Source organism: Azotobacter vinelandii CA, assembly GCF_000380335.1.
In the GTDB taxonomy this organism is placed as follows: Bacteria; Pseudomonadota; Gammaproteobacteria; order Pseudomonadales; family Pseudomonadaceae; genus Azotobacter; species Azotobacter vinelandii.
In genome coordinates this window covers 4,850,121-4,903,961 of the sequence record NC_021149.1, presented here as the reverse complement: position 1 = coordinate 4,903,961, position 53,841 = coordinate 4,850,121, and the positions used below count along the sequence as shown (strand labels likewise).

General features: G+C 68.0%; 55 protein-coding genes (2 of these 55 running past the window's edge). 34 read left to right on the top strand and 21 right to left on the bottom strand.

The window, feature by feature from the left end:
• Positions 1-402: the 5' portion of a DUF2059 domain-containing protein gene (locus AVCA_RS22110; protein ID WP_012703303.1), read on the bottom strand. Its footprint begins 336 nt before the window's first position; only the first 402 of its 738 coding nucleotides appear in the window; its start codon is at positions 400-402; its stop codon lies off the left edge, out of view.
• A 392-nt stretch (positions 403-794) separates the two neighbouring features.
• On the opposite strand from AVCA_RS22110, the gene AVCA_RS22105 reads away from it, so the two are divergent.
• The 4 genes from AVCA_RS22105 (at position 795) to AVCA_RS22090 (ending at position 4,097) form a co-directional block, all read left to right on the top strand.
• On the top strand, positions 795-1,427 hold the full coding sequence (locus AVCA_RS22105) for a 2OG-Fe(II) oxygenase (protein ID WP_012703302.1): 633 nt from the start codon (positions 795-797) through the stop codon (positions 1,425-1,427).
• A gap of 30 nt (positions 1,428-1,457) precedes the next feature.
• The gene (locus tag AVCA_RS22100; protein ID WP_012703301.1) at positions 1,458-1,961 is read left to right on the top strand and encodes a 2-thiouracil desulfurase family protein; all 504 of its coding nucleotides are present in this window, start codon (positions 1,458-1,460) and stop codon (positions 1,959-1,961) included.
• 130 nt (positions 1,962-2,091) lie between these two features.
• On the top strand, positions 2,092-3,159 hold the full coding sequence (locus AVCA_RS22095; RefSeq protein WP_012703300.1) for an AbrB family transcriptional regulator: 1,068 nt from the start codon (positions 2,092-2,094) through the stop codon (positions 3,157-3,159).
• Positions 3,160-3,197: 38 nt separating this feature from the next.
• Positions 3,198-4,097 (top strand): AEC family transporter, encoded by a 900-nt coding sequence (locus AVCA_RS22090; protein ID WP_012703299.1) that lies wholly within the window; start codon positions 3,198-3,200, stop codon positions 4,095-4,097.
• Positions 4,098-4,169: 72 nt separating this feature from the next.
• Here the strand turns inward: AVCA_RS22090 and serA are convergent, their stop codons facing one another.
• Positions 4,170-5,399 carry a phosphoglycerate dehydrogenase gene (serA, locus tag AVCA_RS22085; RefSeq protein WP_012703298.1) on the bottom strand — a complete coding sequence of 410 codons (1,230 nt, stop codon included), beginning with the start codon at positions 5,397-5,399 and terminating at the stop codon, positions 4,170-4,172.
• A 205-nt stretch (positions 5,400-5,604) separates the two neighbouring features.
• Between serA and AVCA_RS22080 the strand changes: the two genes are divergently transcribed.
• The 3 genes from AVCA_RS22080 (at position 5,605) to AVCA_RS22070 (ending at position 8,851) form a co-directional block, all read left to right on the top strand.
• Complete coding sequence (locus AVCA_RS22080; RefSeq protein ID WP_012703296.1) at positions 5,605-6,996, top strand: FAD-binding oxidoreductase; 1,392 nt, start codon at positions 5,605-5,607, stop codon at positions 6,994-6,996.
• 154 nt (positions 6,997-7,150) lie between these two features.
• Complete coding sequence (locus tag AVCA_RS22075) at positions 7,151-7,816, top strand: fumarylacetoacetate hydrolase family protein (protein ID WP_041807446.1); 666 nt, start codon at positions 7,151-7,153, stop codon at positions 7,814-7,816.
• 117 nt (positions 7,817-7,933) lie between these two features.
• Positions 7,934-8,851: an SdiA-regulated domain-containing protein gene (locus AVCA_RS22070; protein WP_012703294.1), complete on the top strand. Its 918-nt coding sequence runs from the start codon at positions 7,934-7,936 to the stop codon at positions 8,849-8,851.
• A gap of 13 nt (positions 8,852-8,864) precedes the next feature.
• On the opposite strand, the gene rpiA is transcribed toward AVCA_RS22070, so the two are convergent.
• A complete protein-coding gene (gene rpiA / locus AVCA_RS22065; RefSeq protein ID WP_012703293.1) occupies positions 8,865-9,545 on the bottom strand; it encodes a ribose-5-phosphate isomerase RpiA in 681 nt (226 codons plus the stop codon).
• A 135-nt stretch (positions 9,546-9,680) separates the two neighbouring features.
• Here rpiA and ilvA point away from each other — a divergent pair, with 135 nt between their 5' ends.
• A complete protein-coding gene (gene ilvA / locus AVCA_RS22060) occupies positions 9,681-11,195 on the top strand; it encodes a threonine ammonia-lyase, biosynthetic (RefSeq protein ID WP_012703292.1) in 1,515 nt (504 codons plus the stop codon).
• Positions 11,196-11,233: 38 nt separating this feature from the next.
• Positions 11,234-11,743 (top strand): DUF2269 family protein, encoded by a 510-nt coding sequence (locus tag AVCA_RS22055; protein ID WP_012703291.1) that lies wholly within the window; start codon positions 11,234-11,236, stop codon positions 11,741-11,743.
• Positions 11,744-11,883: 140 nt separating this feature from the next.
• Here the strand turns inward: AVCA_RS22055 and AVCA_RS22050 are convergent, their stop codons facing one another.
• On the bottom strand, positions 11,884-12,537 hold the full coding sequence (locus tag AVCA_RS22050; protein WP_012703290.1) for a histidinol-phosphatase: 654 nt from the start codon (positions 12,535-12,537) through the stop codon (positions 11,884-11,886).
• Positions 12,538-12,703: 166 nt separating this feature from the next.
• Here AVCA_RS22050 and AVCA_RS22045 point away from each other — a divergent pair, with 166 nt between their 5' ends.
• From AVCA_RS22045 to AVCA_RS22035, 3 genes are all read left to right on the top strand, one after another.
• On the top strand, positions 12,704-13,183 hold the full coding sequence (locus AVCA_RS22045; RefSeq protein ID WP_012703289.1) for an RNA pyrophosphohydrolase: 480 nt from the start codon (positions 12,704-12,706) through the stop codon (positions 13,181-13,183).
• A 23-nt stretch (positions 13,184-13,206) separates the two neighbouring features.
• Positions 13,207-15,486, top strand: coding sequence for a phosphoenolpyruvate--protein phosphotransferase (gene ptsP / locus AVCA_RS22040; protein WP_012703288.1), 2,280 nt, complete (start codon positions 13,207-13,209; stop codon positions 15,484-15,486).
• An 82-nt stretch (positions 15,487-15,568) separates the two neighbouring features.
• Positions 15,569-16,603, top strand: a complete 1,035-nt coding sequence (locus AVCA_RS22035; protein ID WP_012703287.1) for a GGDEF domain-containing protein — start codon at positions 15,569-15,571, stop codon at positions 16,601-16,603.
• Here AVCA_RS22035 and AVCA_RS22030 read toward each other — a convergent pair.
• A complete protein-coding gene (locus AVCA_RS22030) occupies positions 16,600-17,352 on the bottom strand; it encodes an NRDE family protein (protein ID WP_012703286.1) in 753 nt (250 codons plus the stop codon). The genes AVCA_RS22035 and AVCA_RS22030 overlap by 4 nt on opposite strands.
• Before the next feature lie 122 nt (positions 17,353-17,474).
• Between AVCA_RS22030 and AVCA_RS22025 the strand changes: the two genes are divergently transcribed.
• The 3 genes from AVCA_RS22025 (at position 17,475) to AVCA_RS22015 (ending at position 19,977) form a co-directional block, all read left to right on the top strand.
• A complete protein-coding gene (locus tag AVCA_RS22025) occupies positions 17,475-18,257 on the top strand; it encodes a sulfite exporter TauE/SafE family protein (protein ID WP_012703285.1) in 783 nt (260 codons plus the stop codon).
• A gap of 10 nt (positions 18,258-18,267) precedes the next feature.
• Positions 18,268-19,065: a prolipoprotein diacylglyceryl transferase gene (gene lgt, locus AVCA_RS22020; RefSeq protein ID WP_012703284.1), complete on the top strand. Its 798-nt coding sequence runs from the start codon at positions 18,268-18,270 to the stop codon at positions 19,063-19,065.
• A 117-nt stretch (positions 19,066-19,182) separates the two neighbouring features.
• Complete coding sequence (locus tag AVCA_RS22015) at positions 19,183-19,977, top strand: thymidylate synthase (RefSeq protein WP_012703283.1); 795 nt, start codon at positions 19,183-19,185, stop codon at positions 19,975-19,977.
• 161 nt (positions 19,978-20,138) lie between these two features.
• On the opposite strand, the gene AVCA_RS22010 is transcribed toward AVCA_RS22015, so the two are convergent.
• Positions 20,139-21,521, bottom strand: coding sequence for an aminotransferase-like domain-containing protein (locus AVCA_RS22010; protein ID WP_012703282.1), 1,383 nt, complete (start codon positions 21,519-21,521; stop codon positions 20,139-20,141).
• Positions 21,522-21,644: 123 nt separating this feature from the next.
• Here AVCA_RS22010 and AVCA_RS22005 point away from each other — a divergent pair, with 123 nt between their 5' ends.
• Positions 21,645-22,508, top strand: coding sequence for a DMT family transporter (locus tag AVCA_RS22005; RefSeq protein WP_012703281.1), 864 nt, complete (start codon positions 21,645-21,647; stop codon positions 22,506-22,508).
• A gap of 13 nt (positions 22,509-22,521) precedes the next feature.
• Here AVCA_RS22005 and AVCA_RS22000 read toward each other — a convergent pair whose 3' ends face one another.
• The 3 genes from AVCA_RS22000 to AVCA_RS21990 all read right to left on the bottom strand — a co-directional run bounded on the left by AVCA_RS22000 (position 22,522) and on the right by AVCA_RS21990 (position 26,489).
• Positions 22,522-23,889 (bottom strand): GTPase/DUF3482 domain-containing protein, encoded by a 1,368-nt coding sequence (locus AVCA_RS22000; protein ID WP_041807444.1) that lies wholly within the window; start codon positions 23,887-23,889, stop codon positions 22,522-22,524.
• A complete protein-coding gene (locus AVCA_RS21995; RefSeq protein WP_012703279.1) occupies positions 23,882-25,273 on the bottom strand; it encodes a DUF2868 domain-containing protein in 1,392 nt (463 codons plus the stop codon). Before AVCA_RS21995 ends, AVCA_RS22000 begins: the two co-directional genes overlap by 8 nt.
• Before the next feature lie 103 nt (positions 25,274-25,376).
• Positions 25,377-26,489, bottom strand: a complete 1,113-nt coding sequence (locus AVCA_RS21990) for a glycerophosphodiester phosphodiesterase (RefSeq protein WP_012703278.1) — start codon at positions 26,487-26,489, stop codon at positions 25,377-25,379.
• Positions 26,490-26,619: 130 nt separating this feature from the next.
• Here AVCA_RS21990 and AVCA_RS21985 point away from each other — a divergent pair, with 130 nt between their 5' ends.
• From AVCA_RS21985 to rpoH, 5 genes are all read left to right on the top strand, one after another.
• A complete protein-coding gene (locus AVCA_RS21985) occupies positions 26,620-27,135 on the top strand; it encodes a dihydrofolate reductase (RefSeq protein ID WP_012703277.1) in 516 nt (171 codons plus the stop codon).
• 271 nt (positions 27,136-27,406) lie between these two features.
• The gene (ftsY, locus tag AVCA_RS21980) at positions 27,407-28,762 is read left to right on the top strand and encodes a signal recognition particle-docking protein FtsY (RefSeq protein WP_012703276.1); all 1,356 of its coding nucleotides are present in this window, start codon (positions 27,407-27,409) and stop codon (positions 28,760-28,762) included.
• Positions 28,759-29,427 (top strand): cell division ATP-binding protein FtsE, encoded by a 669-nt coding sequence (gene ftsE, locus AVCA_RS21975; RefSeq protein ID WP_012703275.1) that lies wholly within the window; start codon positions 28,759-28,761, stop codon positions 29,425-29,427. The genes ftsY and ftsE overlap by 4 nt, the downstream gene beginning before the upstream one ends.
• Positions 29,427-30,434: a permease-like cell division protein FtsX gene (gene ftsX / locus AVCA_RS21970; protein ID WP_012703274.1), complete on the top strand. Its 1,008-nt coding sequence runs from the start codon at positions 29,427-29,429 to the stop codon at positions 30,432-30,434. Before ftsE ends, ftsX begins: the two co-directional genes overlap by 1 nt.
• Before the next feature lie 104 nt (positions 30,435-30,538).
• Positions 30,539-31,393, top strand: coding sequence for an RNA polymerase sigma factor RpoH (gene rpoH, locus AVCA_RS21965; protein ID WP_012703273.1), 855 nt, complete (start codon positions 30,539-30,541; stop codon positions 31,391-31,393).
• Positions 31,394-31,475: 82 nt separating this feature from the next.
• Here rpoH and AVCA_RS21960 read toward each other — a convergent pair whose 3' ends face one another.
• Positions 31,476-33,053 (bottom strand): ABC transporter substrate-binding protein, encoded by a 1,578-nt coding sequence (locus AVCA_RS21960; RefSeq protein WP_012703272.1) that lies wholly within the window; start codon positions 33,051-33,053, stop codon positions 31,476-31,478.
• Between the two features lie 327 nt (positions 33,054-33,380).
• Between AVCA_RS21960 and rpmB the strand changes: the two genes are divergently transcribed.
• From rpmB to AVCA_RS21940, 4 genes are all read left to right on the top strand, one after another.
• Positions 33,381-33,617 (top strand): 50S ribosomal protein L28, encoded by a 237-nt coding sequence (rpmB, locus tag AVCA_RS21955; RefSeq protein WP_012703271.1) that lies wholly within the window; start codon positions 33,381-33,383, stop codon positions 33,615-33,617.
• A gap of 10 nt (positions 33,618-33,627) precedes the next feature.
• Positions 33,628-33,783 carry a 50S ribosomal protein L33 gene (gene rpmG / locus AVCA_RS21950; protein WP_012703270.1) on the top strand — a complete coding sequence of 52 codons (156 nt, stop codon included), beginning with the start codon at positions 33,628-33,630 and terminating at the stop codon, positions 33,781-33,783.
• 139 nt (positions 33,784-33,922) lie between these two features.
• Complete coding sequence (locus AVCA_RS21945) at positions 33,923-35,416, top strand: aldehyde dehydrogenase (protein WP_012703269.1); 1,494 nt, start codon at positions 33,923-33,925, stop codon at positions 35,414-35,416.
• 57 nt (positions 35,417-35,473) lie between these two features.
• Complete coding sequence (locus AVCA_RS21940) at positions 35,474-36,607, top strand: MFS transporter (RefSeq protein WP_012703268.1); 1,134 nt, start codon at positions 35,474-35,476, stop codon at positions 36,605-36,607.
• On the opposite strand, the gene AVCA_RS21935 is transcribed toward AVCA_RS21940, so the two are convergent.
• Both AVCA_RS21935 and AVCA_RS21930 read right to left on the bottom strand, forming a co-directional pair.
• Complete coding sequence (locus AVCA_RS21935; protein WP_012703267.1) at positions 36,599-37,915, bottom strand: NAD(P)/FAD-dependent oxidoreductase; 1,317 nt, start codon at positions 37,913-37,915, stop codon at positions 36,599-36,601. The genes AVCA_RS21940 and AVCA_RS21935 overlap by 9 nt on opposite strands.
• 10 nt (positions 37,916-37,925) lie before the next feature.
• On the bottom strand, positions 37,926-38,414 hold the full coding sequence (locus AVCA_RS21930) for an Lrp/AsnC ligand binding domain-containing protein (protein ID WP_012703266.1): 489 nt from the start codon (positions 38,412-38,414) through the stop codon (positions 37,926-37,928).
• 134 nt (positions 38,415-38,548) lie between these two features.
• On the opposite strand from AVCA_RS21930, the gene dadA reads away from it, so the two are divergent.
• The 5 genes from dadA (at position 38,549) to AVCA_RS21905 (ending at position 42,518) form a co-directional block, all read left to right on the top strand.
• A complete protein-coding gene (dadA, locus tag AVCA_RS21925; RefSeq protein ID WP_012703264.1) occupies positions 38,549-39,847 on the top strand; it encodes a D-amino acid dehydrogenase in 1,299 nt (432 codons plus the stop codon).
• On the top strand, positions 39,822-40,175 hold the full coding sequence (locus tag AVCA_RS21920) for a RidA family protein (protein ID WP_012703263.1): 354 nt from the start codon (positions 39,822-39,824) through the stop codon (positions 40,173-40,175). The genes dadA and AVCA_RS21920 overlap by 26 nt, the downstream gene beginning before the upstream one ends.
• A gap of 59 nt (positions 40,176-40,234) precedes the next feature.
• Positions 40,235-41,320 carry an alanine racemase gene (alr, locus tag AVCA_RS21915; RefSeq protein ID WP_012703262.1) on the top strand — a complete coding sequence of 362 codons (1,086 nt, stop codon included), beginning with the start codon at positions 40,235-40,237 and terminating at the stop codon, positions 41,318-41,320.
• An 89-nt stretch (positions 41,321-41,409) separates the two neighbouring features.
• On the top strand, positions 41,410-41,958 hold the full coding sequence (locus AVCA_RS21910) for a cupin domain-containing protein (RefSeq protein WP_012703261.1): 549 nt from the start codon (positions 41,410-41,412) through the stop codon (positions 41,956-41,958).
• 125 nt (positions 41,959-42,083) lie between these two features.
• Positions 42,084-42,518 carry a c-type cytochrome gene (locus AVCA_RS21905; RefSeq protein ID WP_373860944.1) on the top strand — a complete coding sequence of 145 codons (435 nt, stop codon included), beginning with the start codon at positions 42,084-42,086 and terminating at the stop codon, positions 42,516-42,518.
• A 196-nt stretch (positions 42,519-42,714) separates the two neighbouring features.
• Here the strand turns inward: AVCA_RS21905 and AVCA_RS21900 are convergent, their stop codons facing one another.
• From AVCA_RS21900 to AVCA_RS21890, 3 genes are all read right to left on the bottom strand, one after another.
• Positions 42,715-43,287 carry a xanthine phosphoribosyltransferase gene (locus AVCA_RS21900; protein ID WP_012703259.1) on the bottom strand — a complete coding sequence of 191 codons (573 nt, stop codon included), beginning with the start codon at positions 43,285-43,287 and terminating at the stop codon, positions 42,715-42,717.
• Positions 43,288-43,405: 118 nt separating this feature from the next.
• A complete protein-coding gene (locus AVCA_RS21895) occupies positions 43,406-44,413 on the bottom strand; it encodes a catalase family peroxidase (protein ID WP_012703258.1) in 1,008 nt (335 codons plus the stop codon).
• A 186-nt stretch (positions 44,414-44,599) separates the two neighbouring features.
• Complete coding sequence (locus tag AVCA_RS21890; RefSeq protein WP_175555860.1) at positions 44,600-44,806, bottom strand: hypothetical protein; 207 nt, start codon at positions 44,804-44,806, stop codon at positions 44,600-44,602.
• Between the two features lie 587 nt (positions 44,807-45,393).
• Here AVCA_RS21890 and AVCA_RS21885 point away from each other — a divergent pair.
• The 3 genes from AVCA_RS21885 to AVCA_RS21875 all read left to right on the top strand — a co-directional run bounded on the left by AVCA_RS21885 (position 45,394) and on the right by AVCA_RS21875 (position 46,429).
• The gene (locus tag AVCA_RS21885) at positions 45,394-45,576 is read left to right on the top strand and encodes a hypothetical protein (protein WP_012703256.1); all 183 of its coding nucleotides are present in this window, start codon (positions 45,394-45,396) and stop codon (positions 45,574-45,576) included.
• A 151-nt stretch (positions 45,577-45,727) separates the two neighbouring features.
• A complete protein-coding gene (locus AVCA_RS21880) occupies positions 45,728-46,009 on the top strand; it encodes a hypothetical protein (RefSeq protein WP_231876222.1) in 282 nt (93 codons plus the stop codon).
• Positions 46,010-46,144: 135 nt separating this feature from the next.
• The gene (locus AVCA_RS21875) at positions 46,145-46,429 is read left to right on the top strand and encodes a hypothetical protein (RefSeq protein WP_012703254.1); all 285 of its coding nucleotides are present in this window, start codon (positions 46,145-46,147) and stop codon (positions 46,427-46,429) included.
• 91 nt (positions 46,430-46,520) lie between these two features.
• Here the strand turns inward: AVCA_RS21875 and AVCA_RS21870 are convergent, their stop codons facing one another.
• The 4 genes from AVCA_RS21870 to AVCA_RS21855 form a co-directional block, all read right to left on the bottom strand.
• The gene (locus tag AVCA_RS21870) at positions 46,521-47,198 is read right to left on the bottom strand and encodes a thermonuclease family protein (protein WP_012703253.1); all 678 of its coding nucleotides are present in this window, start codon (positions 47,196-47,198) and stop codon (positions 46,521-46,523) included.
• 211 nt (positions 47,199-47,409) lie between these two features.
• Positions 47,410-49,419 carry a DNA helicase Rep gene (gene rep, locus AVCA_RS21865; protein ID WP_012703252.1) on the bottom strand — a complete coding sequence of 670 codons (2,010 nt, stop codon included), beginning with the start codon at positions 49,417-49,419 and terminating at the stop codon, positions 47,410-47,412.
• A 98-nt stretch (positions 49,420-49,517) separates the two neighbouring features.
• On the bottom strand, positions 49,518-50,246 hold the full coding sequence (locus AVCA_RS21860; protein WP_012703251.1) for a pirin family protein: 729 nt from the start codon (positions 50,244-50,246) through the stop codon (positions 49,518-49,520).
• A 50-nt stretch (positions 50,247-50,296) separates the two neighbouring features.
• A complete protein-coding gene (locus AVCA_RS21855) occupies positions 50,297-50,719 on the bottom strand; it encodes a DoxX family protein (RefSeq protein WP_012703250.1) in 423 nt (140 codons plus the stop codon).
• 114 nt (positions 50,720-50,833) lie between these two features.
• On the opposite strand from AVCA_RS21855, the gene AVCA_RS21850 reads away from it, so the two are divergent.
• Positions 50,834-51,715, top strand: coding sequence for a LysR family transcriptional regulator (locus tag AVCA_RS21850; RefSeq protein WP_012703249.1), 882 nt, complete (start codon positions 50,834-50,836; stop codon positions 51,713-51,715).
• On the opposite strand, the gene AVCA_RS21845 is transcribed toward AVCA_RS21850, so the two are convergent.
• Complete coding sequence (locus AVCA_RS21845) at positions 51,712-52,899, bottom strand: AAA family ATPase (protein WP_012703248.1); 1,188 nt, start codon at positions 52,897-52,899, stop codon at positions 51,712-51,714. The two genes, AVCA_RS21850 and AVCA_RS21845, sit on opposite strands and share 4 nt — an antisense overlap.
• Before the next feature lie 73 nt (positions 52,900-52,972).
• Positions 52,973-53,841: the 3' portion of a YifB family Mg chelatase-like AAA ATPase gene (locus AVCA_RS21840; RefSeq protein WP_012703247.1), read on the bottom strand. The gene runs 628 nt beyond the window's last position; only the last 869 of its 1,497 coding nucleotides appear in the window; its start codon lies beyond the right edge, outside the window; its stop codon occupies positions 52,973-52,975.

Below are 53,841 nucleotides of genomic sequence, written 5' to 3'. Positions count from 1 at the left end.
CAGACGGCGGGTGGCGTCGGCCTGCATGCGCGGCAGGCCGTTGGCGTGCCTGGCCAACTGGTCGCTGCGGGTGGCGGTCAGTTCGGCGGCGACGATCTTGCGGCCCAGCGGGCTCTCGAAAAAGGTCAGCGCCGGCCCCGGCTGCGGCAACCGGGCGCGCAGCGCCGCCAGGGCGCGGCGGTCCATGGCCTGGGCGGCGAAGCGCTGGTTGCTGTTGTCGACCAGGGTCTGGTAGATCGCCGGCGGCAGGTTGGTCCGGTAGCGCTGCTGGGCGCTGGCGAGGGCGGCGTGGAAGTGCTCGCGCTGTTCCGGCCAGCCCCCGCTCCGGTAGAGCTGCAGGTAATCGTCGGCAAAGCCGGGCGGGCCGAGCAGGGCGAGGACGAGGAAGACGAGGGCGCGCATGGAGACTCCGGTCGTTCGTGGCGCTATTGTCGACGGCCCCGCGCGCAAAAGTCGAGGGGCCGCCGGCCGCGAGCCGGCACCGGGGCCTGCCTTCGTTGTTCTGGCTCTCGGGCATCGTCGCCCGGTCTCGAGCATGCAGGCCAGCCAGGCGTCGTCGGGCGTGCCGCCCGGTGGGAACAGGCGTTCGACCATGCCGCTGGCGAGGGCACGGTCCTCTTTCAGCTCCTCGCTTTCCAGTAAGGCGTAGAAGCGGTCCCGGTGGTCGGCCTGGCAGCGTGTCCTTGGCGTTTTCGCCGGTAACCGCCTATCGATACCGAGGATTGATCCGTGGGCCGCACGACATTCGGGGGCCGGCCTACTCCAAAACCTCGGCAACCCCTAGAATATCCGCCATGCCTACCTCTTCCGCTCATCCCCTGCTGCTGCGCATCGTCGACGACCTGGCCGGCCCCGGCTGGTCGCAGCAAAGCATCTTCCTGCCGCCGGCATTGACCGCCGAGCTGGCCGCGGAGTGTCGCGCGCGGGCGGATGCCGGCGAGCTGACGCCCGCCGCCATCGGCCGCGGCGGCCGGCAGCTGGTGCAGGAGGGCGTGCGCGGCGACTACACCGCCTGGCTGGAGCCCGGTCAGTGTGCGCCGGGCGATGCCTGGCTGGCGCTGATGGAGTCCCTGCGCCAGACCCTCAACCGCGAGCTGTTCCTCGGCCTGGAGGAGCTCGAGTGCCACTTCGCCCTCTATCCGCCGGGGGCCTTTTACCGGCGCCACTTCGACCGCTTCCGCGACGACGACAGCCGCACGGTGACCGTGGTGCTCTACCTCAACGAAGCCTGGCAGCCCGACGAAGGCGGCGAACTGCGCCTGTACCTGCCGGGTGGCCGGGCGCACGACATGATGCCGCAGGGCGGCAGCCTGGCCTGCTTCATGTCGGCGAGTTTCCCTCACGAGGTGCTGCCGGCGACCCGCGAACGGCTGTCGCTGACCGGCTGGTTCCGGCGGCGTGCCGATAACCCCCTGGATACCCTGTAGGCCGGTCCGCGCCGGCACACGGAGCCCCGCATGCACAAGATCCTGGTCAGCCGTTGCCTGCTCGGCGAGCGGGTCCGCTACGACGGTGGCAGCCACGGTCCTTTCGCCCTGCTCGAGGAGTGGCGGCGCCAGGGGCGCCTGGTGGCGGTCTGTCCGGAGGTCGCCGGCGGTCTGCCGACGCCCCGGCCGCCGGCGGAGATTCCCGGCGGGCAGGGCGCCCGGGTACTGGATGGCGAGTGCGGTGTGCTGACCGTCGACGGCGCGGATGTCGGCGCGGCCTTCCTCGCCGGCGCCCGCGCCGCCCTGCGACTGGTCGAGGCCCACGGCATCCGCCTCGCCGTGCTCAAGGCGCGCAGTCCTTCCTGCGGCAATCGCGAGAACTACGACGGCAGTTTCGCCGGCCGGCGGGTGCCCGGCGAGGGCGTCACCGCCGCGCTGCTCAGGCGCCACGGGGTACGGGTGTTCAGCGAGGAGGAACTGATGGACGCGGCCGCCGCCCTGGCAGCGCTGGAGGCGGGCGACGACGCGCGATGAGCATTGGTTGCCACCAATGGCTATCCGGCAGCGGATAGACCTGATCAATGGCGCGGTCGATAATCCCTCCCGGCGGTACATTTCCGTACAACGTACCGATGAGTCTTACCTTCGCCGTGGAGAATCCGGGTTGTCGCAGTCGCCGCGCTTTTCGCTCCGAACCTGGCCCGCCGCGCTGCAGTGGCTGGCCCTGCTGGTCGCCGCCGGAGCCGGTGGCGGACTGCTCGGCCATCTGGACCTGCCGGTCGCCTGGTTTCTCGGCCCCATGCTGGTGGCCGTGGTCTTCGGCGTCTGTGGTGCGACCATCCACATGCCCAGGCCGGCCTTCAAGCTGGGCCAGGGCTGCGTCGGCATCCTGGTCGCCCAGTCCATGACCCTGTCGGTGCTGCTGAACCTGGCGCAGTCCTGGCATGTGATGCTGCTGGCGACCTCGCTGACCTTGGCCCTCAGCCTGCTGGTGAGCTTGGGGCTGGTCTGGTTCGGCGGCATTTCCGGCAGCACCGCGGCCTGGGGGATGGCGCCCGGGGCCGCCTCGGCGATGGTCGCGATGGCCGAGGAGGACGGCGCCGACGGCCGCGTGGTGGCGACCATGCAGTACGTGCGGGTGGTTTGCGTGGTGCTGGTCGGGGCGCTGGTCGGGCATCTGACCGGAGTCCCGGGCGCCGAGCCGGCCGGGTTGTCGTCGCTGCCGGCGCAGACCGGGCTGGCGGACCTGGCACCGAGTCTGGCGCTGATCCCGTGCGGGGTGCTGGCCGGCGCGCGCCTGCCCGCCGGCGCCCTGCTGCTGCCGCTGCTGGCCGGCGCCGCCCTGCAGGTGGCCGGCGTGCTGCGCCTGGGACTGCCGGACTGGCTGCCGCCCCTGGCCTACGGGGCGATCGGATGCTATATCGGGTTGCGTTTCGATCTGGCGACGTTGAGCCATGTCTGGCGCCGCCTACCGGCGATGATCGTCGGCGCGGTGGTACTGATCGTGCTCTGTGCGCTGTCGGCCTGGCTGATCGCGCTGCTGCTCGGCAAGGACTTCCTCTCGGTCTACCTGGCAACCACTCCCGGCGGCCTGGACGCCATGGCGATCATCGCCGTGGACACCCGCTCGGATGCCGGTCTGGTGCTGGCCATGCAGACGCTCCGCCTGTTCGGGGTGATTCTCACGGGAGCCTTCTTCGCGCGGCAGATCATGCGCCTGGCGCGGCGCTGAGCGCCCCTTTTCCTTCAAGCTGCCGGAGTCTTTCAGTCGTGGCCGTGCTGCAGGCGATTCTGCCGATCTTCGCCCTGATCGTGCTGGGCTACCTTCTCGGGCGCCGTCAGTGGCTGGGTGCCCAGGCGGCCAGGGAACTGGGCAACCTGACCTTCAAGCTGTTCATGCCGATGCTGCTGTTCCATGGCATCGCCAAGGCCTCGCTGGACGAGGGCTTTTCCCCCGGCCTGCTGCTGGCCTATTTCCTGCCGGCCCTGGGCGTCTTCGCCGTGGTGAACCTGATCGGCCACCGCCTGCGCGGACGGCCCACGCCGTTCGGCCTGACCGCCGGCTTCTCCAACAACGTGCTGGTGGGCATCCCGCTGGTCGCCAGCCTGTTCGGCAATCCCGGGCTGGTCTACGTGTTCACGGTGCTGGCCTTCCACAGCCTGCTGCTGTTTTCCTTCCAGAGCCTGTACGGCGCGCTGGCCGACGGGGAGGCGGTGAATGTCCGCTCCCTGCTGCTGAGCCTGGCCAACCCGATGATCGTCGGGCTGGTGCTGGGCGTGCTGCTGAACCTCTCCGGCCTGCAACTGCCCGTCTCCGTCGAGCATCTGGTCCAGTGGCTGGGACAGGCGGCGCTGCCCTGCGCGCTGATCGTGCTCGGGGTCAATCTCTCCGGCTATCGTCTGTTCCCCAGCCGCGAGGCGCTCGGCATCGTCTTCGCCAAGCTGCTGGTGTTCCCGCTGGCGGTACTGCTCCTGTGCGCGGCGCTCGGGCTAGGGCCGCTGGCCAGTTCGGTGCTGATCGCCATGGCCGCCTGCCCCAGCGGGGTGAACGTGTTCGGCTTCGTCCGCCATCCGGAGGACAGCGGGGTGGTCAGCTCGGCGATCACCCTGTCGACCCTGCTGGCGGTGCTGACCCTGCCGCTGTGGGTGTTTCTCGGCGCGCATCTGTAGCCAGCGGAAACGACGAGGCCCGTACCATCCGGTACGGGCCTCGTCGTCGGGCGGCTCGCGGCTGCGGAGCGGTCAGAACAGCACGCGGCTGCGGATGGTGCCGTTCACCTGCTGCAGTTTCTCCAGGGCCATTTCCGAGTACTCGGCATCGACATCGATCACCACGTAGCCGACCGTCTCGTTGGTCTGCAGGAACTGGCCGGAAATGTTGATGCCGTTCTCGGCGAAGACCTTGTTGATCTCGCTCATCACTCCGGGGATGTTCTTGTGGATGTGCAGCAGGCGGTGCTTGCCCGGGTGGGAGGGCAGGGCCACTTCCGGGAAGTTGACCGAGGACACCGAGGTGCCGTTGTCGCTGTACTTGACCAGCTTCTCGGCCACTTCCGAACCGATGTTGGCCTGGGCCTCCATGGTCGAGCCGCCGACGTGCGGGGTGAGGATGACGTTGTCGAACTCGCGCAGCGGGCTGACGAACTCGTCGTTGTTGGAGCGCGGTTCCACCGGGAACACGTCGATGGCCGCGCCGTTGAGGTGCTTGTCGCGGAGGGCGGCGGCCAGCGCGTCGATGTCCACCACGGTGCCGCGGGCGGCGTTGAGCAGGATGGCGCCTTTCTTCATGGCGCGGATTTCCTTCTCGCCGATCATCCACTTGGTCGCGGCGGTTTCCGGCACGTGCAGGGTGACGATGTCGGCCTGGCCGAGCAAGTCGTAGAGGTTGCCCACCTGGGCGGCGTTGCCCAGCGGCAGCTTGGTCACCACGTCGTAGAACAGCACCTGCATGCCCAGGCTTTCGGCCAGCACCGAGAGCTGGGTACCGATCGAGCCATAGCCGATGATGCCGAGCTTCTTGCCGCGGATCTCGTAGGAGTTGCTGGCGCTCTTCAGCCAGCCGCCGCGGTGGCTGGCCGCGTTCTTCTCGGGAATGCCGCGCAGCAGCAGGATCGCCTCGGCGAGCACCAGCTCGGCCACCGAGCGGGTGTTCGAGTAGGGGGCGTTGAACACCGCGATGCCGCGCTCGCGAGCGGCCTCCAGGTCGACCTGGTTGGTGCCGATGCAGAAACAGCCGACCGCGACCAGCTTCTTCGCGCGGTCGAAGACCTCCTCGGTCAGTTGGGTGCGCGAGCGGATGCCGATGAAGTGGGCGTCGGCGATCTTCTCTTTCAACTGTTCCTCGGGCAGCGAGCCGGTCAGGTACTCGATGTTGGTGTAGCCGGCAGCCTTGAGCGTATCCAGTGCGGTCTGGTGGACGCCTTCCAGCAGAAGGAAGCGGATCTTGCTCTTGTCGAGAGAGGTCTTGCTCATCTACGTAAACCTGTTTTCCTGGAGGTAGGTGGCGATGTAGGCGGGCAGCCGGTAGTACTGCCCGGAAAGGGCTACAACCGTTCCGGAAATCGGCGGGAGGCACGACTCACGGGGCGGCTATGCTAGCATACCGAGCCCGCCAAACCGCCATTCCTGGTACGTGAAGGGTATTCAGGACGGCCATGAATCCTTTGAGAGTTGCCCCATGACCAACCCTGCCCTGATAGACGAGTTGAAGACCCTGGTGGAGCCCGGCAAGGTGCTCACCGACGCCGATTCCCTCAACGCCTACGGCAAGGACTGGACCAAGCATTTCGCCCCCGCCCCACTGGCCATCGCGTTCCCGAAGAGCATAGAGCAGGTGCAGGCCATCGTCCGCTGGGCCAACGAGCACAAGGTCGCCCTGGTGCCCTCGGGCGGGCGCACCGGGCTGTCCGCCGCCGCCGTCGCCGCGCATGGCGAAGTGGTGGTGGCCTTCGACTACATGAACCGCATCCTGCGCTTCGACGAGATCGACCGCACCGTGGTCTGCGAGCCTGGCGTGGTGACCAGGCAACTGCAGGACTTCGCCGCGGACAAGGGGCTGTACTACCCGGTCGACTTCGCCTCCGCCGGCTCCAGCCAGATCGGCGGCAACATCGGCACCAACGCCGGCGGGATCAAGGTGATCCGCTACGGCATGACCCGCAACTGGGTGGCCGGCCTCAAGGTGGTCACCGGCAAGGGCGACCTGCTCGAGCTGAACAAGGACCTGATCAAGAACGCCACCGGCTATGACCTGCGCCAGCTGTTCATCGGCGCCGAGGGCACCCTGGGCTTCGTCGTCGAGGCCACCATGCGCCTCGATCGCGCGCCGACCAACCTCACCGCCCTGGTCCTCGGCACCCCCGATCTCGACTCGATCATGCCGGTGCTGCACGCCTTCCAGGACAAGATGGACCTGACCGCCTTCGAGTTCTTCTCCGACAAGGCGCTGGCCAAGGTGCTGGCGCGCGGCGACGTGCCGGCGCCGTTCGAGACCGAGTGCCCCTTCTATGCGCTGCTGGAGTTCGAGGCCAGCACCGAGGAGCGCGCCGAGCAGGCGCTGGCGACCTTCGAGCACTGCGTCGAGCAGGGCTGGGTGCTCGACGGGGTGATGAGCCAGAGCGAGCAGCAGTTGCAGAACCTCTGGAAGCTGCGCGAGTACATCTCCGAGACCATCTCCCACTGGACCCCGTACAAGAACGACGTCTCGGTCACCATCGGCAAGGTGCCGGCCTTCCTCAAGGAAATCGACGCGATCGTCGCCGAACATTACCCGGATTTCGAGATCGTCTGGTTCGGCCACATCGGCGACGGCAACCTGCACCTGAACATCTTGAAGCCCGATGCCATGGACAAGGACGAGTTCTTCGCCAAGTGCGCCACGGTGAACAAGTGGGTGTTCGAGATCGTGCAGAAGTACGCCGGCTCGATTTCCGCCGAGCACGGCGTGGGCATGACCAAGCGCGACTACCTGGGCTACAGTCGCTCGGAGGCCGAGATCGCCTGCATGAAGGCGATCAAGGCGGTGTTCGATCCGAACGGCATCATGAATCCCGGCAAGATCTTCGTCTGATCCGCCCGCGTCCCGGACGCAGGCCCGCGTGGCCTGCGTTCGCGTCCTTTCCCGCTCCCGGATGCCCGCGCCCGGAAAAGCCTTCGACGCCGCGTGGATTTGCCGTAGAGTCGTCGCCATGGACTTCCAGCCACAAAGACACAAGGAGCCTTGCATGAGTTACCAGCACCAATACCTCGACGGTACGCGCATCCACTACCCGCTGGGCAAGGTGGTCTGCGTCGGCCGCAACTACGCCGAGCACGCCCGGGAGCTGAACAACCCGGTGCCGACCGAGCCCCTGCTGTTCATCAAGCCGGGCAGTTGCACGGTGCCGCTGGAAGGCGGCTTCAGCATTCCGCAGGACCGTGGCTCGGTGCACTACGAGGCGGAAATCGCCGTGCTGATCGGCAAGCCGCTGTCGCACCAGCCGGGCGCCGAGGAGGTGCGCGACGCCATCTCCGGCTTCGCTCCGGCCCTCGACCTGACCCTGCGCGACGTGCAGGCCAGACTCAAGGAAAAGGGGCTGCCCTGGGAACTGGCCAAGTCCTTCGACGGCGCCTATGTGCTGGCGCCCTTCGTGTCCGGCGATGCCGTCGAGGATCTCACCGACATCGGCATCCGTCTGACCATCAACGGCGAGCTGCGCCAGGACGGCAACAGCCGCGACATGCTCAATCCCATCATCGCGCTGATCCAGCACATCGCCGGGCATTTCAGCCTGCAGCCGGGCGACGTGGTATCCACCGGCACGCCGGCCGGCGTCGGCCCGTTCGCCAGCGGCGATCGTCTGGTGCTGGAGCTGACCGGGCTGTCCCGCTTCGAAAGCCGGGTGCTCTGAGACCTTCGGTCGGGCGCGCGGCGTACCCGGCCGCCCGGCCTTTCATCCCGATTTTAATTTTCAGGCAAGCTGGCTCTGGCAGGCTTGCGGTCTGTCTCGTCTTGCGGAAACCAATCCATGCCGCTGTCTTTTTCCCTTGCCCGGACTTCCTTCCGGCGCCTGTCGTTTCGTGTGGCCCTGCTGGTATCGGTCCTGGTCGTCCTGCTGGTCGGCTACCAGTGGCATTGGTTCGATCTGATCCGGCTGTCCTGGCGGGAGTGCCGGGAGACACCGCAGGCGCGTGCCGCCGGCATCTGGCTGCCCGACTACCGCCTGGCGCTGGAGGTCAGCCTGCCGGGACTGGAGGAAGACGAAACCTCCGGTCTGACCTGGAACCCGCAGACCAATACTTTGTTCACTGTCACCGGCAAGCACCCGCAACTGCTGGAGCTCAGCCCGGAGGGCGCGGTTCTGCGGCGCATCCGCCTTACCGGCTTCGCCGATCCGGAGGGCGTGGAGGCGCTCGGCGACGGGCGTCTGGCCATGGTCGACGAGCGCCATCGCCTGCTGGCGCTGTTCTCTCTTCCCGCGGCTGCGGACAGTTTCGATCTGAAGGATGCGCAGCGCTACGACCTCGGTTTCGCCGAGGCCGGCAACAAGGGCTTCGAGGGGCTGGGCTGGGATGCGCGGACGAACCGGCTGCTGCTGGCCCAGGAACGGCCGCCGGCGCTGTTCGGCCTGGACGTTTCCGCCGACGCGGGGATCGTCGGCACTCCGCGGCCGCTGTCGGGCGATGACCTGCCCGTGCGCGACCTGTCCTCGCTGACGGTCGATCCGCACAGCGGGCATTTCCTGCTGCTGTCCGACGAGTCGCGGCTGCTGCTGGAGCTCGATGGCGAAGGGCGTCCGTTCAGCTTCATGACCCTGCTCGGCGGCCTCAACGGCCTGCGCCACAGCATCCGCCAGGCCGAGGGGGTGACGATGGATCGGGCGGGCAACCTCTACGTGATCGGCGAGCCGAACCGCTTCTACGTGTTCCGCCGGACCGCTCCCTGAGTCCGGCGGTCGCTCAGCGGCGCGGGCGCTCGATGCGCTCCACCCCGTTGCGGGTGCCGAGCAGCAGCAGGTCGGCCGGACGCGCGGCGAACAGCCCGTTGCAGACCACTCCGACGATGTTGTTGATGTCCGACTCCAGTTGTCTGGGGTTGGTGATCTGCATGTTGTACACGTCGAGGATCACGTTGCCGTTGTCGGTCACCACGCCTTCGCGGTAGACCGGGTCGCCGCCCAGCATGACCAGTTGGCGCGCCACATGGCTGCGGGCCATGGGAATCACCTCCACCGGCAGCGGGAAGTCGCCGAGAAAATCGACCCGCTTGCTCTCGTCGGCGATGCAGATGAAGGTCCGGGCCACCGCGGCGACGATCTTCTCGCGGGTCAGCGCGGCGCCGCCGCCCTTGATCAGCTCCAGATGCTTGTTGCACTCGTCGGCGCCGTCCACGTAGAACTCCAGTTCGACGACGTTGTTCAGATCGTGCACTTCGATGCCGTGGCCTTTCAGGCGGGCGGCGGTGGCTTCGGAACTGGCCACGGCGCCATCGAAGTCCATCCGGTAGCGAGCCAGCAGGTCGATGAAGAAATTGGCGGTGGAGCCGGTGCCGACGCCGATGATGCTCTGCCGAGTGAGCTGCGGAAGGATGTGGTCGAGGGCGGCCTGGGCCACGGCCTGCTTGAGCTGGTCCTGGGTCATGTGGGGTCTTCGTCGGATGGGAGAGATGGAGTGATTATAACCGTGTCCGCTCCGGCCCGGCGCCCGCCGGGTGGCCGGCCGGGACGCTGACGGGGTAGACTGGCCCATTCCTTTCCAGCTTTCCGATGTCCGCCGATGCTCGAACAGTACGTCAAGAAGATCCTTACCTCGCGCGTCTACGACGTCGCCGTCGAAACTCCCCTGCAGCCTGCCCGCCAGCTCTCCGAACGTCTCGGCAACCAGATCCTGCTCAAGCGCGAGGATCTGCAGCCGGTGTTCTCCTTCAAGATCCGCGGCGCCTACAACAAGGCGGCCCGGCTGAGCGAGGCCGAGCTGGCGCGCGGCGTGGTCACCGCCTCGGCCGGCAACCATGCCCAGGGCGTGGCCCTGGCGGCCAGGCACCTGGGCATCAAGGCGGTCATCGTGATGCCGAGGACCACCCCGGAGATCAAGGTCCAGGCGGTGCGCGCGCGCGGCGCCAAGGTGGTGCTGCATGGCGACGCCTTTCCCGATGCGCTGGCCCATTCGCTGAAGCTGGTCGAGGAGAAGGGCTACGTCTACATCCACCCCTACGACGATCCCGACGTGATCGCCGGGCAGGGCACGGTGGCCATGGAGATTCTCCGCCAGCAGCCGGGCCGGCTGGACGCCGTGTTCGTGCCGGTCGGCGGCGGCGGACTGATCGCGGGTATCGCCGCCTATGTGAAATACCTGCGTCCCGAGGTCCGGGTGATCGGTGTCGAACCGGAGGACTCCAACTGCCTGCAGATGGCCATGGCCGCCGGCGAGCGGGTGGTGCTGCCGCAGGTCGGGCTGTTCGCCGACGGGGTGGCGGTGGCGCAGATCGGCGCCTGCACCTTCGACATCTGCCGCCATCACGTGGACGAGGTGGTCACTGTCAGTACCGACGAGATCTGCGCGGCGATCAAGGACATCTACGACGACACCCGCTCGATCACCGAGCCGGCCGGTGCCCTGGCGGTGGCCGGGATCAAGCGCTACGTCGAGCGCGAAGGGGCGAGCGGGCAGACCCTGGTGGCCATCGATTCCGGTGCCAACATCAACTTCGACCGCCTGCGCCATGTGGCCGAGCGCTCCGAACTGGGCGAGAAGCGCGAGGCGATCATCGCCGTGACCATCCCCGAGCAGCCGGGCAGCTTCAAGGCGTTCTGCCAGGCCATCGGCAAGCGGCAGATCACCGAGTTCAACTACCGCTACAACCGCCCGGACCATGCGCACATCTTCGTCGGCGTGCAAACCCACCCGGAGAACGATCCGCGCGAGCAACTGGTGGCCAGCCTGCGCGAGCAGGGCTTTCCCGTACTCGACCTGACCGACGACGAGATGGCCAAGCTGCATATCCGCCACATGGTCGGCGGCCATGCGGCGGGCGTCAGCGACGAGGTGGTGTTGCGCTTCGAGTTTCCCGAGCGGCCCGGCGCGTTGTTCAACTTCCTCAGCAAGCTCGGCGGACGCTGGAACATCTCGATGTTCCACTACCGCAACCATGGCGCCGCCGACGGCCGCGTGGTGGCCGGCCTGCAGGTGCCGGCGGGCGAGCGCCACCTGTTGCCGGCGGCTTTGGACGCCATCGGCTATCCGTACTGGGACGAAACCGACAACCCGGCCTACCGGTTGTTCCTCGGCTGACTCGAACGCCCATCCACCCGACTTCAAAGGACCGAACGATGGAACACTTCGCGCTGCTCAAAATGCTCCATGGCGTGGCCGGCGTGCTGCTGTTCGTGGCCTTCTTCGCGCTCGCCGGGCTTTGCTGGCGCGCGCGGCCCCGTCCGGCAGGGGCGGCGCCGGCCGGCGCCGAGACGGAGGCGGACGCGGCGGGACCGGAGCCGGCGGCCCCGGATGCGGAGGGGGCGATAGCGGAGGGAGCGGAAGCGGAGGCGCCCGCGCGTGCCTCGCCCTGGCCGGCGCTGTGCGCCGTCCTGCTGCTGCTCTGCCTGATCGCCCTGCCAGTCAGCGGCTGGTGGCTGGCGCATCTGGCCGGCTGGCCGCTGGGGCAGATCTGGCTGCTCGGCAGCTCGCTGTTGTTCCTGCCGGGGGCGGTCTGCGGATTGTGGCTGGCGGCGCGGGTCGCCGGCCGGCGCCGGAAGAGCCTCTGGTTCAGCCTGGTGCTGGCGCTGCTCGGGCTGGCCTGCTTCGCCACCACCCTCTGGCTGATGGTGGCCAAGCCCGTCTGAAGCCTGGCCCTTGCAAGGGCCAGGCCGAACACCGGCGGTCGCGGACGAGTCCGCTCCAGCGGAGCCCGCAGGTGCGGGTGGATGGGACTGCGCCGTTTCCACCCGGCGAATTACCCGCCCGCCGACGGGGCTACGCCAGTTCAGCGCAGGGAGATCACCGGCCAGCCGCGCCGCTCGGCTTCTTCGCGCAGACGCGGATCGGGGTCGACCGCCACCGGGTGGCTGACCCGTTCGAGCAGCGGCAGGTCGTTGTGCGAGTCGCTATAGAAGTGGCTGCCCTCCAGCGAATGGCCGGTTTCCGCCAGCCAGCGGTGCAGGCGCTCGACCTTGCCCTCCTTGAAGCAGGGTACGTCGGTGGTGCGGCCGGTGTAGCGACCGTCGGCCATCTCGCACTCGGTGGCGAGCAGGGTATCGACGCCGAGGCGCGCGGCGATGGAGGCGGTGACGAAGCGGTTGGTGGCGGTGATGATCGCCAGCTTGTCGCCCTGGTCGCGGTGCCGCTCGATGAGCTCGCGGCCCTTGGCGAGGATGATCGGCTCGATGCATTCGCGCATGAACGCCCGGTGCCACTCTTCGAGCACGGCCATTTCGGTGCGGCCGAGGATCTCCAGGCTGAAGTTCAGGTAGTCGACGATGTTCAGCCGTCCGGCCAGGTAGTCCTGGTAGAAGGCGTCGTTGCGCGCCTTGTAGGTCTCGCCGTCGAGGATGCCGCGCTCGCAGAGCCAGTCGCCCCAGGCATGGTCGCTGTCGCCGGCCAGCAGGGTGTTGTCGAGATCGAATAGAGCCAGACGCACGCTAGAACCTCGGTCAGGGAAGGGAAGTCGGGAATGCGGCGAAGCATAACGGTTGTGCGGCGCGAGCCGGAAGGGCATCGGCGTTCCGGCCCCTTGTCCAGCCCGCTTCTGGCGCGCACCTTTTTGTGGAACAATGCGGGCACATGCGTTTTCAAGGTTCGCTGCCGTGATCGACCCCGATGGATTTCGCCCCAATGTCGGCATCATCCTGACCAATGATATTGGCCAGGTGCTCTGGGCGCGGCGGATCAACCAGGATGCCTGGCAGTTTCCGCAGGGCGGCATCGACGCACGGGAATCGCCGGAAGAGGCGCTGTTCCGCGAACTCAACGAGGAGGTCGGATTGGAGCCGCAGGACGTACGGATCCTCGCCTGCACCCGTGGCTGGCTGCGTTACCGCCTGCCGCAGCGCCTGGTGCGCTCGCACAGCCAGCCGCTGTGCATCGGCCAGAAGCAGAAGTGGTTTCTCCTGCGCCTGCTCTCCGACGAGCAGCGCGTACGCATGGATCTCACCGGCAAGCCGGAGTTCGATGGCTGGCGCTGGGTCAGCTACTGGTATCCGCTGGGCCAGGTGGTCGCCTTCAAGCGCGAGGTCTACCGGCGTGCGCTGAAAGAACTCGCACCGCGCCTGCTGGCACGGGATTGATCAGACGGAGCTCAAGGCGGGCCATGCTCAACACGCTGCGCAAGATCGTCCAGGAAGTGAACTCCGCCAAGGATCTCAAAACGGCGCTGGGCATCATCGTGCGGCGGGTCAAGGAAGCCATGGGCAGCCAGGTGTGCTCGGTCTATCTGCTCGACCCGGAGACCAACCGCTTCGTCCTGATGGCCACTGACGGGCTCAACAAGCGCTCCATCGGCAAGGTCAGCATGGCCTCCAACGAGGGCCTGGTGGGCCTGGTCGGCACCCGCGAGGAGCCGCTCAACCTGGAGAACGCCGCCGCCCATCCGCGCTACCGTTACTTCGCCGAGACCGGCGAGGAGCGCTACGCTTCCTTCCTCGGCGCGCCGATCATCCACCATCGGCGGGTGATGGGCGTGCTGGTCGTCCAGCAAAAGGAGCGCCGCGAGTTCGACGAGGGCGAGGAGGCCTTCCTGGTGACCATGAGCGCGCAGCTCGCCGGCGTCATCGCCCATGCCGAGGCCACCGGCTCGATCCGCGGCCTCGGCCGACAGGGCAAGGGTATCCAGGAGGCGCGCTTCGTCGGCGTGCCGGCCGCACCGGGTGTCGCCGTCGGCAAGGCCGTGGTGGTGCTGCCGCCGGCCGATCTGGACGTGGTGCCGGACAAGCCGGCCGAGGACCTCAAGGCCGAACTGGAACTGTTCGGCAACGCCCTCGAGGCGGTGCGAGCCGACATCCGTGCGCTGTCCGCCAAGCTCGCCACCCAGTTGCGCCCCGAGGAGCGCGCCCTGTTCGACGTCTATCTGATGATGCTCGATGATGCCTCCCTGGGTTGCGAGGTACAGCGGGTGATCAGGACCGGCCAGTGGGCCCAGGGTGCCCTGCGCCAGGTGGTCAACGAGCACGTCAAGCGCTTCGAACTGATGGACGATGCCTACCTGCGCGAGCGGGCCTCCGACGTCAAGGATCTCGGCCGGCGCCTGCTCGCTTACCTGCAGCAGGCCCGCCAGCAGGCCATGGTCTATGCGGACAACACCATCCTGGTCAGCGAGGAGCTGAGCCCGGCGATGCTCGGCGAACTGCCCGAGGGAAAGCTGGTCGGCCTGGTCTCGGTGCAGGGGTCGGGCAACTCCCACGTGGCGATCCTCGCCCGCGCCATGGGCATCCCCACGGTTATGGGCGTGGTCGATCTGCCCTATTCGAAGATGGACGGCATCGACCTGATCGTCGACGGCTACCACGGCGAGGTCTACACCAATCCCAGCGACATGCTGCGCCAGCAGTTCGCCGACCTGGTCGAGGAGGAGCGTCAACTGACCCAGGGCCTCGACGCCCTGCGCGAACTGCCCTGCGAAACCCTCGACGGCCACCGCCTGCCATTGTGGGTCAACACCGGCCTGCTGGCCGACGTCGCCCGCGCCCAGGAGCGCGGTGCCGAAGGGGTGGGGCTGTACCGCACCGAAGTGCCGTTCATGAACAACGAGCGCTTTCCCAGCGAGAAGGAGCAACTGGCGATCTACCGCGACCAGTTGTCCGCCTTCTATCCGCTGCCGGTGACCATGCGCACCTTGGACATCGGCGGCGACAAGTCGCTGTCGTACTTCCCGATCAAGGAGAGCAACCCCTTCCTCGGCTGGCGCGGCATCCGCGTCACCCTCGACCACCCGGAGATCTTCCTGGTGCAGGTGCGCGCCATGCTCAAGGCCAGCGAGGGGCTGAACAACCTGCGCGTCCTCCTGCCGATGATCTCCTCGATCCATGAGCTGGACGAGGCGCTGCACCTGATCCACCGCGCCTGGGGCGAGGTCCGCGACGAGGGCACCGACGTGCCCATGCCGCCGGTGGGGGTGATGGTGGAGATCCCCGCGGCGGTCTACCAGACCCGCGAACTGGCGCGCCTGGTGGACTTCCTCTCGGTCGGCTCCAACGACCTGACTCAGTACCTGCTGGCGGTGGACCGCAACAACCCGCGGGTCGCCGACCTCTACGACTACCTGCACCCGGCGGTGCTGCAGGCGCTCAACAAGGTGGTGCAGGACGCCCATGCCGAAGGCAAGCCGGTGAGCATCTGCGGTGAGATGGCCGGCGACCCCTCGGCGGCGGTGCTGCTGATGGCGATGGGTTTTGACAGCCTGTCGATGAACGCCACCAACCTGCCCAAGGTCAAATGGCTGCTACGCCAGATCACCCTGAGCAAGGCCCGCGAGCTGCTCGATCGACTAATGGCCATCGACAACCCGCAGGTCATCCACAGCACTCTGCAATTGGCTCTGCGCAACCTCGGCCTTGGCCGGGTGATCAATCCGGTGGCTTCGCTGCAGAGCTGAAGCCTGCAGCCTCCTGGAGCCGCGCCGGCCTGGAGAAGCGCCTCCGGCGGCGTAATTGGCGGCCAGTCCGGAGCGGAGCTTTATGGATGACCTCAAGGTTAGCGACAGCGTCTATGGTGCGACTCACGAGGCCATCGCGCGGACCTTGCGTTTCGCGCTGGAAATCGTCAGCGACGGCATCTGGGACTGGGACATCCGCACCGACCACGTCAAGCGCAGTCCGGGCTGGTATTCCATGCTCGGTTACGCCGTGGACAGCCTGCCGGAGAACGTCCTGACCTGGCACCAGGTGATCCACCCGGAAGACTTCGAGCGGGTCATGCGCGGCTTCCGGGCCTATCTGGACGGGACGCACCCCGTCTACGCAGAGGAATACCGCTGCCGCTGCCGCAACGGCGACTACCTGTGGATCAGCGATCACGGCCGTTTCGTCGAGTTCGACAAAGAGGGGCGGGCGACCCGGATGATCGGCGCGCACCGCAACATACACGAGCGCAAGCTGGCCGAGCTGGCCCTGCAGCGCAAGAATCAGGAACTGCTGGCGCTCAACCAGGCCCTCGAAGACCTGGTGGCGGCGCGCACCGAAGCCTTGCGCCGGGCAAACCGGGCCCTGGCCGAGCAGGCCGCACAGGCCCTGCGTCTCAGCGAGATCGACCCGCTTACCCAGATCGCCAACCGCCGCTGCCTCGAAAGGCAACTGCAGGTCGAATGGCATCGCCTGCAACGCCATGGCCATCCCTGTGCACTACTGATGTTCGACCTCGACCATTTCAAGCGGATCAACGATGGTTTCGGTCACCAGGCCGGGGACCGGGTGCTGGTCGCGGTCGCGCAGGCGGTGCGCCAGGATCTGCGGGACGTGGATTGCTTCGCCCGCTGGGGCGGCGAGGAGTTCATCGTGTTGCTGCCGGAAACCGATGCGGCGGCGGCCGGGTCGCTGGCGGAGCGCCTGCGCCTGAACCTGCGGCGGATCGATGTCGCTTTGCCGATGCCGCTCACCGCCAGTTTCGCCGTGGCGCAGATGGTCGCGGACGAGGCGCCGGGCGACCTGGTGCGCCGCCTGGATGCGGCGCTCTACCAGGCCAAGCGGCAGCGGGACTGCATCGTGGTCAGTTAGGGCGGAAGCTCGAGCCGCACCTCGCCGAGTGGGGCGCCGCTGGGGCCGAAGCGGCGCTCGACCAGTTGCCGCGAGCCGTCCGCCGCGACGATCAGCACGCTGCTCGAACAGGTGCCGTAGTCCGGACTGGCGATGAACACGCTCGAGAGCAGGCGTTCCCTGGCCAGGCCGACGCCGGTGTCCGGCAGCTCCGCGTCCGCTGCCGGCCTTCGGTCTTGCAGCGCCGCCAGCAGACAGTCCGCGCGTGGCCTTTCCAGGCACGCGGCCAGGGCCGCCTTGGCGCGGCGCAGCTTCGGCCAGGGCGTGTCCAGCGCGGCGTTGGAAAGGCCGTAGAGACCCTCCGGCAAGCGCCGCGGTGCCGTTTCCCGGGCGTGGTAGTACCAGAGCTCCCCGGCCGTGCCGGCCAGCAGGTTGAAGCCGGTATAGTCCCGCGCCCGCTCCGCCACCTGCGCCAGGTAGGCTTCGGGCGACAGTTCGCCGAGCAGGAAGCCGGCCGGCAGCTCGCCGCGGCTGCGCCGGCCCCGTGGCTGGCTCGGGTCGCGGATATTGGTCACGGCGGCGAAGCGTCCGTCGGGCGCGACGCCCAGCCAGGTGCCGGCGGACTCCAGATCGCGTCCGGCATGCACGCCCGGCGCCTCCGGCCAGGCCGCCAGGGGCCGGCAAGGGCGGGCGTAGAATTCATCGCGATTGGCGGCCAGCACCAGGGGCGTGGCATGGCCGGGACGCCAAGCGAAAACGATCAGGCACATGGGACTTCCTGCCGAAGGTCATGGGCGGAAGCTAACGGCGATGCCTGGACCCGGCAAGGGCTGCGAATCCCTCATCGCCCGGCCAATTCCGGTACCATGCCGCTTTTCGAAAGGGGGTAGAGATGGAGTTTCTGCTGTATCTGCCGCTGGGGGCCGTGGCCGGTGTGCTGGCCGGACTGTTCGGCATCGGCGGTGGAATAATCATAGTGCCGGTGCTGGTGTTCAGTTTCACCGCGCAGGGCTTCGATCCGGCCGTGTTGACCCACCTGGCGGTAGGTACCTCGCTCGCCACCATCGTCTTCACGTCGATCAACTCGGTGATCGCCCATCACCGCAGGGGGGCGGTACTCTGGCCGCTGTTCGTCTGGCTGACGGCCGGCATCCTCGTCGGTGCGGTGCTCGGCAGCCTGACCGCCGCGGCGATCCAGGGGCCGATGCTGCAGAAGATCATCGGCGTGTTCGCCATCGCCGTCGGCCTGCAGATGGGCCTCGACCTCAAGCCCAGGGCCAGCCGCGGGGTGCCCGGCAAGTCCGCCCTCGGCCTGGCCGGCGTGGTGATCGGCTGGGCTTCGGCGATCTTCGGCATCGGCGGCGGCTCGCTCACCGTGCCTTTCCTGACCTGGCGCAGCGTGCCGATGCCGCAGGCGGTGGCGACCTCGGCGGCCTGCGGTCTGCCGATCGCCCTGTGCAGCGCGCTGAGCTTCATGGCCGTCGGCTGGAACGAGACCCATCTGCCGGCCTGGAGCCTGGGCTTCGTCTACTTGCCGGCGCTGCTCGGCATCGCCGCCACCAGCATGTTCTTCGCCCGCTTCGGCGCCAACCTGGCGCACCGACTGCCGCCGCGCCTGCTCAAGCGCCTGTTCGCCCTGCAGTTGTCCGCCGTCGGACTGTATTTCCTGTTCTGAGGAGTCCCGGATGCTGCCTTATCCGCAAATCGATCCCGTGGCCATCGCCCTCGGCCCGTTGAAGGTGCACTGGTACGGCCTGATGTACCTGATCGGCATCGGCGGCGCCTGGTGGCTGGCCGCACGCCGCCTGGCCGGTTTCGCCCCGGAATGGAGCCGCGAGAAGCTTTCCGACCTGGTGTTCTGGGTCGCCCTGGGGGTGATCGCCGGCGGCCGGCTCGGCTACGTGCTGTTCTACGACCTGCCGGCCTACCTGCACGATCCGAGTCTGATCCTGCAGGTCTGGCGCGGCGGCATGTCCTTCCACGGCGGGTTGCTCGGCGTGCTCCTGTGCAGTTGGATCTTCGCCCGGCGCAACGGCAAGGGCTTCTTCGAACTGATGGACTTCATCGCCCCGCTGGTGCCGATCGGCCTGGGTGCCGGGCGGATCGGCAACTTCATCAATGCCGAGCTGTGGGGCAAGGCCACCGACCTGCCCTGGGCGATGATCTTCCCCAGCGATCCGCAGCAGTTGCCGCGCCATCCCTCGCAGCTCTACCAGTTCGCTCTGGAGGGCGTGGCGCTGTTCGCCATCCTCTGGTTCTACTCGCGCCGGCCGCGACCGACCATGGCGGTGTCCGGGCTGTTCGCCCTCTGCTACGGCATCTTCCGCTTCATCGTCGAGTTCGTCCGGGTGCCGGACGCCCAACTCGGCTACCTCGCCTTCGGCTGGCTGACCATGGGCCAGTTGCTCTGCCTGCCGATGATCCTCGGCGGCGCCGGGATGATGGCCTGGGCCTACCGCCGCGAGGCTCGGCTCGCCCATTGAGGCGACGGCAGGCGCCGCCGGCGCGACGCCTGCCCTGGCCGACTGCCAGGGCTTCTTGAGGACCGGCCGGTCCGGGCATAATGTGCGGCCCTTTCCGTCGCGCAGCCAGCCCCTCCCATGAAACAGTACCTCGACCTGATGCGCCTGGTGCGCGAGCACGGCACCTTCAAGAGCGACCGCACCGGCACCGGCACGTTTTCCGTGTTCGGCCACCAGATGCGCTTCGACCTGGCCGAGGGCTTCCCGCTGGTCACCACCAAGAAGTGCCACCTCAAATCCATCGTCCACGAGCTGCTGTGGTTCCTGAAGGGCGACACCAACATCCGCTACCTGAAGGAAAACGGCGTGTCGATCTGGGACGAGTGGGCCGACGGGAACGGCGACCTCGGCCCGGTCTACGGCTACCAGTGGCGCAGTTGGCCGGCACCGGACGGCCGGCACATCGACCAGATAGCCAATGTCGTGAACATGATCCGCGACAACCCGGATTCGCGCCGGCTGATCGTCTCGGCCTGGAACCCGGCGCTGATCGACGAGATGAAGCTGCCGCCGTGCCATGCGCTGTTCCAGTTCTACGTGGCCGATGGCCGGCTCAGCTGCCAGCTCTATCAGCGCTCGGCGGACATCTTCCTCGGCGTGCCCTTCAACATCGCCAGCTACGCGCTGCTGATCCTGATGATGGCGCAGGTCACGGGCCTCGCGCCCGGCGAGTTCGTCTGGACCGGCGGCGACTGCCACCTCTACGCCAACCACTTGGAGCAGGCCGACCTGCAGCTCTCCCGCGAACCGCTGCCGCTGCCGACCATGCAGCTCGACCCCGACGTGAAGGACCTGTTCGCCTTCCGCTTCGAGGACTTCGAGCTGGTCGGCTACCAGTCCCATCCGCACATCAAGGCGCCGGTGGCGATCTGAGCCCGGCCGGCAGATGGCGGGCTCGTTCATCATCACCCGATTGGTGCGTCGAGGCGTTAGGGTTGGTGCCGCATGGCCGTGACACCACCGGCAGCACGGGGCGCGGCCCGAGAGCCCGGTGATGCGTGACGCCGACACGTCAGTAATGGCCAGCTCGACCACTAAGCAGGCAAGACCCTCGCCAGGGTGTCGAACACCCGTACGTCCATGGATTGCGCGGCATTGAAACGCAGGAAGCCACTCGCGTCCTGCGATTGGCTGAAGACATTGCCGGGAGCCAGTACCACTCCTTCCCTCAGGCAGGACCGAGCGACATCCGCCGCATCGATGCCTCGGGGCAATCGGCACCAGATGAACATGCCCGCCTGCGGAATGATCCAGGGTGTGATGCCTATCGCATCGAGACGGACTATGGTCTTGTTCCTTGCCTCGGCCAGACGGATGCGAACGCCCTCCATGTGCTTGCGGTATCCACTGTCGGTCAATGCGGCCAGCAGGATGGCAGAAGCCAGTTGGCCACCTCCGAAGCTGGTCGCGATCTTGAGGTCGGCCAAGCGGTCGATCCAGTCGGCGCGCGCGGCGACATAGCCGCAGCGCAGCGAGGCCGAAATGGTCTTGGAAAAGCTGCCGATGTGAATCACCCGCGAAAGACCGTCGAAAGCAGCCAAGCGCGGTGCCGGGCTGACCTCGAAATCCGCGAAGATGTCATCTTCGACGATGACGAGATTCGTGTTGTCGGCCAGCTTCAGGAGCCGGTGTGCGATGACTGGGGAAAGCGTCGCGCCTGTCGGGTTATGGATGCCCGAGTTGGTGATGTAGAGACGTGGCGAATGCTCGCGCAAGGCGGCCTCGAACGCCTCCACGTCCGGCCCGTTCGGGGTGAACGGCACGCTCACTGTCTTCACGCGATGCGCCCGCAGCAAGGCGTGGAAGTTGAAGTAGCAGGGATCATCGACCAGTACGGTGTCTCCCGCCTCTAGGAAGAAGCGGCAGATCAGGTCGATGGCCTGAGTGCCGGATTCGGTCAGCATGAGCTGTTCGGGCCGTGCCTCAATGTCCGCGGCGGCCATGCGTCGGGCGAGAAGCTGGCGCAGCGCCGGCAAACCCAGCGGTGTGGCATAGTCGGAAAGCACCGCGGCGTCGGCTCTTGCGGTCGCCCGCAATGCCCGGCGCATTCCCGCCTCATACATCCACGCGGCTGGAAGCCAGCCACAACCGGGCTTGAGCAGGGACGCGCCCGCCTCTAGCGACTGACGCGAAACCCACAGCGGATCGACCTCCCGATCCAGCGGCGGCCCGATCTCCGACAGAGCCAAGGGGGCGACAGGCCCGCAGACGTAGAACCCGGAGCCGGGACGTGCGCAGATGACTTCCTCGGCAGCCAACCGCTCGTAGGCTTCCACCACTGTGGATACCGAAACTCCCATCGCCTTGGCTTGCGCGCGCACGGACGGCAGGCGCGTGCCCGGCGGATAGGAGCGGGAGGCAATTCTCGAGCGGATCGCCTCCATGACGACATTGATGCGTGTTTGGCGCTGGCTCACTGACATTCTTCCCAACTGTACTGGTTTTCAATACATAACAGTTACTCGTAATTGTGTTGGATTGTGCATGGCCAGCTCGATGTTCCCGTGATGAACTGCAAGGCAATCGGAACGGGGTCGGCAATGGATAAGACGACAAGTGGGTGGATCAACGGATTTCTAGGCGTGGTGATTTTTGCCGGTTCGCTGCCGGCCACACGTGCAGCCGTCATGGATTTTGACTCTATATTCCTCACATGCGCCAGGGCGGCCATTGCCGCATTGCTGGGATTGGCCTTGCTGCTGGTGTTTCGACAACGCCGTCCAACACTGGCGGAAGTGCCTTCGCTGGCCATCGTAGTGCTGGGTGTAGTGATCGGTTTCCCTTTGCTGACCGCGCTGGCTCTGCGGCATGTTTCTGCTGCGCACTCGATCGTCTTCCTGGGGCTGCTACCGTTATGCACAGCGATCTTCGGCGTGGTTCGCGGAGGCGAATTCCCCCGGCCGGCTTTCTGGCTGTTTTCTCTGCTTGGAAGTGCATTCGTCGCAGGCTATGCCGCCAAAGGCAGCATCGAAATATCACCGGCGGGCAACTTGTTGATGCTGGCTGCCGTCGTCTTGTGCGGCCTCGGCTATGCGGAAGGCGCGCGTTTGTCCCGCCGTCTGGGTGGCTGGCAGGTCATCAGTTGGGCGCTGGTGCTGGCGCTGCCCATCATGCTTCCATTGGCGCTGTTCTCGATGCCTGCATCGTTTGCGCATGTGGGGGCGCCGGCATGGTTCAGCTTGGCCTACGTTTCGCTGTTCAGCATGCTGATCGGTTTCGTGTTCTGGTATCGCGGCCTGGCGCAAGGCGGCATCGCGGCTGTCAGCCAGTTACAGTTGCTCCAGCCGTTCTTCGGCCTTGGCCTGGCGGCGTTGTTTCTCCATGAAACGGTGAGCGGGACGATGCTGATCGCAACGCTGGGCGCAGTCGTCTGTGTCGCGGGGGCAAGGAGGTTCGCCACCTAACCTGGACGCAGACCTACCCCAGCTCCGCTGCCAGTACCTGGATCTGTTCCTGGCGCTCGGCCTGCTCGCGCCGCCGGCCGGGATTGAGCGTCGACCATTCCGGGTGGGCGCGGGCCTTGTGCAGGGGCTCGGGCAGCCGATCCTCGCGCCAGCTTCTGTCCTGCGGATTGTCCAACCGGATCGCCTGTTGCGCGGCGTGGCCGCGGCTGGCGAGGGCCTGGAGCAACTGGCGCTGGCGCAGGGCGAGCAGGCGCAGTACCGCGTCGTCCACGGTCAGTTCGCGTTCGCCGCGCAACTTGCCCATGATGCGGCTGCCGTAGTGGCGGGCGGTCTGCGCGCCGCCGCCGGCCAGCGCGCCGATCAGGGTGGCGGCGCCCAGGGTCAGCCCGCCGACCAGCAGGTCGACCCCGGCGCCGGCCGCCGCGCCGGCGGCCAGGCCACCGCCGATCTTCACGCCGAGCAGGCGCAGGGTCTCCGGGTTGAACAGGTCGTCGCCCCAGCGTCCGCCGCTCAGCGGCAGGTCGGCGGCGGCGGCGTCTTCCGGGCGGAAGGCGTAGAGGCGCAGCAAGGCTTCGACGCAGCGCTGCTCGCGCTGGCGCACGGCCTCGTGCAACTCGCGGATAGCTTCCTGTTCCGGCTCGGCACGGGCCTCGACGCGGCGCCGGCAGGCGGCGACGTCGATCAGCAGTTCGGCGATCAGCCGGTTGCCGCTGTCCAGGCGCTCCGCGGCCTGCGCCTCGTGGGCGCGGATCAGCCGCTCCAGTTGCGGACGGGCCGACTCCAGCAGCAGGGCGAGGCTTTCGTAGAGGCGCCGCTCGCCGTCCTGCGGCGGTGCCACGGTGTCGAAGCGCACCATGGCGTGCAGGCCGAGGCGGGCCAGGGCGGCGCGCCAGGCATCCTCGCGGGTGCCGGCGCGGGCGACGAAGTTCAGTACCGGCAGCAGCGGCCGGCCGCAGGCAGCGAGCACCTCGAGTTCGTCGCGGTACTTGGCCAGCACCGGCTCGCGGGCGTCGATCACGTAGAGACCGGCGGCCGAGCCGAGCAACTGGCGCAGCACCTTGGCTTCCTGCTCGAAGCGCTGGCGCGCCTCGGCGCTGTCGAGGAAGTGGGCGATCCGCGCCGGGCCGTCGAGGCGCTCGCCGGGGCGATCCAGGCGTTCGATGTGTTCGAGCAGGGCGATGGCGTCCTCCAGGCCGGGCGTGTCGTACAGTTCGAGCAGCGGCTCGCCATCCACCGACAGGCGCGCGCCCTCGACGTGGCGGGTGGTGCTCGGCCGGTGCGAGACCTCGCCGAAGCCGGTGTCGCGGGTCAGGGTGCGCAGCAGCGAGGTCTTGCCGACGTTGGTGTGGCCGACCACGACGAGTTTCAACGGCTCAGTCATGTCCGCTCTCCAGCCAGGCCAGCGGGCTGTCGCTGCCGTGGGGCAGGCCCAGTTGGTTGAGGGCGATGCGCCAGTCGTCCAGGCGTTCCTCGTCCAGCTCTTCGCCGGGCGGCGGCGGTAGTAGCCAGATCCGCGTCTGCTTGGCGCTGCGCGAGAGTTCGCCGAGCAGCGCCAGGGTGCCGCGGTCCGGTGAGCGCAGCGGGTCGACGGCCACCGCCAGACGCACTGGCGGCCGTTCGGCGAAGCGGTCGAGCAGCCGCCGGCGCTGTTCGCGGCTGTCGAGGATGCCGGCGTCGCCGACCGTGCTGGGCAGCGTCGGCGGCCAGGAGCGGCCCTCGTCCAGCTCGACCGCCACCAGTTGGGCGGAGGCGCCCTCGAGCGGGGCGCCGAGGGCGCTGGCCGGAATGCCGGGCATGACCTCGGGCGCCGCGTCGCAGACGCCGATGCGTTCGCTGGAGGGTTGCAGGCGCTCGGCGAGCAGGCGGTAGCCGGGCAGCGACAGGTCCAGGGCCAGGCGGGCGCGGCCGGAGAGCCAGCGGCTCAGGCAGAGCAGGGCCAGCAGCAGGCGCGGCAGCAGGCCGTAGACCAGCAGCACGCCGAGCAGCCAGCCGGCCCAGGCCTGGCGCGCGGATTCGGCGGTCAGCGCCTGGTCGGCACTGGCGCGGATGGTGGCCGGGTCCGGCAGGCCGAAGCCGAACAGCGCCGGCAGGGCGCCGAGGCCCTGGGTCAGGGCGACGAAGGTGTCGCCGTCGAGCAGGGTGGTTTCCCAGTAGAAGCCGTAGCTGCGGGTCGACAGCAGCGCCAGCAGGGTGACCAGCGCGATGGCCAGGGCGAGCAGCCAGAGGCCGTGGACCAGCAGGCCCAGCGCCCAGCGGCCGAGGTGCTGGCGTTGCAGCAGGAGCAGCAGTGCCGGAACCAGTTGCGCCGCCCGGGCATCGCGGGCGAACTTCTCGCTGAGCCATAGCCACAGGCGGCCGAGGGCGCCGCCGCTGTCGCCGGCGAAGAGCAGGCCGAGCAGCCAGCCGCAGAGGGTCAGAAGATGCAGGCCGAGCAGGCTGCCGAGGGCCCAGAACACGTTGATCGGGCCTTTCTGGCCGCTGCCGAGGGCGGCCATGGCCATGCCGGCGCCGCCGGCCAGGGCGATGGCCAGCAGGACGGCCAGCGCCAGACCGCCGCCCTGGCGCCAGTGACGCAGGGCGGCGAGCAGACCGTCGCGTTCGGCCAGCCACAGGGCGCGGGTCTGGATGCGTCGGGCGAGGCCGCCCCCGGCGGCGCGGGCGCGGCGGTTGGCTTCGCCGTCCTCCAGCGGGCCGGCGAACTCTTCGCGCAGACGGATGGTTTCGGTCAGCCAGAGGCGGTGGAAATCGGTCGATGGGGTACTCACACGGTCTCTCGAGGGCGATTCGGTTCCTGCCCATGAGGATAACCGTTCAGGCTCGGCCGCGGGTAAGTCGATGCGGGCGCGCCTGGCGCGCCCGGCAGGGCGCTTACGGTTGCGCGCGCAGGCGCAGGGCGATGTCCGGATTGTCGCTGAACAGGCCGTCGACGCCGGCGTCGAGGAAGGCATGGATTTCCGCTTCGAGATCGCCGTGTTCGGCGGGGTTGGCGCTGCTGCGCAACTCGAGCGGCAGGAAATTGTTCTCCGCGCGGAAGGTGTAGGGATGCACCTTGAGGCCGGCGGCATGGGCATTGGGCACGAAGTCGGTGGGGCTGCCGAGGTTGCCGTTGGCGTCGCGCGGGATCACATAGCCCTTGTCCGGGCCGACGCCGTCGGCGTAGGCGGCGATGGCCTGCAGCCCGGCAGGGGTAGCCATCTGCTCGTAGGTCAGGGCGCTGCCGATCACCGTCTGGTCGTAGGGCTGGCCGGAGCCGAACAACTGGACCAGGCGCAGCGGGCTCAGCCGGCGCAGGGTCTTGAGGTTCTCCACCTCGAAGGACTGGATGTACACCGAAGCATGGCGGCCGTGGTAGCCGTTGCGGCGGAGGATTTCCAGCAGTGGCTCCTCCATGGCCAGGCCGAGGTGCTGGAAGTGGGTGGGGTGCTTGGTTTCCAGGTACAGGCCGATGCGTCGTCCCTGGCTCTTCTCCAGGCTCTTCACCAGGTCGATGATTTCCTGCAGGGTGGGCACTTCGAGGGACTTGTCCAGGCGGGCGTTGCCGGGGCGGATCGCCGGGATGCGCTCGATGGCGCGCAGGGTCTTGATCTCCGCCAGACTGAAGTCCTCGCTGAACCAGCCGGTCAGCTCGACGCCGTCGACATTCCTGGTGCGCCGGCGGTCGGCGAATTCGGGACGCGCGGCGACATCGGTGGTTAGGTCCAACTGATTGTCGTGGCGAGCGACCAGTTGGCCGTCCCGGGTCATCACCAGATCCGGTTCGACGTAGTCGGCGCCCTGCAATACCGCCAGCGCGTAGGCGGCCAGGGTGTGCTCCGGCACGTAGCCGCTGGCGCCGCGGTGGGCGATGACCAGCGGACTGGGCTCTTCGGCCCGGGGATGCGCCGCTGCCGGCGGTTCCGGGGCGGCGCAGGCGAGCAGGGGCAGCAGCAGGGCGGCGGCGGCCAGGGACTGGCCGGGACGTGGGGACTGCGGGCGGGGCATGGGTTCCTCTCCTTGGGACATGAAGCGCCCAGCCTGCCGGAGCCGGATGACGCTTCGGCGATGAGCGGATAACGTTCCGATGGCGATTGCGTGACGGCGGGCGAAGCCGGGCTCTGCTATCCTCGTCGCCATGAACGAATCCCGGCTCCCTCTCGCCCTGATCGCCGCCGTCGCCGCCAATGGTGCGATCGGTCGCGACAACCGCCTGCCCTGGCACCTGCCGGCGGACCTCAGGCACTTCAAGGCTTCCACCCTCGGCAAGCCGGTCATCATGGGCCGCAAGACCTGGGACTCCCTCGGCCGTCCGTTGCCCGGCCGGCTCAACCTGGTGGTCAGCCGCCAGCCCGGCCTCGTTCTGGAAGGCGCCGAAACCTTCGCCTCGCTCGATGCCGCCCTGACCCGCGCCGATACCTGGGCCCGGGAGCAGGGCGCCGGCGAGTTGATGCTGATCGGCGGCGCGCAGCTTTATGTCGAAAGCCTGCCGCGGGCCGAACGCCTTTATCTGACCCGCGTCGACCTCGCCCCGCAGGGCGATGCCTTCTTTCCCGCGTGGAATCCCGCCGACTGGCGCCTCGTTTCCCGCGAGGAACATCCGGCCACGGCGCAGGCGCCAGGGTATGCCTTCGAACTGTGGGAGCGCGGGTAAGGCGCGCGCAGACCCTGGGGTCCAGGCGCGGGGCCTCGGCCAGAAAAGAATGGTAGAACTGTTCCATGGCGACTTAAGATAATCGCCAGGCTGCTTGCAGTTCCCTTTCCGTGCGTCGCCGGCCGCCTCCTGGTTTCAGGTAGGCTTGGGCCCTGTGCGATGAAAGTCGCACGCACGGTTCCTGGAGGGATGGACCGATGGCCCGTCCCTGCCCGACTTCGCCGGCGGCCGAGCCCGCCGGTTTCATCGTCCCCGTGAGAAAGCCGTCTGCATGTTTGGTTCAAACGACGACAAGAAGCCGGCCGAGGCCGGAGAGAAGAAAGGCCTGTTCGGCTGGTTCCGCAAGAAGGAGCAGGCCACACCGGCGCCCGCTCCCGAGGCAGAGGTCCCCGCGCTCGGCAGCGAACCGCCGCGGGCCGTCGAGACCCCGGAGGCGGTCGAGCCGCAGCCGCCTGTCACCGAAGCACCGCCGGCGACCGTCGAGGCGTTCCCCCTGGACGCTGTGGTGGAGTCGACCGATGTGCCGTCCGCGCCGCCGCCAGCGGCTGAAGCGGCCATCGCCGAGGCCGAGGAGGAGGCGGTCTTCTCTAGCCGCTGGCGCGGCGCCGCCCACGGCGCGCCGACGCCCGAGCCGGAGCGGCCCGTCGAGGCCGAGACGTCGGTTCCGCTTGCCCAGCCCGCGCCGCGGCCGAACAAGTCCGGCTTCTTCGCCCGTCTCCGCCAGGGGCTGGCCAAGACCGGCTCGACCCTCGGCGAGGGCATGGCCAGTCTGTTCCTCGGCGAGAAGGCGATCGACGACGAACTGCTGGAAGAGCTGGAGACCCGCCTGTTGCTCGCCGACGTCGGCGTCGAGGCGACCACCGCGATCATCCAGAGTCTGACCCAACGGGTGGCGCGCAAGGAGCTGGCCGACAGCGAAGCGCTGTACCGTGCCCTGCAAGAGGAACTGGCCGCGCTGCTCAGGCCGGTCGAGCAGCCGCTGGTACTCGAATCCGAACAGCGGCCCTATGTGATCCTGGTGGTCGGCGTCAACGGCGTCGGCAAGACCACCACCATCGGCAAGCTGGCCGCGCGCCTGCAGCAGGAGGGCAGAAAGGTCATGCTCGCCGCCGGCGACACCTTCCGCGCCGCCGCCGTCGAGCAGTTGCAGATATGGGGCGAACGCAACCGGATTCCAGTGATCGCCCAGCACACCGGCGCGGATTCCGCTTCGGTGATCTTCGACGCCCTGCAGGCCGCCAAGGCGCGCGGCATGGATGTGCTGATCGCCGACACCGCCGGCCGCCTGCACACCAAGGACAATCTCATGGAGGAGTTGAAGAAGGTCCGCCGGGTGCTCGGCAAGCTGGACGAGGCGGCGCCCCACGAAGTGCTGCTGGTGCTGGATGCCGGTACCGGGCAGAACGCCATCAACCAGACGAAGCAGTTCAACCAGGCGGTGGAGATCACCGGCCTCGCGCTGACCAAGCTGGACGGCACCGCCAAGGGCGGGGTGATCTTCGCCCTGGCCAGGCAGTTCGGCCTGCCGATCCGCTACATCGGGGTCGGCGAGGGCGTCGACGATCTGCGCGACTTCGCTGCCGAGGAGTTCGTCCGCGCGCTGTTCGCGGAGAAGCCGGCGCAATGATCCGCTTCGAACAGGTCGGCAAGCGCTATCCCAACGGCCATGTCGGCCTGCACGAACTGAGCTTCCACGTGCGGCATGGCGAGTTCCTTTTCGTCACCGGCCATTCCGGCGCCGGCAAGAGCACCTTGCTGCGCCTGCTGCTGGCCATGGAGCGCCCGACCAGTGGCCAACTGCTGCTGGCCGGACAGGATCTGGCGGGCATCAGCACCGCGCAGATTCCCTTCCTGCGCCGGCAGATCGGCGTGGTGTTCCAGAACCATCAATTGCTGTTCGATCGCAGCGTGTTCGACAACGTCGCCCTGCCGCTGAAGATTCTCGGCCTGCGCAAGGACGAGATCGCCCGGCGCACCCTGCTCGCCCTGGAGCGGGTCAGTCTGCAGGACAAGGCCGAGCAATTTCCGTCCGACCTTTCCACCGGCCAGCAGCAGCGGGTCGGCATCGCCCGCGCGGTGGTCCACCAGCCGGCCCTGCTGCTGGCCGACGAGCCGACCGGCAACCTCGACCCGCGCCTGGCCGCGGAAATCATGAAGGTGTTCGAGGATATCAACCGTCTCGGCACCACGGTGCTGATCGCCAGCCACGACCTGGCGCTGATCGCACGCATGCGCCACCGTCTGCTCACCCTGCAGCGCGGGCGCCTGATCGCCGATGGGGAGGCCGCCTGATGAGCGACTCCAACATGCCCGAGCCACGGCCTTCCGAACGGGTCGGCGCCCTGCCCAGGCAGGCGCCGAAGAGCACCGAGCCGGACTTCTCCACGCTGCTGCTGGCCTGGCTGGACAGCCACCGCGCCAGCCTGCTCGACAGCCTGCGCCGGCTCGCCCGGCAGCCCCTGGGCAGCTTCCTCACCTGTCTGGCGATGGCCGTCGCCCTCAGTCTGCCCATGGGGCTGTCGCTGCTGCTCGGCGACATCGAGCGGCTCGGCGGCTCCTGGCAGCGCGCCGCGCAGATCTCGCTGTACATGCAGATGGATGTGGACGATGCGGCGGGCGAGCGTCTGCGGGCGAGAATCGCCGAACTGCCGGAGGTGGCCGAGGCCGAGTGGATCGGCCGCGAGCAGGGGCTGGAGGAGTTCCAGCGCCAGTCGGGGCTTGGCGAGGCGCTGCGGGGACTGCCGGAAAACCCGCTGCCCGGGGTGATCCTGGTCACGCCCCGGCAGATCGACAAGGCCGGTCTGGAAACCCTGCGCGAGTACCTGGCGGATCTTTCCGGCGTGCAACTGGCGCAGCTCGACCTGCTCTGGGTCGAGCGTCTCGGCGCGATCCTCGCGCTCGGCGAACGTTTCGTCTTCGGCCTCACCCTGCTGCTGGTGCTGGCCCTTCTGCTGGTGATCGGCAACACCATCCGCCTGCACATCGAGAACCGCCGCAGCGAGATCGAGGTGATCAAGCTGGTCGGTGGCACCGACGGCTACGTGCGCCGGCCCTTTCTCTACATGGGCACGCTGTACGGCTGTGGCGCCGGGCTGTTGGCCTGGCTGGTGCTGGCCTACGGACTCGACTGGCTGAATGCGGCGGTGCTGCAACTGGCCGGGCTCTACAGCAGCGATTTCGCCCTTGGCGGAGTGCCGCTGGAGGATGGCTTGTCGCTGCTGCTGGGGGCTGTCCTGCTCGGCTATGTCGGCGCCTGGCTGGCGGTGGCACGGCACCTGAGCGAACTGGCGCCGCGCTGAGCCGCCGGGCGGCTCGCGTGCTCCGCCGCGGAGCTTTTGCGATGGCTTGCAGTCGAATATCCTGATGCTACACTGCCAATTCCCCAGTGAGTCGGAGGATTCGCATGACCACTTCTCTGCAACCTGTTTCCGCCCTGGTCCCAGGAGCCAACCTGGAGGCCTACGTGCATGCGGTCAACAGCATCCCGCTGCTGACGGCCGAACAGGAGCGCGAACTGGCCGACCGTCTCTACTACCAACAGGATCTGGACGCTGCACGTCAAATGGTGCTGGCGCACCTGCGCTTCGTCGTCCATATCGCCCGCAGCTATTCCGGTTATGGTCTGGCCCAGTCCGACCTGATCCAGGAAGGCAACGTCGGTCTGATGAAGGCCGTCAAGCGTTTCAACCCGGAAATGGGTGTGCGCCTGGTGTCCTTCGCGGTGCACTGGATCCGCGCCGAGATCCACGAGTTCATCCTGCGTAACTGGCGCATCGTCAAGATCGCCACCACCAAGGCGCAGCGCAAGCTGTTCTTCAACCTGCGCAGCCAGAAGAAGCGCCTGGCCTGGCTGAACAACGAGGAAGTCGACGCCGTGGCCGAGAGCCTGGGCGTCGAGCCGCATGAAGTGCGCGAGATGGAAAGCCGCCTGAGCGGCCAGGACATGGCCTTCGACCCGGCCGCCGATGCCGACGACGACAGCGTCTTCCAGGCGCCGGCCCATTACCTGGAAGACCAGCGCTACGATCCAGCGCGCCAGTTGGAGGAGGCCGACTGGAGCGACAGCGCCGCAGCCAACCTCCACGAGGCCCTGGAAGGACTCGACGAGCGCAGCCGCGACATCCTCTATCAGCGCTGGCTGGCCGAGGAGAAGGCCACCCTGCACGACCTGGCGGCCAAGTACAAGGTTTCCGCCGAGCGCATTCGCCAGTTGGAAAAGAGCGCCCTGAACAAGCTCAAGGGCTCGATCCTGGCATAGCCTCCTTTCCCGTAGGGATAACCGCGCAGCATACTCACGGACGGCAGCGCTGCTGCCGTCTTCGCGGATTTCTCCCTTTCTCTCAGCGATCCAGTCGTACCTTGCCGAAATCCTGGCGCCCGAACGGGTTGGCCCTGTAGCCCTCGACACCCTTGCGCAGCAGTACGGCGGCGGTGGGGTGGGCCAGCGGCACCCAGAGCGCCTGTTCGTGGATCAGCTTCTGCGCTTCCTCGTATAGCCGGGTGCGTTCCGCCTGGTCGCTGCTGCGCTTGCCTTCGGCGATCAGTCGGTCCAGTTTCGGGTCGCAGTAGCGAGCGAAGTTGAGTCCCGACTCGACCGAGGCGCAGGCGAACTGCGGGGTGAGAAAGTTGTCCGGATCGCCGTTGTCGCCGGCCCAGCCCATGAACAGCAGATCGTGTTCGCCAGCCTTGGCGCGGCGTATCAACTCGCCCCACTCGATCACCCGGATCTCCGCCTGGATGCCGACCTGGGCGAGGTCGGCCTGCAGCAACTGGGCGCCGAGCGTGGGATTGGGGTTGAGCAGGCTGCCGCCCGGGCGTGTCCAGATAGTGGTCTTGAAGCCCTCCGCCAGCCCGACGCCGGCCAGCAACTCGCGGGCCTTGGCCGGGTCGTGGGGATAGCCCGGCAGGTCGGTGGCATGGCTCCGGGTGGTAGGCGGATAAGGCCCTTCGGCCGGCTGCGCGCTGTTTTCGAACACCGCTTTCAGGTAGCTGGTCCTGTCGAAGGCGAGGTTGATCGCCTGGCGCACCGCGGGTCTGTCCAGTGGCGGGTGCTGGCTGTTGAGGGCGACGAAGGCGGTCATGAAAGCCGGCGTGGCGGCCACCGCGAGACTCGGATCGTCCTGCGCCGCGCGCACGTCCTGCGGTTTGGGCGACAGGGCGATCTGGCATTCGCCGCGGCGCAGGCGCTGCAGGCGCACATTTGCATCCGGCGTAATGGCCAGTACCAGCCCGTCGACCGCGGGCTTTCCGGCGAAGTAGTCGGGGTTGGCCAGATAGCGCACCAGCGCGTCCTTCTGATAACGCTTGAGAACGAAGGGACCGGTGCCGACCGGCTGGCTGTCGAGTTTCTCCGGCGTACCGGCGGCCAGCAGCCGGGCGGCGTACTCGGCCGAGTAGATGGAGGCGAAGCCCATGCTCAGGGTGGCGAGGAAAGTGGCGTCGGGACGGGCGAGGGTGAAGCGCACGTGCAGCGGATCGACGGCTTCGACCTTGCGGATCAGTTCGCCGAGCTGCATCGACTGGGCGTGCGGATAGCCGCTCGGTGCGCTTCGGTGCCAGGGGTGGCCGGGGTCGAGCATGCGCTGGAAGCTGAACAGCACGTCCTCGGCATTCAAGGTCCGGCTCGGGCTGAACCAGGGCGTGTGATGGAAGGCCACGCCCTCGCGCAGCCGGAAGTCGTAGACCAGGCCATCCGTGGAGACTTGCCAGCTCCTTGCCAGGCCGGGCTGCAACTGGCCGCTCTGCGGATCGAATTCGACCAGGCGGTCCATCAGCACGTCGGCGGAGGCATTGGTGGTGGTCAACGAGTTGTAGCGCACCACATCGAACCCCTCGGGGCTGGCCTCGGTGCAGACGACGAGGCTGGCGCCCTGGGCCAGCAACGGGGCGAACAGCAGGGGGAGAAGGGCGAGGCGCATGCGGGGCTCCTGCGATGGCTGAAGGACGGGCCTTCCGACGAAAGAACCTACCCTAGACCAAGCGGCAGGGGGGAGCAATGCGAGGAGGCCGCGGCAGTCCGCGCGGGACCGGGCGATTCTTGCTCCATGGGGGGCTTTCTGATATAAAGCAGCGCTCTTTTCTAGGGGCCCGCTTCCTGCATTGCCAGCGACAGCCGGTCAGACCCCGATGAATCGTGGTGCAGCGGGCGTGCGGAGCCTTTCGTGCGGACCGCAAGGCGCCGAATGACTGAAAGATAAGCGGCCAACCCATGCCGGGTTGGGCATGTGGTTTTTGAGGGCTGAGGCATGTCGAGAGTCTGTCAAGTGACCGGTAAGGGTCCGGTTACCGGGAACAACATTTCCCACGCGAACAACAAAACCCGTCGTCGTTTCCTGCCGAACCTGCAGCATCACCGCTTCTGGGTCGAGTCCGAGAAGCGTTTCGTGCGTCTGCGCGTTTCCGCCAAGGGCATGCGCATCATCGACAAGCGCGGTATCGACGTAGTGCTGGCCGAGCTGCGCGCTCGCGGCGAAAAGGTTTGAGGAGAGAATCATGCGTGAACTGATCCGTCTGGTGTCCAGCGCCGGTACCGGCCACTTCTACACCACCGACAAGAACAAGCGCACCACCCCCGACAAGATCGAGATCAAGAAATACGATCCCGTTGTGCGCAAGCATGTGATCTACAAGGAAGCCAAGATCAAGTGATCGGTCCGGCTGCCTGACGCAGAAGCCCGCCTTTTGGCGGGCTTCTGCGTTTTCGGGGTCCGCGTCCGTGCCCGTATTGAAAGCCCCGGGGGCGGGGGGTAGGGTGTTCCGATCGCTCCAGTGACGAGAGGATGTCCCCATGACCACACCGACGCGCAACGACTGGGAAGAACGTGCCCGCAGCCTGATCATCGAGGGCCGCGCCTTCGTCGATGGCCAATACCTGCCGGCCGCCGATGGCGCGACCTTCGATTGCCTGAGTCCGATCGACGGACGCCTGCTGGCGCAGGTGGCCAGTTGCGCGGCGGCCGATGCCGACCTGGCGGTGGCGGCGGCGCGGCGCAGCTTCGAGAGCGGCCGCTGGTCGCGCCTGGCGCCGGCCAAGCGCAAGGCGGTGATGATCCGCCTGGCCGAGCTGCTGGAAATCCACCGCGAGGAGCTGGCCCTGCTGGAAACCCTGGACATGGGCAAGCCGATCAAATATTCGCTGAGCATCGACGTGCCGGCCGCGGCCCGTGCGCTGCGCTGGAGCGGCGAGGCGATCGACAAGCTCTACGGCGAGGTGGCGGCGACTCCCGACGACGAGCTGGGGCTGGTCACCCGCGAGCCGGTCGGCGTGGTGGCGGCCATAGTGCCGTGGAACTTCCCGCTGCTGATGGCCTGCTGGAAGCTCGGGCCGGCGCTGGCCAGTGGCAACTCGGTGGTTCTCAAGCCCTCGGAGAAGTCGCCGCTGACCGCCATCCGCCTCGCCCAACTGGCGTTCGAGGCGGGTATTCCGCCCGGCGTGCTCAACGTGCTGCCGGGCTACGGCCACAGCGTGGGCAGGGCGCTGGCGCTGCACATGGACGTCGACTGCCTGGTGTTCACCGGTTCGACCCGGGTCGCCAAGCAACTGATGGTCTACGCCGGCGAGTCGAACATGAAGCGCATCTGGCTGGAGGCCGGCGGCAAGAGCCCGAACATCGTCTTCGCCGACGCGCCGGATCTTGCCGCCGCCGCTGAGGCCGCGGCGAGCGCGATCGCCTTCAACCAGGGCGAGGTGTGCACCGCCGGTTCGCGCCTTTTGGTCGAACGCTCGATCAAGGAGGCGTTCCTGCCGCTGGTGCTGGAGGCACTGAAGACCTGGCAGCCCGGTCACCCGCTGGACCCGGCGACCAACGTCGGCGCCCTGGTGGACCGCCAGCAACTGGACACCGTGCTCGGCTACATCGAGGCCGGGCTGGGCGAGGGCGCCAGCCTGCTGGCCGGCGGCCGGCGCATCCTCGAGGAAACCGGCGGCACCTACGTCGAGCCGACGGTGTTCGACGGGGTGAGCAATGCGATGAAGATCGCCCGCGAGGAAATCTTCGGCCCGGTGCTTTCGGTGATCGTCTTCGACACCCCGGAGGAGGCCGTGCAGATCGCCAACGACACCAGCTACGGCCTGGCCGCGGCGATCTGGACCCGCGACCTGTCCAAGGCCCACCGCACCGCCCGGGCACTGCGCGCCGGCAGCGTGTGGATCAACCAGTACGACGGTGGCGACATGACCGCGCCGTTCGGCGGCTTCAAGCAGTCCGGCAACGGCCGCGACAAGTCTCTGCACGCCTTCGACAAGTACACCGAGCTGAAAGCCACCTGGATCAAGCTGTGAGGGTTCCGTCCTGACATGACCCGTCCGGAATCCTTGCCGGCTCCGTTGGCGGCAACCATGCCCTGGGCCAGCTATTTCGCCGTCTGTGCCGCGGTGGTCAGCGTCGGGCTGGCGCTCGGCCTGAGCCTGCCGCTGGTTTCCCTGCGCCTGGAGAGCTGGGGGCATGGCCCCTTCGCCATCGGTGCGATGGCGGCGATGCCGGGCATCGGCGTGCTGCTCGGCGCCTCCCTGGCCGGGCGCCTGGCGACGCTCTTCGGCGCGGCGCGGCTGATGCGCCTGAGCCTGCTGGTCGGGGCGCTGTCGGTGGCGCTACTGGCCCTCCTGCCGAGCTATCCGTTGTGGCTGCTGCTGCGCCTGTGGCTCGGCGTGACCCTGACCCTGGTATTCATCCTCGGCGAGAGCTGGATCAATCAACTGGCGGTGGAGGCCTGGCGTGGCCGGCTGGTGGCGCTGTATGGCACCGGCTACGCGCTGAGCCAGTTGTCCGGGCCGCTGCTGCTGACCTGGCTGGGAACCGCCGGCGATGCCGGCTTCTGGGGCGCGGTGCTGCTGATGTTCGGCGGCGCTCTGCTCCTGCGCGGCGCGCATGGCGCGCCGCGGATGGAGGCCCGCGAGGGCGGCGGGCGCGGGCTGTTCGGTTTCTGCCGGCAGTTGCCGACGGTGGCCTGGGCGGTGGTGCTGTTCGCCTCCTTCGAAACCATGATCCTCACCCTGCTGCCGCTCTACGGTCTGCGCCAGGGGCTGGAGCAGACGACCGCGCTGCATCTGGCCAGCACCGTGGTGATCGGCGATGCGCTGCTGCAACTGCCGCTCGGCTGGCTCGCCGACCGACTGCCGCGCCAGGCGTTGTTCCGTATCTGCGGTCTGGTCCTGCTGCTGACCAGCCTGGCGATGCCGGCACTGCTGCGAAGCGCATTCATCTGGCCGTTGCTGATCCTGTTCGGCGCCAGCGCCGGCGGCCTGTTCACCCTGGCCCTGATCCTCGTCGGCGAGCGCTTTCGCGATGCGGCGCTGGTTCGCGCCAATGCCCAAGTGGCCCGCCTGTGGGGTATCGGCTGCCTGCTCGGGCCGCTTGCCACCGGCGCGGCCAGCCAGTGGCTGAGCGGTCATGCGCTGCCGCTCCTGATGGCCGTCGGTGCAGCCGGTTTCCTTCTGCTCGCCGCGCGTCGCCCGGCATTCGCTTCAGAATAGCTCCCGGAGCCGGTACCACAACATGCCGAGGGCCAGCAGCGGCGCACGCAGGCGGGGGCCGCCGGGGAAGGTGCGGTGCGGCACCCGGGCGAACAGTTCGAAGCCGTGGCTATGTTGCCCGGCGATGGCCTCGGCGAGCAGCCGACCGGCCAGGTGGGTGGCGTTCAGCCCGTGGCCGGAGTAGGCCTGGGCGTAGTAGACGTTGGGCCGTCCGGGCAGGCGGCCGATCTGCGGCAGGCGGTTGGCGCCGATGCCGATCAGCCCGCTCCACTGGTAGTCGATCCGTACCCCGGCCAGTTGCGGGAACACCTCGAGCATCTTCGGCCGCATGTAGGCGGCGATGTCCCGCGGATCGCGCCCCGAATAGTGGCAGGCGCCGCCGAACAGCAGGCGGCGGTCGGCCGACAGGCGGAAGTAGTCGAGCACCACGCGCATGTCGCTGACCGCCAGGTTCTGCGGCAGCAACTCGGCGGCCAGGGTGGGGGAGAGCGGCTCGGTGGCGATGATATAGCTGCCGGCCGGCAGCACCTTGCCGGCCAGTTCCGGCTCCAGGTCGCCGATATGCGCGTTGCCGGCGAGCACCAGGCTGGCGGCACGGACCCGGCCGCCAGCGGTGTGCACGCAGACTTCCTGGCCGTGATCGATCCGGAGCGCCGCCGAGCGCTCGAACAGGCGCACGCCGAGCGAGCGCGCCACGGCGGCTTCGCCGAGCAGCAGCCTGAGCGGGTGCAGGTGGCCCGAACCACGGTCCAGCAGGCCGCCGCGGTAGCGCCGCGAGCCGATCGCCTCGTGCATCTGCTCGGCCTCCAGAAGGCGTAGCTCGTGGCGGTAGCCGAGGGCCTGCAGTTCGGCGCATTCGGCCTTCAGATGCTCGAGGTGCCGCGCCCGGGTGGCCAGCTCGCAGTAGCCCCAGGTCAGGTCGCAGTCGATGGCATGGCGCTCGATCCGCCGGCGGACGATCTCCAGCGACTCCAGGCCCAGCAGCTTCAGGGCACGGACGCCGTCCGCGCCGAGCAGCGGACGGAAGCGTTCGAGGTCGTGGCCGAAGCCGCGGATCAGTTGTCCGCCGTTGCGTCCGCTGGCACCCCAGCCGAGCACGCGGGCCTCCAGCAGGATCACCGAGAGGCCGCGCTCGGCCAGTTCGAGGGCGGTGTTGATGCCGCTGAAGCCGCCGCCGACCACGCAGACATCGGCCTGCAGTTCGCCTTCCAGGGCGGGAAACTCCGGTCGCGGCCCGGTCGTGGCGGCGTAGTAGGAGGGCGCGTGTCCGTCGTCGGCGGCGGACGTGCCCGGCAATGCTGCTTTCATCGCTGGCTCCTCATTCGGGTACCGGCAGTTCGAGGCTTTCCTTGACCTCCTCCATGACGATGTAGCTCTTCGATTCGCGCACATGGGGAAGCTTGAGCAGGATGTCGCCGAGCAGCTTGCGGTAGGAGGCCATTTCCGGGATGCGTGTCTTGAGCAGGTAATCGAAGTCGCCGGACACCAGATGGCATTCCAGCACCTGGGGCAGCTTCAGCACCGCCCGGCGGAACTCCTCGAAGATATCACCGGACTTGTACGCCAGGCTGATCTCCACGAACACCAGCAGGCCGGCCTTCAGGTACTGGGGATTGAGTCGCGCCGCATAGCCGAGGATGAAGCCTTCGCGCTCCAGGCGGCGGACCCGCTCGGTGCAGGGCGTGGTGGACAGGCCGACCCGCTCGCCCAGCTCGGTGAGGGAGACGCGTCCCTCCTGTTGCAGGATGCGCAGGATGTGGCGGTCGATCCGGTCCAGTTCGCGCTGGCTCTGGTGCTGGGTTCTCACGAGGAGTTCTCCTGGCGAAAGCGTTCGCCTTCGGAAAAAAGTCTGAATATCGGACCCGAAACAGTGAAAGCCACTGGTTTTGGCTTCTTATACTGTAGACATTCAAGGTTTTCAGCTCGCACGGAGAGACCGTCATGCGCGTACTGGTACTTGGCAGCGGGGTGATCGGCACCACCACGGCCTACTATCTGGCCCGGGCCGGTTTCGAGGTGGTGGTGGTCGACCGCGCCGAGGCGCCGGCCATGGAGACCAGCTTCGCCAACGCCGGCCAGGTGTCGCCCGGCTACGCCTCGCCCTGGGCGGCTCCCGGCGTGCCGCTCAAGGCGCTCAAGTGGCTGTTCGAGCGCCATGCGCCGCTGGCCATCAGGCCGACCGCGGACTGGCGCCAGTACCTCTGGCTGGCGCAGATGCTGCGCAACTGCACCGCCGGGCGCTATGCGCTGAACAAGGAGCGCATGGTGCGCCTGTCCGAGTACAGCCGCGACTGCCTCGACGAACTGCGCGCCGAGACCGGTATCGACTATGAAGGCCGCCAACTGGGTACCACCCAGTTGTTCCGTACCCAGCGGCAACTGGATGCCGCGGGCAAGGACATCGCCGTGTTGGCGCGCTCCGGGGTGCCCTACGAACTGCTCGACCGCGCCGGCATCGCCCGCGTCGAGCCGGCCCTGGCCGGCGTCGCCGACAGGCTCGCCGGCGCCCTGCGCCTGCCCAACGATCAGACCGGCGATTGCCACCTGTTCACCACCCGCCTGGCGGAGCTGGCCGCCGGTCTGGGCGTGGAGTTCCGTTTCGGCCAGAGCGTCGAGCGTCTGGAGCGCGACGGCGAGCGCATCGTCGGCGTGCGCATCGACGGCCGTCTGGAAAGCGCCGATCTCTACGTGCTGGCCCTCGGCAGCTATTCGCCGCGGTTGCTCGCGCCGCTGGGCATTCGCGCGCCGATCTACCCGCTCAAGGGTTACTCGCTGACCATTCCCATCGTCGATCCGGCCATGGCGCCGACCTCGACCATTCTCGACGAGACCTACAAGGTCGCCATCACCCGCTTCGAGACGCGCATCCGCGTCGGCGGCATGGCCGAACTGGCCGGTTTCGATCTGTCGCTGAATCCCCGCCGACGCGAGACTCTGGAACTGGTGGTGGGCGATCTCTACCCACGGGGCGGCGATCTGGCCCGCGCCGAATTCTGGACCGGCCTGCGTCCGGCCACCCCGGACGGCACGCCGATCGTGGGGGCGACCCGCTACCGCAACCTGTTCCTCAACACCGGGCACGGTACACTGGGCTGGACCATGGCCTGCGGCTCCGGCCGCCTGCTGGCCGACCTCATGGCGCGCACGCGCCCGCAGATCAGCGCCGCGGGCCTCGATATTTCCCGTTACGGCAATTCCCAGGAGAACTCCACCCATGTCCATCCGGCGCCTGCGAACTGAAGCGCGCTACAGTGAAATCGTCGTCCATGGCGGCACCGTCTACCTGGCCGGGCAACTGGCGGACGACTACGGCGTCGGCATCGAGGAGCAGACCCGGCAGACCCTGGCCGGCATCGACCGGCTGCTCGCCGAGGCCGGCACCGACAAGTCGCGGCTGCTCTCGGTGACCATCTATCTGAAGGACATGGTCGCCGACTACGCCGGCCTCAACGCGGTATGGGACGCCTGGCTGCCGGCCGGCTGCGCGCCGGCGCGCGCCTGCGTCGAAGCCGGGCTGTACGACGGCGATGCCCGGGTGGAGATGTCGGTCGTCGCCGCGCTGCCGTAACCGAAACCACGACCCACGCCGGGGCCCTGCCGCTTCCGGCCAGCAATCCGAGACAAGCCATGCGCCCCGCCCGTGCCCTGATCGATCTCGCCGCCTTGCGGCACAACTACCGCCTGGCCCGCGAGCTGGGCGGCGCCCGCGCCCTGGCGGTGGTCAAGGCCGACGCCTACGGGCACGGCGCAGTGCGCTGTGCCCGCGCCCTGGAGGCGGAGGCCGACGGTTTCGCGGTGGCCTGCATCGAGGAGGCGCTGGAGCTGCGCGAGGCCGGCATCGCCGCGCCGATCCTACTGCTGGAGGGCTTCTTCGAGAGCGCCGAGCTGGAGCCGATCCAGCGCCACGACCTGTGGTGCGTGGTGCATTCGCCGTGGCAACTGGAGGCCATCGAACGTACCGCGCTGACGCGTCCCTTGACCTGCTGGCTGAAGCTCGACTCCGGCATGCACCGGGTCGGCTTCGCGCCGGCCGACTACCGGGCGGCCCACGCGCGCCTCATGGCCAGCGGCAAGGTGGCGAGGATCGTCGCCATGAGCCATTTCGCACGCGCCGACGAACTCGACTGCCCGCGGGTCGCCGAGCAACTGGCGCAGTTCGAGACGGCGACCGCCGGCCTCGTGGCGGAGTTCAGCCTGCGCAACTCCCCGGCGCTGCTCGGCTGGCCGCAGTTTTTCCGGCATGGCCATGGGGACGAATGGCTGCGGCCGGGGATCATGCTCTACGGGGCCACGCCCTTCGAGCGCTATCAGGAGCAGGCGGCGCAACTGCGACCGGTAATGACCCTGGAGTCCAGGATCATCGGCGTGCGCGAGCTGCCGGCCGGCGAGCCGGTGGGTTATGGCGCGCGTTTCGTCGCCTCGCGGCCGACCCGCGTCGGAGTGGTGGCCATGGGCTATGCGGACGGCTACCCGCGGCATGCGCCGAACGGCACCCCGGTCGCCGTCGATGGTCGGCCGGCGCAACTGATCGGCCGGGTATCGATGGACATGCTCACCGTGGACCTCACCGACCTGCCCCAGGCCGGACTCGGTAGCCGGGTCGAGCTGTGGGGCGCCCAGGTGCCGGCCAGCGAGGTGGCGGCAGCGGCCGGTACCATCGCCTATCAATTGTTCTGCAACGTGCGGCGGGTCGCCCGTTCCTGGCTGGACTGAACGAAATTTGCGGCATGGCGTTGTAAATACTGAACGGCATTGCCATCATTAAGCGCAATTCGCTCAGGCTTCCCGAGAGGAATTCCGCCTTGGACGTCGGTGTTCGACTGCAATCCATACGCAAGCTCAAAGGCCTCTCCCAGCGTGAACTCGCCAAGCGCGCGGGCGTCACCAACAGCACCATTTCGATGATCGAGAAGAACAGCGTCAGCCCCTCGATCAGTTCCCTGAAGAAGGTGCTCGGCGGTATTCCCATGTCGCTGATGGAGTTCTTTTCCCTCGATCTGGAGGCGGAAGCCAGCGCCCCGGTGGTCTATCGTGCCGCCGAGCAGGCCGAGCTGTCGCGCGGGCTGCTGAGCATGCGCCTGATCGGCAAGGATCATCCCGACCGGGCGCTCACCTTCCTCTCGGTGACCTATCCTCCGGGGGCCGACAGTGGCGAGGCGCTGCTGCTGCGCGACGGCGAGGAAGCCGGCATTCTCGTCGAAGGGCGCCTGGAACTGCAGGTCGGCGAGCAGCGCTACACCCTCGAGAGCGGCGACAGCTACTACCTGGTGGCCGGCCAGCCGCACCGTTTCCGCAACCCCTTCGAGGCCCCGGCGCAACTGATCAGCGCCGCCACTCCGGCGCATTTCTAGCGGCGCGCCGAAGTTCTCGGCAGCAAGTCCGTCTTGTATCGGCTTATTTCAGCCTGTCTTTTGTAGGGTTATACTCCCGCGCGCTCGCGAAAACCCGTGGCCGCGGGCGCACGTAATCAGCCACGATGAGGGGGGTAAGGGTGAATCTGATCAAGATGTTGGCGGCACCGGTCGCCGTGTTGTCCCTGTGGGCGGCGGGCGTCCAGGCCGCGACCGACGCGGAAATCGCCGAGCGTCTCAAGCCGGTCGGCGAAGTCTGCGTGGCCGGTCAGGAATGCAAGGGCGTCGCTACCGCTGCCGCTGCCGCCGGCGGCGGCGCGCGCAGCGGTGACGATGTCGTCGCCAAGTACTGCAACGCCTGCCATGGCACCGGCCTGTTGAACGCGCCGAAGGTCGGCGACAGCGCCGCCTGGAAGACGCGCGCCGATGCCAAGGGCGGCCTCGACGGCCTGCTTCAGTCGGCGCTCTCCGGCCTCAACGCCATGCCGCCGAAAGGCACCTGCGCCGACTGCTCGGACGACGAGCTGAAGGCCGCCATCGGCAAGATGTCCGGTCTCTGACCGCGGCTCGGCCGAAGGCGAAGCCGCCTGTACGGACTGTGTGAGAACGTAGCGAGCGAAGGTCGGGCAAGGCGAAGTCAGGCGAAGAGGTGCAGTTTACGGCCCGTAGACGAGCATTCTGGGCTTGACTTCAACGCAGCATGACCGAGCGTAGTGGTTGTCGCACGGCCTGTCTGGGTGGCTTCGTCGTTTCCGCTCACTCCACGAAGCTGACCTGGCTGCCCGCGAGCGAAGCGATCCGCGCCAGGGACTCGACCCGGTAGCCCTGTTCTTCCAGCGCCCTGCGTCCGGGTTGGAAGGATTTCTCGATGACGATGCCGATCCCGACCAGCCGTGCTCCGGCCTGGCGGACGATGGCGGCCAACCCCAGCGCAGCTTGGCCGTTGGCCAGGAAGTCGTCGACGATCAGGATGCGCTCACCGGCCGCCAGATGACTGGCGGAAATGGCCACGGTGCTTTCCACCTGCTTGGTGAAGGAATAGACGCGGGCGGTCAGCAGGTCGTCGGTCAGGGTCAGCGAGCGGTGCTTGCGGGCGAAGACCAGCGGCACGTCCAGCTCCAGCGCGGTCATCAGCGCCGGTGCGATGCCCGACGTCTCGAGGGTGATCACCTTGTCGATCTCCTGGTCGCGAAAGCGCCGGGCGAATTCCTGGCCGATCTGCCGCATCAGTTGCGGATCGACCTGATGGTTGAGGAAGGCATCCACCTTCAGGACCTGCTCCGAGAGCACGCTGCCGTGCTCGCGGATCTTCCGTTTCAACTGCTCCATGAGCCTGCCTCGGGCCGCTGCCCGCCTGGGAAAGTCTGTCGGTGCACAGTAAAGGGTGGCGCGGCGGGCCGGAAGTGCCCCGCCGGCACGCTGTCCTCGTGTCCGGCAGGACCTTCCGTCACTGCCCGGCCTGGCGCTTGGCGAAGGACACCGCGTAGGCGGGGGAGCGGAAGCGCAGGATGGGATCGTCGGTCGGGGCGATGCCCTCGGCCATCACCAACGGGTCGAAGTTGACTTTCTCGCAGGCGGCGCCCTTCTGCGGCATGGCCGCGGTCAGGACCAGGGTGCCGGCCTTCACCTGCTCGCGGTTCTCCGGCCAGGCCACCGTAGGGTCGTTCTCCGGGTCGCCGGGCTGGCCGATGCTCACCAGCATGTCCCAGCGCACCGGGCCTTGGGCGGTACGCTGAATCAGCCGCTCTTCGAGGAAGTCGGCCGGCAGGGTTTCGAGTTCCTCGTCGGACAGGCTCTTCTCGCCGTCCTCGGGCACGAAGCGCCAGCGCACCAGGGTGGCCTTGCCGGTGGCGTCGACGAACTTGAAGGTATGGATGCCGAAGTAGCTGCTGTTGGCGAAGCTCGGCGGCGGGTTGTGCTCGGCGAGAAACCGCGCCTGCGCCCGGCTGTCCGGGTGGCTGGCCCGGAAGGCCGCGAGCTTGGCCGGATCGGGCTTGCCGGTGGCCGGGTCGGGCTTCAGGGCAAGGATCTGGTCGAGGAAGGTCTTCGGCTGCGCCGCGCCGAAGACTGGAGTGTCGAGCATGGTCATATGCTGCAGGGCACCGCCGGGGAGGCGGAACTCCAGGGCCATGCCGCGAACGCTCCTGGCCGTGTCGGGCACCTTCGGGTTGCCGCCCGGCAGCGAGAAGCGTGCGACGACCGGCACGGGCTGTCCGGAGAACAGCGCCGAACGCGACCAAGCGGCCACGGCAGGCAGGCCGACGAACTCGCCGCTCGCGCAGGTGCCCTTGATATGGTTGCGCCGCTCGCCCGGGGTCACGCCGAAGGTGTCCTCCAGGGCGGCGACCACCTGCGCCGGGGTCACCTCGTCCTGCACCGCCATGCCGAAGGGGGCGGCCAGTCCCAGCCCGGCGGCCAGCAGCCAGCCCGGCAGATCCTTGTTCTGCGTCTTCATTCGTTTCCTCGCATGATTCCATTGAAGAGCCGCCCTTCATGCCAGCAGCCGGTTGCGGATATGGCAAGGCCGGCCGCCTGAAGCATGGCATGCGGCGGATGCCCGGTCTGGCCGGAATGTCTCGAGGCTGTGTCCGGGGGCGACGCGGTCGGCGTTCGACGGGGGAGAGGGGCTGTTCCCTGGGTTCTAGCAGGCGTCCCAATGGACGGGATGGGCCTGCGACTCCTCGAGCCGGTCGGCCTCGGCCAGCGCCAGGGCTTCCGAGTCCCATACGGCTTCCGAATAGCGTATGACCTTGCTCTCGGTGTCGTGGAAGATGAGGTCGAAGGTCGGGCCGCCGTATTGGGCGGAAATATCGCGAACCTGGAAGCGACGGGAAAGTGGGGAGGTCATACCGGCTTTCATCATTTTTATCGATCGTTTTTCCGTGGGGCCGCAGGCCGGACTGTTCCGACAGTCGTTCGACCCGGGGTGGTTTCGGCGGTCCGGTGTCCGCACGCAATGCCATTCGGACAGGCAGGCGTCCGGAGGGGTAGCAGCTCCGGCGGACGGGAGACGGCGTGCGAGCCGTCGCCGTTTCCGTAATTCCCGTTTTTCTCCGGGCCATCGCGCCGGAGTGCGCGCTGGCGAAGCTTCCGGCCGACCTTCCTGGTCAGACCGTGCCGACCTGCCAACGCGGAGGCGACTGTAGCGTGGCAGCCGTCTCGCATAAATCCGCAAGGCTCTCAAGCCGTTGTAGGCGATGTCTTACAGTCCGAATGCCGACCGTCTCTAGCCCCGTCGGTTCGCCGGAGACTGGCGATGTATTTGCATGCGACCGGGGGACTGCCGAGGTTTGCACGCCACGATGGGGCCGGCGCTTTCCTGCTCCGGTGCTTCGTCCTCCCATCGTGCGTGGCAGGGAGCTGTGAACGCAGCGGTCATTCCCGATCAATCTGGCCGCCTGGTCGCAGCAGGCGGCTTCGGCTGTGGAGGTAGGCATGACCTCTTTCTTACCGACCGATCCCGAGGCCAAGGCCCGGCAACTGGCCAAGCGCGGGCACGAGAACTACCGGCTGGCGCGCGAACTGGAACAGCGGGGGCTGGGGCTCATGGCTACCTATCTGCGCCGCTATGCCGAATTGCAGTTGAAGCAGGCGCGGGAATTGAGACGCAAGGAGTGAAAGCCCTGCGCAGTGCACAGACCGTGCGACGACCTTGCCGGGATCGTCCGCCAGTCTCCCCGTTCCGGGGCTGGCCAATTTCTTGCCTGAACATCATGGCTCCCCGAGAGCTTGAGGATGGTGCGGGGCTTTTCCCGAAGGAGGCGCGAAATTGAAGCCAGTAGTGGTTTTTTTCGAGGCCCTGGTCGAGTGGGCCGACGATCCCCGGAGCTGGATCCGATTCCTGCGGCAGGCAGGGCTCACCCTGAGCGTCATCGGCGTCCCGTACGCCTGTTCGAGTCTCTACCATGACAATGCGCAGCGCCACGTGGACGTGGCTCTGGACATGGCCATGGAGGACTGCGCGCTCAATCGCATGGTCGTGGCCGATGCCTATGCGCTGCCCCAATACAAGGCCTGCGTGAAATCTTTGGTGCGCCGTTACGGTCGTTGAGCGGGATGCGATGGCCGGACCCATGGCTGTATGGACGCCCGCTCGTTCGGGGCCGTTGTCTTGCGCCAAATCATCGTGGCGGACCCGCTTGCTTGCTAGCTTAGTTTCCTCAGCACGCCAGGGAGGGCAAGCCAAATGGTGCTCACGTTTATCCTTTATGTTTCGTTCATGTGCGGCGGCCTGTTCGTGGCCGGCCTGTGCGCAGGATGCTGGACAGGCCGGGCGTCCCGTTCGAAGGCCGGCCTGAATCTGGAGGATGTGGCCGACGACGCGGGGTTGTTCCAGGGCTGGGACGGGCTGCCGGTCGCGGAGCGGAAGCGCCGCCTGGGCCTGTATCGGCAGCGGGTGCTGCTGCAGAGCGCGGAGCGCGACAGAGCCTGGCTGCGGGCGCAGCGCAAGGAGTACGCGAAAGGATGGTGAGTCGGGGGAGTCCCGCGTCGAGCGGGGCTCTTGCCGGAGTGGCGGCCGGATGTCGTGTGACGGGGACTATCGCTGTCCGGCCGAACGATGCCTATTTGCACAGCGACTCGCAGGGCACGCCGTCGCGGTCGCCATCGAGGCTGCGCGGCCCGCAGTTCTCCACGTAGAACTTGGCCTCGCCGCAACTGCTCATTTCCTTGCAGAAGCGCTTCCCGCCGCAGCGCAGGCCGCTGGCGGCCTGGCCTTTGGCGATCATGTCCGGGCTGGCTTCGCTCGGTGCCGGGTGTTCGTTCCAGCCCAGGGCGCGCCACTCCCAGGGCGGAACCCGTTCCGCCTCGGGAAGGGCCCATAGACCACGCTTGTCCGCCTCGGCCTGGCTCTCCAGAAGCGCGAGGCTCCTGTCCTTGTCGTGTCGGGAACTGGTCCAGGCGCCGCCCTGGCTGACCAGTTCGGCATTGATGTCGCGCGTGCCGGCATGGGCCCGCGCCACCAGGCGGCCATGACGGTCGGTCTCCTGCACTTGCAGGACCACCTTCCGCTCGAGCACCAGCTCGCTCAGCATCTGGCGGGATTTGTCGCCATGGGGCTGCTTGGCTTCCGGCGCGTCGATTTCCGCCAGCCGGACGCCGATCCGCTTTTCGGTGTCGGTCAGGCAGGTGAAGGCGTCGCCGTCGGGTACCTCGATCACGCGGCAGGAAATGTCGCTGGCGAAAACGGGCGAACTGGCGAAGCCGAGCAGCAGCGGGATTGCGAGCAGCCTGGAGCGCATGATGCCTCCTTGCAAAAAGGGGGATTGCCGGGGCTTCCAGCCCCTCGGACTGGAATACGGGTACGGGCGATGGCCGCGGCCATCATTCGATCCGACCGCCGGGCGGGGCAAAAGTCCTCGAAGGGCGCCGGGCGATGACCCGGCCGGGCATGGGGGCCAGCCCGTCAGGCGCCGCCGGCTGCCCGAGGCGGGCGGAACGGAGAGGGCTCTCTCAGCGCTTGAGCATCGCCCGGATATCGGCCAGCGCGCTCTTGCCTCGTGCTGCCTTGGCTTCCACCGGCGCGTCCTCCTGGCCTTCCCAGATCAGGTCGTCCTGCGGCAGTTCGGCGAGGAAGCGGCTGGGCGCGCAGTCGATGATCTCGCCGTACTGCTTGCGCCTGGCGGCGAAGGTCAGCACCAGATTCTGCCGAGCGCGGGTGATGCCGACGTAGGCCAGGCGGCGCTCCTCCTCGATGGTGTCGGCCTCGATGCTGGAGCGGTGGGGGAGGATTTCCTCCTCCACGCCGATGATGAACACATGGGGAAATTCCAGGCCCTTGGAGGCGTGCAGGGTGAGCATCTGTACGCCCTCGGCGCCTTCCTCTTCCTCCTGCTGGCGCTCGAGCATGTCGCGCAGGACCAGCTTGCCGATGGCTTCCTCGATGGTCATCCCGCCGTCTTCGTCCCTTTCGAGGGTATTCTTCAGTGCTTCGACGAGGAACCAGACGTTGCCCATGCGCACATCGGCGATCTTGTCGCTGGAGGCGTTCTGGCGGAGCCAGTTCTCGTAGTCGATGTCCATCACCATGCTGCGCAGGGCGGCGATCGGGTCGTTCTGCGCGCACTGCCGGCGCACGCCATCCATCCAGCGGACGAAGCGCGCCAGGCGCTCGCAGTAGCGGCCGTCCAGGTGGCCGGCCAGCGCCGGGTCGCCGGCGGCCTCGTACAACGAGAGGTTGAGCTCGCCGGCATGCTGGCCGAGCTTTTCCAGGGTCGCCGAGCCGATCTCGCGGCGCGGCACGTTGATCACCCGGAGGAAGGCGTTGTCGTCGTCCGGGTTGACCAGCAGGCGGAAGTAGCTCATCAGGTCCTTCACTTCCTGGCGGGCGAAGAAGCTGGTGCCGCCGGAGAGGCGGTAGGGAATCTGGTGGTGCTGCAGTTTCATTTCCATCAGCCGCGACTGGTAGTTGCCGCGGTAGAGGATGGCGAAGTCGCTGTAGGGCCGGCCGGTCTTCAGGTGCAGGGTGAGGATCTCCATGGCCACCCGCTCGGCCTCGGCCTCCTCGTTGCGGCAGCGGATCACGCGGATCTCGTCGCCGTGGCCCATCTCGCTCCACAACTGCTTGTCGAACACGTGGGGATTGTTGGCGATCAGCACGTTGGCGCAGCGCAGGATGCGGCTGGTCGAGCGGTAGTTCTGTTCGAGCATCACCACCTTCAGCGAGGGGTAGTCCGACTTCAACTGCATCAGGTTTTCCGGGCGGGCGCCGCGCCAGGCATAGATCGACTGGTCGTCGTCGCCGACCACGGTGAACTGGTGGCGTATGCCGACCAGGAGCTTCACCAGCAAATACTGGCTGGCGTTGGTGTCCTGGTATTCGTCGACCAGCAGGTAGCGGATGCGCTGTTGCCATTTCTCCAGCACCTCGGGCTGGCTCTCGAAGAGTTTCACCGGCAGCAGGATCAGGTCGTCGAAGTCGACCGCGTTGTAGGCCTTGAGGGTGCGCTGGTAGTGCAGGTAGACGATGGCGGCGTTCTGCTCGCGGGGATTGCGCGCGCGGGACAGGGCCTCGTCGGGGAGGATCAGGTCGTTCTTCCAGGCGCCGATCTGCTGGATCACCTGGTCGGCGCCGTCGTCGCCGGCGTATTCCTTCTGCATGATGTCGGCGACCAGGGTCTTGATGTCGCCCTCGTCGAAGATCGAGAAGCCGGGCTTGTAGCCGAGTCGCGCGTGTTCCCTGCGGATGATGTTGAGGCCGAGGTTGTGGAAGGTGGAGACGGTCAGTCCCTTGCCCTCGGCGCCGCGCAGCAGGCTGCCGACGCGCTCCTTCATCTCGCGGGCGGCCTTGTTGGTGAAGGTCATGGCGACGATGTGGCGGGCCTGGATGCCGCAGTGTTGAATCAGATAGGCGATCTTGCGGGTGATCACGCTGGTCTTGCCGGAGCCGGCGCCGGCGAGCACCAGCAGCGGGCCGCCGACATAGGTCACGGCTTCCTGCTGGCGGGGATTGAGTCGGGACATGGCGGGCCTCGCGAGACGGGACGGCCGGGCATTCTAGCAGTCCCGGCCGGACCTTCGGCGGGAGCGGCCCGCCGTCCGGATCGCCGGCCCGCCGCCGTTCACGGCCGCTGCGGCAACTCGTTCGGGCGCAGGTCGAAGACCAGTACCTCGGCCTGTTCGCCGGCGGCGAACTCCAGCCGTTCGGCGTGGCGGACGCGCAGGCCGTCGCCCGCCTCCAGACGCTGGCCGTTGACGTTCAGCGCACCGCGTGCCAGATGCACATAGGCGTGGCGTTGCCCGCCGAGTTCCAGTTCGGCCCGTTCCGCGCCGTCGAACAATCCGGCGTATACCCGGGTGTCCTGATGGATGCGCAGCGAACCCCGGTCACCGTCCGGCGAGAGGATCAGGCACAGCCGGCCGCGCTTGTCCGCACTGGCGAAGTGCTTCTGCTGGTAGCCCGGCGCCAGGTCCCTGGTGTCCGGCAGTATCCAGATCTGCAGGAAGTGCACCGGCTCGCGGTCCGAGGCGTTGAACTCGCTGTGCGCGATGCCGCTGCCGGCGCGCATCAACTGGATGTCGCCGGGGCGGATCACCGAGCCGTTACCCAGGCTGTCCCGGTGCTGCAGGGCGCCGTCGAGCACGTAGGAGAGGATTTCCATGTCCCGGTGCGGGTGGCGGCCGAAGCCCTGGCCGGGGGCGACGCGGTCGTCGTTGATCACTCGCAGGTCGGAGAAGCCGATCTGTTCGGGATCGTGATAATCGGCGAAGGAAAAGCTGTGGCGCGATTGCAGCCAGCCGTGGTCGGCCCGGCCTCGTTCGTTGGCGCGGCGCAGTTCGGTCGTGCTCATGAGGGGCTCCTCGGTCGAATGGGGCCCGGCCGGGGCCGGGCGGGTGGTTTTCAGGCCTGAGCGACGCGGCGGCCGCTGCGGGCATCCAGGCTCAGGGCGCCGGGTCCGAAGGCGGCCACCTGCAGCAGGCCGCCGGCGATCGCCAGGTTCTTCAGGAAGTGGATGAACTGGTTCTGGTCGCCCAACTGGTTGTGGAACATCAGGGCCGTCGCGATGCTGAAGCCGGCCATGACGAAGGCGACCAGGCGGGTGCGGTAACCGAGCAGCAGCGCCGTGGCGAAGCCCAGTTCGACCACCAGCGCGGCCGCCAGGGCCAGCGCGGGGAAGGGCAGGCCAATGCTGCCGATGTAGCCGAGCGTGGCGGCCGGGGCGGTGGCCTTGCCCAGGCCACTGACGAGGAACAGCGAGGCGAGCAGGGCGCGGCCGGTGAGGGTGGTGGCGTTGTGGAGGTTGGTGGGGAGCGAGAAAGTCATGTCGGTGTCTCCGGGTTGATGAGGCAGTGTCTTGCGCTGTGAGTACAGATTAATGTCTCTTCGGGATTCGATTAAGATGCCGTAAGGCGTCAAATCGTCCACTTGGGAGAGACAATGAACCAGCTCGAAGACATGCGCCTGTTCGTCGCCGTGGTGGACGGCGGCAGTTTCACCGCCGCGGCCGAGGCGCTGGGGCTGTCCAAGCAGTTCGTCAGCCGCCGGCTGATGGGCCTGGAGGCGCGCCTCGGCGCGCGTCTGCTCAACCGTTCGACCCGCCGGCTCGCCGTCACCCCGCTGGGCGCGCTCTACTGCGAGCGGGCCCGGCGGATTCTCGACGACGTGGCGGAGGCCGAGCAGGCCATCCTGCAGCAGCGGGCGACGCCGCGCGGCACGCTGCGCCTGTCGGCGCCCATGTCCTTCGGCACCCTGCACCTGGGCCGCCTGTTACCGGGCTTTCTCGAGCGCTATCCCGAGGTCGCCGTCGAACTGGAACTGAGCGACCGGCGGGTCGACCTGCTCGAAGAGGGCTACGACATGGCGGTGCGCATCGGCGAACTGGCCGATTCCACGCTGATCGCCCGCGCCCTGGCTCCGCTGCGGATGGTCACCTGCGCCAGCCCCGCCTATCTCCAACGGCGTGGCGCGCCGCAGACGCCGGAGGCGCTGCGCGAGCACGATTGCCTGCTCTATGGCCATGGCAAGCTGGTGGTCTGGACCTACTGGCGCGACGGCCGGCCCGAGCGCGTCGAGGTGCGTGGCCGCTACCGGGTCAACAACGGCGAACTGGTGCGCGACGCCGCCCTGGCCGGGCTGGGCCTGGCCTGGCTGCCGACCTTCATCGTCGGCCCGGAACTGACCGCCGGCACGCTGCTGCCGGTGCTCGAAGCCTTCCAGGGGCCGCCGGCGAAGGTCTACGCGGTCTACCCGCAGCACCGTCAGACTTCGGCGCTGATTCGCGCCTTCACCGATTATCTGTACGAAGCCCTGAATCGTTAGCGGCCGGGCCAGTGCCAGGCAGGGGCATCGAGGAGACGCTGGCCGGCGACGCGGGTTTCGCCGCCATCCTTTTCCAGCCACAGGGCATTGCATTCGGGATGCCGCTCCAGGGCGGCGATCAGCCGGGGCGCGTGGGATACCACCAGGACCTGGGTATGTCCGGCGAGCCTGGCGATCAGACGGGCGAGGGCGGGCAGCAGGTCCGGGTGCAGGCTGGTTTCCGGCTCGTTGAGGACCATCAGTGCCGGCGGTCGGGCGCTGAGCAGGGCGGCGATCCACAGCAGGTAGCGCAGGGTTCCGTCGGACAGCTCCGCCGTCTGCAGCGGTCGCAGCATGCCGGGCTGCTGCATGAGCAGGCTGAAGCGGCCCTGTTGCTGGGTCACTTCCACCCGCGCGCCGGGGAAGGCATCTTCCACCGCCGCGTCCAGCGCCCCGGGATCGCCGATCTCGCGGATGGTCTGCCAGGCCGCCGCCAGGTCGGCGCCGTCGTGTCCGAGCACCGGAGTATGGGTGCCGATCCATGACTGGCGCGCCGGCGCATCCGCGTCGCTGCGGAAATGATCGTAGAAACGCCAGCCGCGCAGCCGTTCGCGCAGCTCGAACAGCTCCGGCGCGCTCGGTGGATGGGCGAAGGCCGTGAACAGGCTGTCGAAGGCCGGCAGGTGTTCCAGCAGCACCTGCCAGGCGCCGCGCTCGTCGCGTCCGCGCAGCAGCGCGCCGCTGCGCTCCACCAGCAGCGCCGCCGGCCGCGCCACGGGGCCGGCCCAGATGCATTCGCGCTTGATCTGCGGGTCCAGGGCGAAGGCGCTTTTCGGCCGTGCCCGGCTTTCGCCCGCTTGCGGCGTGGGCAGGCCCAGGTCGATGCAGTAGCCGAAGTCCTCGCTGGCGAAGCCCAGGCGCAGACTCACTGGCTTCTGGCGCACCGTCCCTTCCAGCGCTTGCCGGTTCCGGGGCACGTCCCGGCCGATCCGTTCCGGTCCGGCCCAGAGCGTGGCTGGCAGGCCGCCTTCGCGGGCCAGCGAGGCCACCAGCCTGCCCTGCGCCGCTTCGGCCAGCAGTCGCAATGCGCGATAGAGGTTGGACTTGCCGCTACCGTTGGCCCCGGTGATCAGCGTGAGACGGCCGAGCGGCACGATCAGCTCGCGCAGCGAGCGATAGTTGGCGACGGCCAGTGTGGTGAGCATGGCAGGTTTCCTGTGCGCGTGGCTTGGTGGGTTCGGGAGGCGTCCGATGGCGTCGAATGGCGCGCTCGCTGTTTCAGGCATGCGCCGCCGGCCGGTATTGCAGCGCTTCGGCCAGGTGGGCGCGGGCGATGCCCGGCAGCGCCTCCAGATCGGCCAGGGTGCGTGCCACCTTGAGGACGCGGTGGGCGGCGCGCAACGACAGGCCGAGGCGTTCGCAGGCGCGCTCCAGCCACTGGCGGTCTTCGTCGCTCAGTGCACAGTGCTGGTGCAGACCGGGCAGGTCGAGGAAGGCATTGGGGCAGCCCTGGCGGGCGAGTTGCAGGTTGCGCGCCGCCGCCACCTGGGCGGCGGCGCCGGTGCTGTCCGGGCCGTCCAGGCGCGGCGCGCCCAGGGCGGTGGCCTCGCGGGCGACGCCGATGTGCAGGTCGATGCGGTCGAGCAGCGGGCCGGACAGCTTGGCGCGGTAACGCTGGATCTGCTCCGGGGTGCAGCGACAGCGGCCGGCGGGGTCGCCCAGATAGCCGCAGGGACAGGGGTTCATCGCCGCCACCAACTGGAAACGCGCCGGAAAGCGCACCTTGTCGCTGGCCCGGGCGATGACGATTTCGCCGCTTTCCAGGGGCTCGCGCAGCACTTCCAGCACCTTGCGGTCGAATTCGGGCAATTCGTCGAGAAACAGCACGCCCTGGTGCGCCAGGGTGATCTCGCCGGGGCGCGGCCGGCTGCCGCCGCCGACCAGCGCCGGTCCCGAGGCGCTGTGATGGGGCTGGCGGAACGGCCGCTGCGGCCAGGCGGCGAGTGGCGCGCTGCCGGCCACCGAATGGATCGCCGCCACCTCCAGCGCCTCGCGTTCGTCCAAAGGCGGCAGCAGGCCCGGCAGGCGGCTGGCCAGCAAGGTCTTGCCGGTTCCGGGCGGCCCGCTCAACAGGAGGTTGTGGGCTC

What these genes read in the sequence shown, in the direction of transcription:
- AVCA_RS22105 (WP_012703302.1), top strand. Translation starts at nt 795, where the DNA reads ATGCCTACCTCTTCCGCTCATCCCCTGCTGCTGCGCATCGTCGACGAC.
- AVCA_RS22100 (WP_012703301.1), top strand. Translation starts at nt 1,458, where the DNA reads ATGCACAAGATCCTGGTCAGCCGTTGCCTGCTCGGCGAGCGGGTCCGC.
- serA (WP_012703298.1), bottom strand. Translation starts at nt 5,399, where the DNA reads ATGAGCAAGACCTCTCTCGACAAGAGCAAGATCCGCTTCCTTCTGCTG.
- AVCA_RS22080 (WP_012703296.1), top strand. Translation starts at nt 5,605, where the DNA reads ATGACCAACCCTGCCCTGATAGACGAGTTGAAGACCCTGGTGGAGCCC.
- AVCA_RS22075 (WP_041807446.1), top strand. Translation starts at nt 7,151, where the DNA reads ATGAGTTACCAGCACCAATACCTCGACGGTACGCGCATCCACTACCCG.
- AVCA_RS22070 (WP_012703294.1), top strand. Translation starts at nt 7,934, where the DNA reads ATGCCGCTGTCTTTTTCCCTTGCCCGGACTTCCTTCCGGCGCCTGTCG.
- rpiA (WP_012703293.1), bottom strand. Translation starts at nt 9,545, where the DNA reads ATGACCCAGGACCAGCTCAAGCAGGCCGTGGCCCAGGCCGCCCTCGAC.
- ilvA (WP_012703292.1), top strand. Translation starts at nt 9,681, where the DNA reads ATGCTCGAACAGTACGTCAAGAAGATCCTTACCTCGCGCGTCTACGAC.
- AVCA_RS22055 (WP_012703291.1), top strand. Translation starts at nt 11,234, where the DNA reads ATGGAACACTTCGCGCTGCTCAAAATGCTCCATGGCGTGGCCGGCGTG.
- ptsP (WP_012703288.1), top strand. Translation starts at nt 13,207, where the DNA reads ATGCTCAACACGCTGCGCAAGATCGTCCAGGAAGTGAACTCCGCCAAG.
- AVCA_RS22035 (WP_012703287.1), top strand. Translation starts at nt 15,569, where the DNA reads ATGGATGACCTCAAGGTTAGCGACAGCGTCTATGGTGCGACTCACGAG.
- AVCA_RS22030 (WP_012703286.1), bottom strand. Translation starts at nt 17,352, where the DNA reads ATGTGCCTGATCGTTTTCGCTTGGCGTCCCGGCCATGCCACGCCCCTG.
- AVCA_RS22025 (WP_012703285.1), top strand. Translation starts at nt 17,475, where the DNA reads ATGGAGTTTCTGCTGTATCTGCCGCTGGGGGCCGTGGCCGGTGTGCTG.
- lgt (WP_012703284.1), top strand. Translation starts at nt 18,268, where the DNA reads ATGCTGCCTTATCCGCAAATCGATCCCGTGGCCATCGCCCTCGGCCCG.
- AVCA_RS22015 (WP_012703283.1), top strand. Translation starts at nt 19,183, where the DNA reads ATGAAACAGTACCTCGACCTGATGCGCCTGGTGCGCGAGCACGGCACC.
- AVCA_RS22005 (WP_012703281.1), top strand. Translation starts at nt 21,645, where the DNA reads ATGGATAAGACGACAAGTGGGTGGATCAACGGATTTCTAGGCGTGGTG.
- AVCA_RS22000 (WP_041807444.1), bottom strand. Translation starts at nt 23,889, where the DNA reads ATGACTGAGCCGTTGAAACTCGTCGTGGTCGGCCACACCAACGTCGGC.
- AVCA_RS21990 (WP_012703278.1), bottom strand. Translation starts at nt 26,489, where the DNA reads ATGCCCCGCCCGCAGTCCCCACGTCCCGGCCAGTCCCTGGCCGCCGCC.
- AVCA_RS21985 (WP_012703277.1), top strand. Translation starts at nt 26,620, where the DNA reads ATGAACGAATCCCGGCTCCCTCTCGCCCTGATCGCCGCCGTCGCCGCC.
- ftsY (WP_012703276.1), top strand. Translation starts at nt 27,407, where the DNA reads ATGTTTGGTTCAAACGACGACAAGAAGCCGGCCGAGGCCGGAGAGAAG.
- ftsE (WP_012703275.1), top strand. Translation starts at nt 28,759, where the DNA reads ATGATCCGCTTCGAACAGGTCGGCAAGCGCTATCCCAACGGCCATGTC.
- ftsX (WP_012703274.1), top strand. Translation starts at nt 29,427, where the DNA reads ATGAGCGACTCCAACATGCCCGAGCCACGGCCTTCCGAACGGGTCGGC.
- rpoH (WP_012703273.1), top strand. Translation starts at nt 30,539, where the DNA reads ATGACCACTTCTCTGCAACCTGTTTCCGCCCTGGTCCCAGGAGCCAAC.
- AVCA_RS21960 (WP_012703272.1), bottom strand. Translation starts at nt 33,053, where the DNA reads ATGCGCCTCGCCCTTCTCCCCCTGCTGTTCGCCCCGTTGCTGGCCCAG.
- rpmB (WP_012703271.1), top strand. Translation starts at nt 33,381, where the DNA reads ATGTCGAGAGTCTGTCAAGTGACCGGTAAGGGTCCGGTTACCGGGAAC.
- rpmG (WP_012703270.1), top strand. Translation starts at nt 33,628, where the DNA reads ATGCGTGAACTGATCCGTCTGGTGTCCAGCGCCGGTACCGGCCACTTC.
- AVCA_RS21945 (WP_012703269.1), top strand. Translation starts at nt 33,923, where the DNA reads ATGACCACACCGACGCGCAACGACTGGGAAGAACGTGCCCGCAGCCTG.
- AVCA_RS21940 (WP_012703268.1), top strand. Translation starts at nt 35,474, where the DNA reads ATGCCCTGGGCCAGCTATTTCGCCGTCTGTGCCGCGGTGGTCAGCGTC.
- AVCA_RS21935 (WP_012703267.1), bottom strand. Translation starts at nt 37,915, where the DNA reads ATGAAAGCAGCATTGCCGGGCACGTCCGCCGCCGACGACGGACACGCG.
- dadA (WP_012703264.1), top strand. Translation starts at nt 38,549, where the DNA reads ATGCGCGTACTGGTACTTGGCAGCGGGGTGATCGGCACCACCACGGCC.
- AVCA_RS21920 (WP_012703263.1), top strand. Translation starts at nt 39,822, where the DNA reads ATGTCCATCCGGCGCCTGCGAACTGAAGCGCGCTACAGTGAAATCGTC.
- alr (WP_012703262.1), top strand. Translation starts at nt 40,235, where the DNA reads ATGCGCCCCGCCCGTGCCCTGATCGATCTCGCCGCCTTGCGGCACAAC.
- AVCA_RS21905 (WP_373860944.1), top strand. Translation starts at nt 42,084, where the DNA reads ATGAGGGGGGTAAGGGTGAATCTGATCAAGATGTTGGCGGCACCGGTC.
- AVCA_RS21900 (WP_012703259.1), bottom strand. Translation starts at nt 43,287, where the DNA reads ATGGAGCAGTTGAAACGGAAGATCCGCGAGCACGGCAGCGTGCTCTCG.
- AVCA_RS21895 (WP_012703258.1), bottom strand. Translation starts at nt 44,413, where the DNA reads ATGAAGACGCAGAACAAGGATCTGCCGGGCTGGCTGCTGGCCGCCGGG.
- AVCA_RS21890 (WP_175555860.1), bottom strand. Translation starts at nt 44,806, where the DNA reads ATGACCTCCCCACTTTCCCGTCGCTTCCAGGTTCGCGATATTTCCGCC.
- AVCA_RS21885 (WP_012703256.1), top strand. Translation starts at nt 45,394, where the DNA reads ATGACCTCTTTCTTACCGACCGATCCCGAGGCCAAGGCCCGGCAACTG.
- AVCA_RS21875 (WP_012703254.1), top strand. Translation starts at nt 46,145, where the DNA reads ATGGTGCTCACGTTTATCCTTTATGTTTCGTTCATGTGCGGCGGCCTG.
- AVCA_RS21870 (WP_012703253.1), bottom strand. Translation starts at nt 47,198, where the DNA reads ATGCGCTCCAGGCTGCTCGCAATCCCGCTGCTGCTCGGCTTCGCCAGT.
- rep (WP_012703252.1), bottom strand. Translation starts at nt 49,419, where the DNA reads ATGTCCCGACTCAATCCCCGCCAGCAGGAAGCCGTGACCTATGTCGGC.
- AVCA_RS21860 (WP_012703251.1), bottom strand. Translation starts at nt 50,246, where the DNA reads ATGAGCACGACCGAACTGCGCCGCGCCAACGAACGAGGCCGGGCCGAC.
- AVCA_RS21855 (WP_012703250.1), bottom strand. Translation starts at nt 50,719, where the DNA reads ATGACTTTCTCGCTCCCCACCAACCTCCACAACGCCACCACCCTCACC.
- AVCA_RS21850 (WP_012703249.1), top strand. Translation starts at nt 50,834, where the DNA reads ATGAACCAGCTCGAAGACATGCGCCTGTTCGTCGCCGTGGTGGACGGC.
- AVCA_RS21845 (WP_012703248.1), bottom strand. Translation starts at nt 52,899, where the DNA reads ATGCTCACCACACTGGCCGTCGCCAACTATCGCTCGCTGCGCGAGCTG.